Origin of the sequence: Abiotrophia defectiva ATCC 49176 (genome assembly GCF_037041345.1) — a bacterium.
Taxonomy (GTDB): domain Bacteria; phylum Bacillota; class Bacilli; order Lactobacillales; family Aerococcaceae; genus Abiotrophia.
Genome location: NZ_CP146287.1, coordinates 1,360,247 through 1,417,917, shown reverse-complemented (window position 1 = coordinate 1,417,917; position 57,671 = coordinate 1,360,247). Strand labels below are relative to the sequence as shown.

Genomic DNA, 57,671 nt, shown 5'->3' with positions numbered 1-57,671 from the left:
GTAGGTAGTGTGTCTGGTATGGGCGGTGGTGTCATTATCAAGCCGGTCTTGGATTTTGTAGGGCATGATTCGGTAGTGGCCATCTCTTTTTATTCGACGGTGGCAGTCTTTACCATGTCTTTGGTATCGACCATACGTCAAGTTCAAGCGGGACGTAAAATCCAGTGGCAGCAAGTAGCCTATCTGGCTTTAGGATCAGTTTTGGGTGGGTTCCTGGGTAATCAAACCTTCGAATTTTTGCTTCAAAGGGCAGAACAGGCCGGTCAAGTCACTCTGATTCAAATTGTTGTGACTGTAGCACTTTTAGTATTTGCCATGATTTATACGCGCTACGAAAATTTCCATTGGTCCAAGCAAGGAGCGCTTTGGTATAGTGCTATTGGCTTAAGTTTGGGATTTTTTGCCAGTCTATTAGGAATCGGCGGGGGACCGATTAACGTTTCCTTACTCATGCTCGTTTTCGCCATGCCAATCAAGGAAGCAACCGTCTATTCTATTGCTACTATTTTTTGTTCCCAGTTAACCAAGTTAGTGACCATTGCCTGGGGGACAGGCTTTGTCCGCTATGACCTGTCGATTTTGGTATATATCGTACCAGCTGCTATCGTGGGTGGCTTACTAGGAGCGCGGATGTCGCGACTTCTATCCGACCAAGCTGTTCGCCGAGTCTTTCAATGGGTGGTCTTGCTAGTCATTGGGATTAATCTCTATAATGCCTTCCAATTATGGCATTAGGAGTTGTTAGCTTGCCTAATATGTGGTATTATAAGGGGTAGAGATTTTCGAAAAAGGAGGAAGTACCTTGTCAGAAGTATTGACTGTTGCCTTAGTCATCGTATCAATTATTCTAATTATGTTGGTCATCATGCAACCATCTAAAAGTAATGCAGCAAGCTCATTGTCAGGTGGTAGTGCCGAGAACCAAATGAGTAAGACCAAGGCCCGTGGTTTTGAGGCTTTTCTCATTCGCTCAACCGTGGTGTTTGGCGTCTTGTTCTTTGTGTTAGCCTTAGCACTTGCTTATTTCTCTTCTAAATAAGTTGCTTAAGTTTTAGATCTCTGACCTTAGACTCAGAGGTCTTTTTTCTTGAAAAGGAGGAATGATTATGCCCCTCTCTAAGGGTGCCTATTATTTAGAAGTTCCGGGAGCACGGCTTGGTATCATTCTCTGCCACGCCTACACTGGTAGCACAGCTGACGTAAGACCCCAAGCTGGATTACTGAATCGCCAAGGCTACGGAGTACTCTGTCCCTTATTTACAGGCCATGGAACGACAGATATCCAAGATATCTTGAATGCTGGACCTGAAATCTGGTGGCAAGACTTGCAAGAGGCTCTAGCCTTTATGAAAGAACGCTACGAAAAAGTTCTGGTCTTCGGCCTATCGATGGGTGGGGTTATGGCCATGCGCGCCCTTTGTGAGGCGGATAGTCAACTTCTTGGTGGGGGCGTTTTTAATTCTCCCGTAATTAGTCGGGATGGCCTGCAGCTAGAAAATCGCTTCATGTCTTTTGCCCGCTACTTGGCAGAAAAGCGAGGCGATTTACCTGCCTATTTGCAGACAGAAGAAGCAGTTCGGACTGCCCACCGGCAACAGGTGGCGGACATTCAGGCTTTCGCTCGCGATTTCGAGGACCAACTCGCTTCGATTGAACTACCTGTTTACATTGTTCAATCGGCCCAAGATGAATTAGTGGATCCAGAAGCGGTCTATGATTTGCTAGAGGCTCTGGAATCTGCCAAAATCAGCTTTCACTGGTGTGAAGAGAACACCCATGTTATTACCACTAACCGCAATCGGTCAGATTTCGAAGCTAGCCTATTGCAATTTATCCAAGCATTTGATAACTAAAGAAATTTAATTTAAAACGAAGGAGGTGCATGAGACGCTATGAGTGAACTCACAAGCATTGAAAAAAGAATTTTGTCCTATTTGAAGGACCAAGAAGCGGGGGCGACTGTGACGAGCCAATCCTTGGCCAAAGCCCTTAATTACGGTGGCACCAAGATGTATAAGAAATTGGTGCGTGCTATTAACTATTTAGATAATATTGGAGAGTTAGAGCAGACCAAACGAGGTCATTATCGACTTAACTCCAAGGCTACTAAGACAGTAGTGGGGACCTATCGAGCTAATGCTCAAGGCTTTGGTTTTGTCACCTATGCCGAAGGCCAGCCTGATTTCTTCGTTCCTCGAAGACGAGCTTTGAATGCCATGCAGGGGGACACGGTTGAGGTTGAAGTTCTGAAATTGGCCAACCCTCAAACGGGTAAAGGCTCTGAAGTTCAAGTCTTGCGTGTAATTGAGCGCGCAGTGAGCCAGTTGGTAGGGGAATTCGTCGCTTACCCGAGTGAAGTTCGTCAAGAACGTCAGGCTCTGGGCTATGTCTTACCACAAGGTGATTACAGCGACGCCGTCCGGGTTGAAATCGATCCAGCTGGGATTCAGCCTGCTGACCATGCTATTTGTATTGTTAAGATTAGTCAGTATCCGACGGCAGAGGCCCCTCACCTCTTGCGAGGCTTAGTAGCCAAGGAAATTGGTCACCGGGATGAACCCGGTGTGGATATCTTATCCGTTCTCTATCAATTCGGAATTCCGCATGAGTTCCCAGAAGTAGTTAAAGAAGCCGCTGAGGCAGTGCCTCAGACCTTATCAGCTCAGGACCTTGCCAATCGGGAAGATTTACGACAAGAGGTCATCCTGACGATTGATGGGGCAGATGCCAAGGACTTGGATGATGCTATCTCGCTTGAGCGCCTAGATAATGGCGACTATGTCCTAGGTGTTCATATTGCTGACGTGTCCTATTATGTTGAAGAAGGTTCTGCCTTAGATCTGGAAGCTTATCAGCGCGGGACTTCTGTCTATTTAACTGACCGAGTCGTGCCAATGCTGCCGCAACGCTTGTCTAATGGGATTTGTTCCCTACATCCGCATGAAGATCGCTTGACCTTATCTTGCCAAATGGTTATAGATAGCCAAGGGCAGGTTAAATCCCATCGTATCTTCCGCTCAGTCATCCATTCTTCTTACCGCATGACCTATGATGATGTCAATGCGATTCTAGAAGGGGATGAGGGGCTAGGTCAAAAATATGCGCCAATCGTGGACCTTTTAGAAGATATGAGCAAGCTCCACCATCTGCTAGAAGCCAAGCGGATTAAGCGAGGGGCGTTAGATTTTGATGCGCTAGAAGCCAAGGTCTTAGTTGATGGCCAAGGTCATCCCTTAGATATTCAATTGCGGGAACGAGGCGTGGCTGAACGCCTGATTGAGTCCTTTATGTTGGCGGCTAATGAGACGGTGGCTAAGCACTATATGACATGTGACTATCCTATGCTCTATCGGGTCCATGAACAACCTGATTCAGAACGTATGCAGCGATTCGCTGAGTTCATTACAGCTTTTGGCATTGTCCTCAGAGGTAAGGTAGAAACCATTGCACCTAAGCAACTTCAGCAAGCCCTTAAGCAAGTCGATGGGCAAGACTTTGAACAGGCTGTTTCCACTATGATGTTGCGTTCTATGAAGCAAGCCCGTTATAGTGAAGAAGCCCTTGGTCACTATGGGTTAGCAACGGCTGAGTATACCCACTTTACTTCGCCTATTCGGCGCTATCCGGATCTGATTGTTCATCGCCTTATTCATCGTTATCTGGATAAGAAACCAAGTCATCAGGATAAGGCTCGTATTTTTGACCAGTTGCCAGGCATTGCTGACCAAAGTTCTAAAATGGAGCGTCGGGCCATTGACGCCGAGCGCGATGTGACTGCCATGAAAAAAGCCGAATACATGCTAGATAAAATCGGGCAAGAATTTGAAGGCGTCATCTCTTCGGTGACCTCCTTTGGTATCTTTGTTGCCTTGCCTAACACAGTAGAAGGCTTGATTAGTCTTAAGGACTTGACGGGCGACTATTATGAGTTCGATCAGGCCCATCTCTTGCTAGTAGGGCAAAGAACAGGGCGAATCTTCCGCATTGGTCAGAAGGTTAAAGTACGTTTGGAAGCTGTGAATGTTGGCGAACGCGAAATTGACTTTGGCTTGCTTGAAGCTGAACCAGTGACTGGCTTAGATGTAGACTTAGTCCTACAGCGTAGTAAACAAGCCAAGGCTGCTAATAAGTCGGCCAAAGGCAAGACTCAAGACAGACAGCGCAAAGACAAGTCAGCTAGAGCTTCCGTTAAGAAGAAGCGTGTGACTAAAGAAGACAAGGCCTCAGGCAATAAGGCTGGAGCGAGCAAGTCCAAGGGCTCAAAAGCCAATAAAGGCCGTCAAGAGGACAAGGGCAAAGCCAAATCTAAGTCTGCTAGCAAGCGTCATCGCAAGGAACTGTCTGAGCATCAAAGTAAGGATAGCCGTCAGGATAAGAAGCAGTCTTTTACTGGCGATAAGGCTAGCAAAAAGTCAGCTAAGTCTACGGAAAGCAAGTTCAAGCAATTTAAGATTAAACGCAAGCAACCTCAGGCTAACCGCCTAGGTTAGCTCCTGCGGAAAAGAGGTGACTGATGTCGCAAGATAAGCCTTTAGCTCAGAATCGTAAGGCGCGTCATGATTATGAGATTCTCGAAACCTATGAGGCAGGCATGGTCTTAACCGGGACAGAGATTAAGTCCATTCGCAAGGGCAAGATGAACCTCAAGGATGGCTTTATCTCCATTCGTGACGGGGAGGCCTGGCTGAAGCAAGTCCATATTAGCCCCTATGACCATGGTAATATTTTTAACCATGATCCGGAGCGTGACCGTAAGCTCTTGCTTCATAAGAAAGAGATTCAGACTCTACACCGCGAAGTTCAACAAAACCGGATGACCCTAGTACCACTGAAGGTTTATCTGGTAAGAGGACGGGCCAAATTACTCTTTGGTCTTGCGCGTGGTAAGAACAAGTATGATAAGCGTCATGCCCTCAAGGACCAACAGGCCAAACGGGATATTGACCGCGCCCTTAAAATCAGATAAGCAACTGGGACCATGGGTCCCAGTTTTTTTGTGTCCATTGTCTTGTAAAGAGCTAGGTCGATAAGCTTTTATGTAAAAAAATGGTTACCATACTTTCCTATTAAGAGCGGATTGTGGTAGAATAAGATTGATAGAGTCTGCCTCGCTCAGGAGGCAACTAGATAGAGAAAGGAAGTTATTAATCAATGATTTTTAAAGTAACATATCAACCCAATACCCAACAAGTTCCTACTCGGGAAAATACCCAAACCCTTTATATAGAAGCTGCTAGCAAAGGGGAAGCACGGGAATTGATTGCTAAGTATACACCATACAATGTGGAGTTCGTCCAAGAATTATCACCTGCTCATTTAGCTTATGAGCAAGAGTCCAACCCGGACTTCGAAGTGTCGGTGTTCTAGTATGGCAGTTAATTTAAAAAATAACGAAACCGGCGTCTTCGCCCTAGGGGGCTTAGGCGAAATCGGGAAGAACATGTATGGTGTACAGTTCCAAGACGAAATCATCTTACTAGATTGTGGGGTTATGTTCCCGGAAGATGATTTGTTAGGGATTGATTACGTAATTCCTGATTTTTCTTACATTATGCAAAACCAGAGTAAGGTCAAAGCCCTGATTATTAGTCACGGTCACGAAGACCACATCGGGGGCATTCCCTTCCTCTTGCAGCAAATCAATGTACCTATCTATGCCGGTAAATTAGCGGCTTCGCTGATTCGCAATAAGTTGCAAGAACGCGGCCTTCTGCGCCAAGCTGAGATTCACGAAATTGATGAAGATGCGGTCATTCGTTTCCGCAAGACAACCGTCAGCTTCTATCTGACAACCCACAGTATTCCTGAAGCCTACGGGGTGGTCGTTAAGACCCCGCCAGGTAACATTGTCTTCACAGGTGACTATAAGTTCGACTTCACTCCAGTAGGTAAGCCAGCAGACTTACATCGCATGGCTAAAATCGGGGAAGAGGGCGTTTTAGTCCTTTTAGGGGATTCTACCAACTCAGAAATTCCAACCTTTACCAAGTCGGAACAAGTGGTGGGACAATCTATTAAAAACATTATTCAGAAGGTAGAAGGCCGGGTTATCTTTGCAACCTTCGCTTCTAACGTTTCGCGTCTCCAACAGGTGGTTGAAACGGCTCAAGAAACAGGACGTAAGATTGCTGTCTTCGGGCGCAGTATGGAATCTGCTATTAAGACAGGGCGGGAACTAGGCTATATCAAAGATGACGATGAACTCTTTGTAGAGCAACGTGACCTCAACCGGGTGCCGGCTGAGCAACTCATCATTCTCTGTACGGGTTCGCAAGGGGAACCTATGGCGGCCCTAAGCCGTATCGCCAACGGAACTCACCGTCAGATTCAGGTTCAACCTAACGATACAGTCATCTTCTCAAGTTCACCAATTCCTGGTAATACCATGAGTGTTAACCGCGTCATTAACCAACTCTGCGAAGTTGGGGCCCATGTTATTCATGGTAAGGTTAACAACATCCACACATCTGGTCACGGTGGTCAGCAAGAGCAATTGCTGATGATGCGCCTTATGAAGCCTAAGTACTTCATGCCAGTCCATGGTGAATTCCGTATGCAGAGCATTCAAGCTGGCCTAGCCCAACAAACAGGGATTCCTAAGGAAAACTGCTTTGTTATGGAAAATGGTCAAATGCTAGCGGTAACTGCTGATAGTGCTCGAATTGCGGGTAAGTTTACGGCAAATAGTATCTATGTGGATGGGAGTGGCATTGGCGATATTGGCCATGTCGTAATCCGCGACCGTCGTAACCTATCAGAAGATGGTTTAGTGGTGATTTCTGCCACCTTAGACTATGAGAACAAGCAGTTGGTTAGCGGACCTGACATTATGTCGCGTGGTTTTATCTACATGCGAGAGTCTAGCGACCTAATTCACTCCTTACAGTCTAGTCTCAAGTCAGCCATTAACCGTGGCCTTAACGAAAATGGCAATAACGTGAGCGAACGCCTGATTCGCGAAATGATTATGGACACTATCGTCCCTCTAATTTATGAACGGACCGAACGTTCTCCAATGATTATGCCAGTCTTGTTGGACATCAATAAGGGTGTCCGCCGTCGCAAACAACGAACCGAACAAGACTAAGCAAAATCTAGACAGATAAGCTTATTAGAAAAGAGGAATGTTTATGTCACGTATTGAAAAAGTAAGAGTTCAGCTCGCTGCACAAGGCTTAGATGCCTTGGTAGTGACTAACTTAAAAAATATTCGCTACTTAGCTAATTTTACAGGGACGACTGCGGCCTTGATTATTACGTCAGATCAAGCCATTTTCGTAACTGATTTCCGTTATGTGCAGCAAGCAAGTAAGCAAGCACCAGATTTTACTTTGTTACAAAACAAAAAGGAAATCTTTGCTGAAATTAATGACTTCTTAGTTGCCCATAAGGTTCAGAAAGTCGGGATTGAAGCGGACGAAATGACCGTTTCTACTTATCTTCGCATTAAGGATTTCTTTGGTCCAGAAGTGGTACCAACTCAGGGCTTAATTGAGAAAATCCGCGAAATTAAAGACGCAGACGAATTGGCAACTATGAAGAAGGCCTGCGAGATTACCGACCAAGCCTTCAGCCATATTCTGACCTTCATTAAGCCAGGTGTCACTGAGATTGAGGTGGCTAACGAATTAGAACGTTACCTCAAAACCTTAGGAGCTAGTGCCATGTCCTTTGATACCATTATCGCTAGTGGCTTACGTTCTGCTATGCCTCATGGGGTAGCCTCTGACAAGGTGATTGAAGAAGGCGATGTAGTGACCTTAGACTTCGGTTGCTACTACCAAGGTTATTCTTCCGATATGACCCGGACTATTGCGGTCGGATCGATTGATCCAAAACTGGAAGAAATTTACCATGTTGTGCTTGATGCCCATAACTTGGTAAACCAAAAAGCGAAAGCTGGTATGACAGGGGCGGAACTAGACGCTATCGCGCGTGACTACATCAGTGAAAAAGGTTATGGCCAATACTTCGGCCATAGTTTGGGTCACGGTGTTGGTTTGGACATTCATGAAGCGCCAGGCGTTAATGCCAAGAATGACCAACCAGTGGAAGTTGGTATGGTCATTACCAATGAGCCCGGTATTTATATCGAAGGCTTAGGTGGTGTACGGATTGAAGACGACTTAGTAGTTCATCCAGACCATGTAGAATTGCTAAACCGCAGTCCAAAAGAATTGATTATTTTAGAAGTTTAAACCTTAAAAGGAGGAAGCCCAGATGACCCAAGAAAACAGTCATTTTGAACCACAAACAGTGGCACCCTTAGGGGAAATCAACATCACAACGGGTGTTCTTGAAGCCATTGCAGCTAAGGCTGTAAGCGAAGTAGAAGGAGTCTACCAACTCCACAAGTCCTTCCAAACAGAAGTAGGTGGATTCTTTGGTATGAATCCTGATCGGGTAGGTGCCCGTGTTCGCCGCGATGATTCAGAAATTGCCATTGATGTTAAAATCGACCTTAAATACGGTTATTCTGTACCTGAAGTAGCCATGAAGGTTCAACAAAAAGTTAAAGAACAAATCTTCTTCATGACAGACTTAGTTGTTCAAGAAGTCAATGTCCATGTTGCTAGCATCCAAACAGAAGCTAGTCAGGCAGTGGATTATCTCCATTTAGATGAAACTGATGGTGAGTAGTGTGACCAAGATGAGCAATCGACACCAAGTTCGGGAGAAGGCTGTTCAGACCATCTTCCAACTCATACGACCTCAAGTACCTGTCAGCCTAGACCAAGCTTGTACCTTCGCTCTTGAAGCAGGTAACGACCCTGAAGCTGGATTTGAAGGCTCTGATGCCTACTTGGACCGCCTTGTTCAGGGTGTCAATCAAACAGCTGAAGAGTTAGACCAACGTATTAGTCATTATCTAGCTGAAGACTGGACTTTGGAACGCTTGGCGCGGATTGACCTAGCCATTCTACGTGTCGCTTTCTACGAATTGCTCTATGTGAGTGAGGACGAAGTGCCAAGCAAGGTAGCGGTCAATGAAGCGGTAGAGCTAGCCAAGACCTTTAGCGATGACAAATCCAAGCAATTCATTAATGGTGTACTAGCAGGTTTACTTAAAGACCTAAAAAAATAAAAGCAAAAGACTACCAAACTATGTTTTGGTGGTCTTTTTATGCTGTTTCAGGGCTTGGTAGAGGTCGCTAATGAGCTTGTCCACCTCATCCATTGGAAGGCCAGAAAAACTCAGGAAGATTTGCTGGTCGAAGCCAGTCTGGGCATGGATAGAGAAGTCAGCAAGCGTCTTAAGGCGAATGCCCTCTTGAGCCAGTTGGGCCTGAAAAGGCTGGCTATGGAAAGCAAAACTCGGTTGAATTAATAGGTGGAGACCTGCATCAAGGCCAATTAGTTGGGCTTGGGGATCTTGCGCTTCAATGGCGTTAATCAGCCTATCACGCTTGCGTTTGTAGAAGCTTCGGGCACGATTGAGATGGCGTTCTAAGTGACCTTGCTGGATAAAATCGTGAATAGCATACTGAGAGATGGTATTCAAGTTGACTGCGAATTGCTTTTCCTTCTCATAGAAAAGAGATAGAAGGCTTGCTGGCAATACCATATAGCTGATGCGGAGGCCAGGACTGAGAATGCGGGACAGGCTGCCCATATAGATTACTTGATTTCCTTGGTCTAATTGTGCCAGAGAGGGGATAGGTCGGCCAGTGTATTTAAATTGGCTATCGTAGTCATCTTCGATAATCCAACGATTAGGACTTTGTCTTGCCCAGTCTAAGATGGCTTGGCGGCGAGTGAGGGGCATAACAGATCCGGTCGGAAATTGATGGGTAGGGGTGACGCTGAGGATATCTAGCTGATCCAGTGGTATCTCTTCAATAGATAACCCTAATTGATCAAGCTGGCAGGCTTGGACCTGCCATCCCATTTCTTTCAAAAATGGCAGCTGAGCGTGGTAGCCAGGATCTTCAATTCCAATCCGACGCTTAGGAGGAAGGAGCTGAACTAAAATCTGAAAAAGGGCCTGAGCATTAGGACCTAGTATCAGCTGGTCTGGCTGACATGGAACACCACGTTCATTGGCTAGATAGCTTGCCAAACTGCTTCTAAGTGGCGCTAAGCCTTGAACCGAACTAGGCTGAAGCAGGTCAGGGGACTGGGAATCAAAGCGCTGGGTATAAAGTTTGCGGAAAATTTCATAGGGAAAGAGGCTAGGGTCGGTTTCGGCCTTGGTTAAGTCATAGCGCCAACTAGGGCTAGGACTAGTGGTTAGACTAGCTTGTTCCGAAGTCAGTTGGACTTGGAAACGTACATCGGCTACGAAGTAACCTTGGCGTGGTTTGGTTTCTAGGTAGCCTTCAAGACTTAATTGGTCATAAGCGTTAATGACGGTATTGAGGCTGATGCCTAAATCCTTGGCCAATTGGCGTTTGCTTGGGAGCTTTTGATGGGCAGCTAAGTGGCCGGAATGGATTTGGTCTTTAATGGCTTGGTAAAGTTGACTATAGAGCGCTTCTTTCTTGTTTGGGTCGAGATGAATAATCATAGAGTCCTCCAACTGGTACTGTTCATTTGTATGAAACTGGCACTATTAATGGTACCAGAAATAGGGTATGATAACAAGCAGAGGGAGGGGATTGAATGGCAAGTATTTTGGTAGTGAATGATATTCCTGGCACTGGCCAGGTGGCTGGTTTAACGAATTTGGCTGTATTGAATGCAGCTGGTTACGAAGTGACCCTCCTGCCTACAGTTTACTTAACCCACCATACTGGACGTTGGCCAGTCTATCGCGAGAGTTTGGATGCAGCCTTTTCCGCCTCTTTAATGGCTTGGCGGCAGGTCAAGTTCCAGGCTATCGTGACCGGATATTTTGGCAATGCCAGCCAGATTCACCAATTTGTTAACTGGTATAAACATTACCAATCCGACACCTTTTTGGTGGTGGACCCTATCATGGGAGATCGTGGTCAGCTTTATACCGGATTGGATCAGGATTATGTTACAGCTATGCAAGAACTGGTTGCCTTAGCCGACTATGCCCTGCCGAATTTGACGGAGGCCTATCTCTTAGCTGGCCTAGATGCTGAGTTAGTTAAGACTCAGGAAGATAAGCAAGCTCTAGAGACTTTGGCTAATCTTGAATATAAGCAAAAGTCTTGGGTCATCACAGGGATTGAAGTGGATGACCAGATTGGGGTGGCTTTTGAGTCTAATCAAGAGGCTTGGACTCAGCGCCAAAATTGCCATTTGTTTGGCACGGGGGACTTCTTCACTTCTTGTTTCCTAGCCTGCCAGGTAGGTGGCTTATCTCTAGAAGCGACATGCCAATGGTGTGTTGACCTGGTTGGTCGTGCAGTAGAAAACCAGGGGTTAAGCCAAGCTATAGCTCGCCAGGAGCTTTATTATCAGCCTTATTTACCTTTTATCAGCAAAACCTTAAGAAAAGAGGACTCATTATGAATCAAACAAAAACAGCCTTTCACCGTCGCTTAGTAGGCTATATCGAAATTGGCTTATTCGCAGCACTTATCTATTTTGCGATTACTTATTTAAAAATTCAAATGCCGAGTAGAACCATGGTTCATGCCGGCAATGCCTTGGTTGTTTTATCCGTCTTACTGCTAGGCTTCAAGCGTGGTTCTATTGCTTCCTTTTTGGGTCTTTTCATCTTCGATGTGCTCAATGGATTTGCTGCTTCTGTCGCCTTTACGCTTTTGGAAGCAGCTCTGGTTCTTGTCACGGTTAATGCAGTCTACACCTATGTATTTAAGAAACGTGATACGCGCTTTAACCTTGTTGCGGTTTCCATTGTGGCTGGTTTAGTCAAGATTGTCAGCCGGCCAGTCTCCATTGTGGCGCAACAATTGGTTTTAGGTTCTAGCTGGAATGCAGCCATGGCAAAAGTAGTCGAGAAGATGCCGGCCACCTTCTTCACGGCTATCGTAACGGCTTTTTTAGTAGGGGTTCTCTACTATCCAATGAAGCGTGCGATTGAACGTTTCCATCCAATTGGCGAATAGCGATTATGCTGAAGCTGGTTTAACCAGCTTCTTTTTTTCTTGTTTAAAGAAATGCACAAAAATCTCAAAAGAAAGCGCATGAATTGCGTCTCAAGGCAAATAACGGTAGAATAAAGGAGACTATAAGGAAGGAACAGGTGACGATATGCCAGTATTAGAAATCAAGGATTTGCATGTGGCCATTGAAGGTAAAGAAATCCTTAAAGGGGTTAACTTGACCCTCAAAACAGGAGAAATTCATGCGGTTATGGGACCGAACGGGACTGGGAAGTCCACCCTAGCGGCGGCCATTATGGGTAACCCTGCCTATCAAGTAACCCAAGGTGAGATTCTCTTAGATGGTGAAGATGTCTTGGAGATGGAAGTAGATGAACGTGCCCGTGCTGGTCTTTTCTTGGCGGTGCAATATCCAAGTGAGATTCCAGGCGTTACCAACGCTGAGTTTATGCGCGCAGCTATTAACTCTCGACGGGATGACGACAACAAGATGGGCGTCCGCGAGTTCATCAAGAAATTGGATGAGAAGATGGCTCTCTTAGATATGCCAGAAGAAATGGCGGAACGCTATCTCAACGAAGGCTTTTCAGGTGGGGAGAAGAAACGTAATGAAATCCTACAATGCCTCATGATTGAACCTAGCTTTGCTATTTTGGACGAAATCGACTCTGGCCTCGATATTGATGCCCTTAAGGTAGTATCCAAGGGCGTCAACGCCATGCGGGGTGAAGGTTTTGGTTCCCTGATTATCACTCACTATCAAAGATTACTCAATTATATCACGCCCGATGTGGTCCACATTATGATGGAAGGGCGCGTGGTAATGACAGGCGATGCCGAATTAGCTAAACGCTTGGAGGCGGAAGGTTATAAGGGTATTAGTGAAGAATTAGGTCTTCACTATGACGAGAAAGCCTAGGTGATAGCATGACTAGCAAACATTATTTAGACCAGATGCAGGCTTTGGCTACCTTTGCCACCCTGCCTGACTGGTTCCACGCTATTCAAAATCAAGCCCATTCAGTCTGGCAGGATTTGCAGTTACCAGTGATTGAGCGGGTTAAGTATCATCGTTGGCCCCTCCTATCCCAAGAAGTAGTAGCGCCACAAACCATAGAGGAACCGCTGCTCTATGGTCTAGATGCAGCTTTGGCTGAGCAAGATCACCTGAGTGGGCAGATTGTGCATGTGGGTAATCATACTCTAGTGGAAAGTTTGGATCAAGACCTAGTTGATCAAGGGGTAATCGTGACGGATTTGTTCCAGGCTCTTGCAGATTATCCTGACCTAGTTAAGGAACATCTATTTTCGGTGATTGGCGCCCATGAAGACCAAATAGAAGCCTATCATACTGCCTTCATGAATGGGGGACTCTTCATCTATGTGCCAAGAAATGTAGCTGTGACTTTGCCGCTTGAAGCTCTCTTGGTTCAAGACAGTCGCTATGATCAAGCCTTCAACAAGCATGTCCTGATTGTGCTTGAACAGGGGGGAAGTTTAGATTATGTTGAGCGTATAGAAACTTATGGTGATAAACCAAACTCTGCCACCTATTTTGTTGAAGTAGTAGTTAAGGCTGGCGCACAGATTAAGTATTCAGCAGTCGATACCCTAGGGGCAAAAAGCCATGCCTACATTAAGCGTTACGCCCAAACAGCACGCGATGCCAAAATTGATTGGGCCATCGGTGAACTTAATGACGGTAATGTCATCTTAGACTTAGATACCTACCTCAATGGTGATGGTTCTGAATCTCAAGTGCAGATTGTTGGTATTTCAACTGGCAAGCAAATCCAAGGTATTGATTCTAAGGTGGTCAACCGCGGTAATCATTCTGTCGGGGATATTCTGCAACATGGGGTTATCTTGGACCGGGCAACCTTGACCTTCAACGGGATTGGGCTGATTGAAAAATACGCCAAGGGCGCCGATGCTCAGCAGGAAAGCCGAGTACTCATGTTATCTGAGAAGGCTCGAGGCGATGCCAACCCTATCCTTTTAATCGAAGAATTTGAAGTGACCGCAGGGCACGCAGCTTCTGTAGGTCAAGTAGATGAAGAACAACTTTATTATCTGATGAGCCGAGGCTTAAGCCGTGAAGCTGCTGAGTACTTAGTAGTACGTGGTTTCTTAGGCCCAGTTATTGTGCAAATGCCTTCGGCAGAAATCAGACGACAGTTAGTAGAAATTATAGACCGTAAATTAAGTGGTTTAGAAGGTAGCCAGGAAGATTAAGACTATTAAACGCGAAAGGAGACAGTATGATGCCAGAAAAGATTACTAGCCCATCACCATGGGCTAAGGACTTTCCCATACTCAAGCAAAAGGTCCATGGCCAAGACTTGATTTATTTTGATAATGCGGCGACTAGTCAGAAGCCACAGCTTGTCTTGGATCGCTTGGCTGATTACTATCTCCAAGACAATGCCAATATCCATCGTGGGGTCCATAGCCTGGCCAACCGAGCCACTCAAGACTATGAAGCAGCCCGCCAGAGAGTAGCTGACTTCATGGGTGCCAAGCCGCAAGATATTATTTTTACCAGTGGGACTACTGCGGGTTTGAATTTTCTGGCAGACCGTTGGATAGGACCAAGTTTACAGCCAGGAGACCAAATTGGGCTGACTTATTTGGAACATCATTCCAATCTAGTGCCTTGGCAAGCGCTAGCCCAAGAGCGGGGTGCTACCCTCTCTTATCTACCTCTGACGGAGGATCATTACTTGGATTTAGTGGCCCTAGAAGCGAGTGACTGGTCCAAGCTCAAGGTCATTACCATCCACCATGTTTCCAATGTCTTGGGTATTTCTCAGGATATAGCTGCTTTAACAGCCTGGGCTAAACCACGAGGCATTAAGGTCATCGTTGATGGTGCCCAGGCGGTTGCCCATTTTCCAGTAGATGTAGAAAGCCTAGGAGTCGATGCCTACTGTTGGAGTGGCCATAAGCTCTACGGCCCGACTGGAATTGGCATTTGCTACCTCAAGCAAGAACATCATGACACTTGCCAGCCATTTTTCTATGGCGGTGAAATGGTCCATCAAGTAGGAGATTACCAAACAGACTACGCGGTCGCCCCACAGAAATTCGAAGGGGGGACGCCGCCTATTGCTCAAGCCATTGGCTTGGCAGCTGCCATTGAATGGCTGTCTACTATCGGATGGCGGGATATTGAGACCCATGAGAGTCATCTGACGCTAGAACTAGTAAGAGGCTTACAGGCTATTCCGGATCTGGAAGTTTATGGTCATGGTCATGGTATTGTGACCTTCAATATTGTGGGTGTCCATCCCCATGATGCGGCGACGGCCTATGATTTAGAAGGGATTGCCCTGCGAGCAGGCCACCATTGTGCCCAGCCTTTGATGCGCCGCTTAGGTCAGACGGCGACTCTGCGGGCCAGTATGGCGCTCTATAATAATACGCAAGAGGTCGCACGTTTTATTGAGGTTACCAAAGCAGTGAAGGAGTTTTTCTGACCATGAGTTTAAATCAATTAAATCAACTCTATCGCCAAGTCATTTTGGATCATGGGCAACATCCCCGTCATTTTGGTAAGTTGGACCATGCCGATCAGGAAGTGGAGCTATTCAATCCTACTTGTGGTGATGCGATTGTCTTGTACCTGAAAATTGAAGATGACCGCATCCTTGATTTGGCCTTTAGTGGCCAAGGCTGTACCATTAGTATGGCTTCTGCCAGTATGATGTGCGAGGCTTTGTTGGGCAAGCCAAAGGATCAAGCTCTAGCCATGATTGCGACTTTTCAGGCCTTGGTTGGTGGACCAGGACAAGTGGACGAGTCTTGGGAGCAAGAGCTAGGTGATGCGGCCCTCTTAGAAGGCGTTAAGGCCTTTCCGGCCCGTTATAAGTGTGCCATCCTGGCCTGGAAAGCCCTAGGACTGGGATTAGATCAAGATACAAGCTTGGATGAGGGCTTAAGCCGTCATAACCAAGCACAAGAAAGTGAGTGAAGATAATGAGTGACGTACCTGTTGTTAACGACTATGCCTATGGTTTCCACGATGATGCCGAAATTATCTTTTCTACGGGTAAGGGTCTGAGTGAAGAGGTTATTCGGACTATTTCCAAGGAAAAAGGGGAGCCTGAATGGATGTTAGACTACCGTCTGCGTTCACTTAAGGTCTTCCTTGATAGTAAGTTGCCTGACTGGGGGCCTGACCTGTCAGCACTAGATTTTGATGATATTATTTATTACCAGAAGGCCATGGATCGTCCGGCCCGTTCCTGGGATGATGTACCTGATGAGATTAAGGAGACCTTTGAGCGAATTGGGATTCCTCAGGCTGAACGCGAGTATCTAGCGGGTGCTGCGGTTCAATATGAATCGGAAGCAGTTTACCACAATATGAAGGCCGAGTTTGAAAAATTAGGCATTGTCTTTACTGATACGGACTCTGGCTTACGAGAATATCCTGAGCTCTTCAAGGAACATTTTGGGACAGTGGTGCCACCAACCGATAACTTTGAGGCCGCGCTCAATAGTGCCGCTTGGAGTGGGGGGACCTTTATCTATGTTCCAAAAGGTGTCAAATGTGACATTCCACTGCAAACCTATTTCCGAATTAATAATGAGGGGACAGGGCAGTTTGAGCGGACCCTGATTATTGTGGACGAGGGCGCTAGCATCCACTATGTGGAAGGCTGTACGGCACCAACTTACTCGACCGCGTCGCTCCATGCCGCCATTGTGGAAATTATTGTCAAAAAAGACGCCTATTGTCGTTACACTACCATTCAAAACTGGTCTAACAACGTCTATAACTTAGTGACTAAGCGGGCCCATGCCCATGCGGGGGCGACCATGGAATGGATCGATGGCAACTTAGGTGCTCATACCACCATGAAGTATCCAAGTGTCTATCTTCAAGGAGAAGGGGCGCGGGGCACCATGCTTTCTATTGCCTTTGCCGGTAAGAACCAAAAGCAAGACACGGGTGCTAAGATGATTCATAATGCCCCCAACACCTCTAGTTCCATTGTGTCTAAATCCATCGCCAAGGATGGGGGAGAGGTTAACTACCGCGGGCAAGTGACCTTTGCTAAGAATTCCAAGCGTTCCATCTCGCATATTGAATGTGACACCATTATTATGGATCAGGCTTCAAAATCGGATACCATTCCGTTCAATGAGATTCATAATGGGCAAGTCTCCTTGGAGCACGAAGCCAAAGTCTCCAAGATTTCAGAGGAACAACTTTTCTACTTGATGAGTCGAGGGCTGTCTGAATCCGAAGCGACGGAAATGATTATTATGGGCTTTGTCGAGCCTTTTACCAAGGAATTACCGATGGAATATGCGGTTGAGCTCAACCGCCTCATTAGTTATGAAATGGAAGGGTCTGTCGGCTAGACCGGGGCTATCAATATAAGTTAAAAACACCTCGTGACTTGGGCACTAGCCTGAGTCACGAGGTGTTTTATAAATAAATCCTCATTGGCTGTGTCGCGCTAGCCAATGAGGATTTTTGAGTAAATTATTTTGGTGTCCAGGTTTTAAGAATTTCCTCTAAGGCATCCATGTCTTGAGGTGCCCCTTCGACAGCTAAGTAGTAGACTGAATCAGGATCGGACTCTGTGGTGAAGTAAACGAGACGTAAGGATTTCTCTTGAAATTGTACTTCAACTCCGACAGCGTCCTTATAGCTAGATGGGTAATTCTTAGCAGCGCTTAAGGTGAGCTTTTCATGGGATGGGATGGTGGCAAAGGTAGCCATGTGATCGGTCGCATAAGGATATGGTTTAGGTAGTTTACTGAAGACTGGATGATTTTCGATGCCTTGATAAGCTGGCAACTTATTTAATGTGACTACTGTAAAGGCATCTTTAGAAGACCACTGGAGCTGGGTGGGTGAGTGTTCTCCAAGTTCAGTAAATTTGACAAAGTCTGAAGGAATCATGACATAGCCTAGTGAGTCGCTGCCGACTTTCTGACTTAAATCAAGTTTAGTAGTAGTTTGGCTACTTGAGGATTCTTCGGCCAAAATGGTCTGGGGTGCAAGCACGACTAGGCTAGCCAAAAGGCATAAAAAGGTTAAAAATCGTTTCATTGTATGGCTCCTCCTTCTTAAGGTTTCTTACTTGACCAGGTTTTAGCAATGTCACCAAATGAAGAAAGACTATCTGCATTAGGGCCGTCCATACCAATTAGGTAGACATAATTGCTATCATTTTTATCGGTGAAATAGACACTGCCAATAGCACTGGAATCCTTATAGCTAACTAGGTAGTAGCCATCAGGTAGGTTGTCGAAGCCTGCAGGTCCAGATTGAAAGGTAAGTTCTTTATCAGGTAAGCGATAAACAACTTCTTTCATGATAATCCAAGCTGGAAGAGTCAGCTTAGCCAAGGACTGAGGCTTACTTTGAATATAATCTGTCGCATTCAGTCTCATTAAGCTAATCGATGTGTTGGTGGATTTATTGACGAATGACAGACCGCCAGTGTTTTGGTCACCAGTTTCGTTCGCTTCGTAGCCCTCGGGAAGGGTTAAGTAGCCAACCGTATCGTTGCCGACAACTTGTGTGCTAGCCGTTGCTGTGCTTGAAGTTTGACTAGATGTGCTAGCGTTAGACTCAGCGAGAATGGCGACAGGCTGCCAGAGGGTAGTGACTAGCAGTCCTAAGGCTACAAGCCGACTGAGTTTTTTATTCATGAAAATCATCCTTTCATTGTCAGAGGGAGAGCCTCTTAACTTAGGGGCATTCTGTAGAGATGCCACTTATACTGATAGTATAGCACTTATACTAGGGGCATTCAAGAAAGGCTAGTTTCAGAAAAAATACTTAAGATAGGGATTTGATGATAGTTAAGGGCGGAGACAGAGGACGGTTTTAAGCATTTTTTGTTTCTTCTAGGACCGAATGATTTGTGAATGTTTAAGGCTAAATGTTAAGAAACCTTGAAATTTGAAAGACAAATATGGTAATTCTACGTACTATGACAAGCAGTGTGTTACAATATACTTAGACCAAATTCTCTAGATTTAGGAGTGAGGAAACTATGAAGAAATCAACTAAATGGCTCGTTGCCTTAATGGCAGCTCTTGCTGTGGCACCTAACGTGGCCTATTTAAGCCAACCGACATCAGAACTAGTTTCTGCGGTAGAACAAGCTCAACAACAAAAACTATTGTCTCTGGGGGCATCGTTGAACCCTCAACAACAAGAACAAACCAAGAACCTCTTGGGTGCTAAGGACTTTAGCGCAGCCAATACGCTCATGGTAGACGGTAATACCATCAACCAATATCTACATGATGGCTCTAACGCAAGTACTACTGTTTATTCCAGTGCTTATATTGAACAACAAGCGGCTGGTTATGGGGTACAAGTTCAAATTGTGACACCACAAAACATCACTTTAGTCAGCGCTACGACTTATCAGAACGCAGCCATTACTTCTGGTGCCAAGGATGTCCTGATTCGTATTGCCACAGTTAGCCCTGTAACGGGTGAGGGAGCATTGGCAGGGGTCTATGCCTTGCTTGCTAAGTCAGGTGTTAAAGTAGATGAGAAAGCTGTTAAGGTAGCTGAGAAAGAAATCAAGGTAGTCGAAGTTGTCAAGAAAGAAGATAAATTAGACGATACCAAGGCTAACCAAATCATCTCTGAAATCAAAAAAGAAGTCACCAACCAACAAGCCAACCAAGGGGTAAACGTGGATACCCAAGTGGCACAAACCATTGTTAACCAAGTAATCAATAACACCACTGTTAACAACAATACGACAATCAATAACAACACCACTAACAATAACACGACCGTTAACATTTCTGACTCAACTAAGGAAGAGCTAGTAAAATTAGCGGAAGAATATGCTAAGACAGAGGCAGCTAAGTCTAAAGATACCATCCAACAATTAGAGAAATCGGTAGACAACAGCCTCAATGCACCTTGGAAGGAAGTCCTCAACAGCTTAGACGAAGCAAGCGCGCCAAGTAAGGAAGATATCTTAAATGCCGAACGCAAAGACTACTCTGATCAAGCTGTTTACAACCCAATTCTGCCTGCAATGTTCAAGAAATTCTATGAACGTGTGCAAAATGGCGAGCCAGTTTATGATATTTACTCTCATACCTTCATTCTGGAAAAATTCTTACCAGATATGAAACCTGAGGAGAAACAAGCTCTCAACCAATTACGTGTTTACCTCTATCAATACACCAACACTTTGGATAAGGATCGTAAGGAAGCCTTGGGTAACGACTACACCAGTGTTAAACAACGTTGGACCGCTCAACTCAATGCGGCTGAAGCAGTGGGTAACCAAGCAGATGTCAAGAGCCTAACAGATAAGTTTGCCCTAGCAACGGGTTATGCTAATGAAGTATATGCTTACGAATTCGTTCAAGATGGTAGCAAGATTACAGCCTTGCCTCGAGTGGACTTAGTGACTCATGTGTCAACAGCTGATCACCTTTTCTATGATACTGCGACTGGTCAAGTCAGCATGGGGATTGAGCCAAATGTGACGCCTGTAGCCAACGGACTCTTTAGCTTCCAAAATGCTTACGGTGTCGACGTTAAGCCAAGCGCTGATTTAACGATTAACTTGCCAAAAGACTTCAAGATTCCAGGCTATAGTGGTGACAATCAACCTAATAGCTCTAATAATCAAGAATCTCAAGCCTCAAATCAAAATTCAGGTGATGCTTCAACGCCTCCTGCTAGTCAAGATCAAAACCAACCTGCCCCAACTCAACCGGGAACTGAGTCAGGTGAAGCAAGCCAACCTGCTAATAATAGCCAAAATCCGCAATAGGGTAATAGCTAACCCTCGGCACGCCTCATGGCATGCCGAGGGTCTTTTGATTTGTTAGATATTTCAATTGTTACATTTAATGCTCAAATCTAACTTTTTGCTTTATAATCCCCACCATTAGTGGTATAATCGAAAATGATTATTTAGGCTTTTTTCTCGTTAAGGCCTAAAAATGGACATAAGGAGGAGCGAACACATTGCAATTTACAGGTATATTACTATTAATCATTTTGGTTTGTGTGCTTGGTTACTTTGCCTACCACTTCTACCGATCTAGAAATACGCAAAGCATCCGAGAACTTGAAGCAAGAAAAGAGGAGATGATGGCGATACCGATTGCCAATCAACTCTTCCTCCTTAAGAATATGAGCCTATCGGGTCAAACAAAACGCAAGTATGAGAGCTTGGTTAACCAGTGGCAATCCATTACCAACTTCCAGTTTGTAGAGATTGAATCTGCCTTGGTTGGCGCACAACAATATGCGGACCAACTGAGTTTTATGCGGACTGGCCGGACTATTGCTCAAGCACGTCAGTTGATTGATGAAACCATGGTTAAGGTGCAAGACCTCCATCAAGACTTGTCTGATCTTCTGCAGGTAGAAGTTGACAACAATGAGTTGAATGCTGCTTTACATGAGCGTTATAATTCAGCCCGTAAGAATGTCATGAACCACAGTTTTGATTATGGTCCTGCCATTGAGACCTTGGAGAAGAACCTCCAGTATTTGGAACTCAACTTCACCAAATACAATGAGTACACTGAAAATGGGGACCATCTTGAGGCGCGTGACATGCTCAAGACCATTGATGCTGACATGACTAGCCTTGAAGATATCCTGGAACGTATTCCGTCAATGTACGACAAGATTAAGAATGAATACGAAGACTCTTTAGATGATTTGCGTGAAGGCTACCAAAAAATGGTAGATAGCCGCTTTGACTTTGATGGTGTAGCTATTCTAGAAAAAGTGGACGAAATTCAAGAAAAATTGAACGACGCCAAGAATGAAATCAAGAATGCCGATTTATCAGAGGCTAAGACTTTGATGGATAAGGCAGAACGTGATATCAAGTCGCTCTATGATTTGATGGAAACTGAAATTGAAGCTAAAGACTACGTCAACAAGAATATCCAAAGCCTTCGCCGTAAAATCGATGAAGTAGCTGAAAATGGGCGTTATGCTGGCATTGAAGTAGACCGCATCGCGCAAAGCTATATTCTCCATGAGAATGAAGTGGATCAAATTGCTGATTTAAGCGATCAAATCCGCCATGAATATAACCGATTCAAAGACTTGGTGGCTGAGACTGAAGGGTCTGCAGTGGTTTATACTCAAGCTGAAGGTCGCATTAAGAAAATTCGCAAGCGTATCGAAGAAATTGATGAGCAAGTATTGGCAATTACCAACAAAATTGCTCAACTCAACACGCGTGAGAAGGATGCCAAGACTAACTTGGATGACTATGAATTAGCTCTACGCAATATTAAGCGTCGGATCGAGAAAAGTCATCTGCCTGGTCTCAGTGATTCCTTCTACGATCAGTTCTATCGTGTAACAGATCAAGTGGAGCACTTGGCTAAGCAACTCAACCGAGTTCGTATTGATATGGATGAAATTGAAAGCTTAGAAGATGAGTTAGAGCGTCACCTTGCTGCTTTAGAAGAAATGACAGAGTCAGTGGTAGACAGTGCTATGTTGACCGAATACATGATTCAACAGAGCAATCGATTCCGCTATGACTATCCTGAAGTGGATGCAGCAATCAAAGAGGCTCAGTATCTCTTCCATCGGGAGTTTAAGTATCAAGAAGCCTTAGCGATTATTGAGAAAACCCTGAGACGAGTTGACCCAGATGCGCCGACTCAAGTACGTCGTATGTACCACCAAGAAAAGCGGAGCACTCAATTTTAGGATTGTTAAGTGCTAGATAGTTTAGAAACAAAAGGCCCAAGACACGTGTTGTCGGGCCTTTTTGCAAGAGGAGGAAAGTGATGATTTATCTGGATAACGCCGCAACTACCCGGATTCATCCCCAAGTCTTGGCTACCTATAGCCAGGTGGCTCAAGAATTTTTTGCTAATCCGTCGAGTGCTCATGGCCTAGGACGTAAGAGTCGACAACTTTTGGAACAGGCTCGTGCCCAAGTTGGTCAACTATTAGGTTATCATCCACAGGAAATCTACTTTACTAGTTCAGGCACTGAGGCCAATAACTGGGTCTTCCAACGGATTGTAAGCCAGGCCCACAAACGTCGGCCTGAGGCTAATTTGGTTCTAGTCAGTCCTTTTGAGCATCCTGCAGTATTAAGCCAAAGAGACTATATCGAAAGCCAAGGTCTGACCTGGGCCGCTTTGCCAGTGACTGATCAAGGGCAAGTAGATTTGGAAGCTTTCCAGGCTAAGTTAGGACCAGAAGTTTTGCTGGTTTCCACCATGGCTGTCAATAATGAGATGGGGGCTTGCCAGCCTTTGGACCAGATGGCGCAAATCTTAGCAGACTATCCAAATATTGTCTGGCACGTCGATGGGGTTCAGTCGGTTACGACCGAATTGTCCCGGATTCAGCAGGACAGAATTGATTGTTTGAGCTTGTCTAGCCACAAATTTCATGCGCCACGCGGAGTGGGGATTTTGGCCTGCCGCCAACGCGTGGATTTGGTTCCCCTAATGACAGGGGGAGGCCAGGAGCAGGGGCAAAGATCTGGGACTGAGAACCTAGCCGCCATTGTGGCTACTGCTAAGGCCCTACGTCTAGCCCATGGAGAACAAGGTCAGACACGTTCGCGGCTTAAGGCCTATAGCCAGCAACTAGCCCAAGCCTTAAGCGCGCAAGGTTGGGTTATCTTTGCCCAAGAAACGGCAGCGCCTCATATTTTGTGCGCAGCTCTTCCAGGAATTCCTGGCGAGGTCCTGCTCAATGCCTTCGAGACCCAAGGTATCTATGTGTCAACTACCAGTGCTTGTTCGAGTCGAGTAAAATCTGACCATCACAGTTTGGCGGCAATGGGCGTACCCCAAAACTTAGCACAATCCGCCTTGCGCTTTAGCCTAGCAGCGGATACCAGTGACCAGGATATTGAAAAATGTCTAGTAGCCATTCCAAAAATTAGCCAACAATTTGAGAAAACACGAGGAAAATCATGAGTCAAAAACAAATTCTCATTCATTACGGCGAACTCTCAACTAAGGGTCGCAATAAAAAAATGTTTATTAATAAATTAGCTGAGCATATCCGCTACCGTACCCAGGATTTAGAACGCATCAAGATTGTGCCTGAATACGACTTTATGCATTTGATTTGGCAAGAAACGCCTTACCAAACAGTTATTGAGCGGCTTGAGACAGTACCAGGTATTTCGCGCTTCGAGCCAGTCTATCGAGTGGACAAGGATCTGGACGCAATCAAAGCTCAAGCACTGGCCTTGTTTGAAGAAGTGAAGCCAGCTGCTGGCAGTTCTTTTAGAGTCTTAGCCAAACGTTCTGATAAGACCTTTGCCTACGACACCATGGACTTACAGAGAGAAGTGGGAACTTGCCTAGGTTTAGCTTATCCAGATTTGGAAGTAGACTTCAAGACCCCAGATTACAAATTAACGATCAGTATCCAAAAGGCTGGCGCCTACTTAAGTCTCTTGTCTTACAAAGGGGTAGGGGGATTGCCTTATGGGGCTAGCGGCCGTGCCTTGCTCATGCTATCCGGGGGTATTGATTCTCCTGTGGCAGGCTATCAGATGATGAAGCGTGGTTTGGAAATTGAAGCAGTTCATTTTGCCAGCCCACCTTATACGGGCCCGCAAGCTCTGGAAAAGACTAAAAAATTAACGGCTCAATTGGCTCAATATGGTCGGAGTTTGACTTATCACTGTGTGCCTTTTACTGAAATTCAAGAAGAAATCAAGGACAAGGTCCACGATGATTTTTCCATGACCATTATGCGGCGTATGATGCTTCGGGTCATGGAGGCCTTAGTGAATCGTCAACAAGCTGATGCTATTGTGACGGGAGAATCCTTAGGGCAAGTGGCCTCTCAGACACTGAAGAGTATGCGGGCTATCAACCAAGTGACTTCCGTGCCGATTTTGCGGCCTTTAATTGCGATAGACAAGAACGATATTATTGCGCAGGCGGAAGCCATTGGGACCTATGAGATTTCCAATGAGCCCTTTGAAGATTGCTGTACGGTCTTTGCCCCTAAATCACCACGTACTAAGCCAAAATTGACGTCTGTAATGGAGTTAGAAGCTCTCTTAGATGTAGAAGGTTTAGTTGCTCGCGCTGTTGAGGGCACTCAAACGGAGATCATTGGCGCGGATTACGGTAAGTTAAGCAGTCCGGATTTTAGTCACTTACTATAGTTTGTTTGATTTCAGCCTGGAGGTCTTGGACTTTCAGGCTGTGATTTTTATCTCTATGACACAAAGTGGGAATGTAAAGAGAAAGAAAACTTGTCCGTCTAGCTTTCAGTGACCCCAAAATACCCTTATGAAATGGGTCAGAATCATGACAAATTAAAGATAAGGAGATTAACTATTTCTTTTTCCATAGAACTTATGTTATCATAGTCTTGGACTTGAAGGAGTGATAGACATGCAGACGAGTGTATATGGTATGGCAGTACTATGTCTTCGTCTTATCATCCTAGGGATGAGTCTCCTCATTTTCCGGGGTGTGAACTGGAATCAGCTCATGCGCCAGAATGCTAAGCAAGGAGCCCACGCAGTTTATGTCATGGTTAGCCTTGCAGTGGGGCACTTAGTCGGGTCGTTTATGATTGAAATGACGGAATCCTTACAGAACTTATTGTTAGGTTTCCTTAAATAAGAGAGTGTATCCCTATTTGTTCGCTCCAAAACGAATAGGCGTAAGAATAGGAGAATTTTTGATGGAAGAGATTATTGTTCAAGGTGGTAATCGATTAGAAGGTGTAGTCAAAGTTGAAGGAGCTAAAAATGCGGTCTTGCCAATCTTGGCGGCGGCTATTTTAGCAGAAACAGGCAAGGTTAATTTGTCTAATGTACCTGTCTTATCAGATGTCTTTACCCTTAACAACTTACTGACTGCAATTAACGTAAGTAATGAATTTGATCAAGAAAACAATGAAATGACTTTAGACGCAACCGGTCCTGTGTCAACCACAGCTGATTATGACTTTGTCAGCAAGATGCGGGCATCGATTGTTGTGATGGGGCCACTCTTGGCTCGCTTTGGTCATGCACGAGTGGCGATGCCAGGTGGCTGTGCCATCGGGACTCGTCCTATCGACCTCCATCTCAAGGGCTTTGAAGCTCTGGGGGCAAAAATTACACGCGCAGCAGGCTATGTCGAAGCACAGGCTGATAAGTTAGTGGGTGCGCGTATCTACTTGGACTTCCCAAGTGTGGGTGCGACTGAAAATATTATGATGGCAGCTGTCTTGGCAGAAGGTACTACCATCTTAGAGAACGTAGCGCGTGAGCCAGAAATTGTGGATTTAGCTAACTTCTTAAACCGAATGGGAGCCGATATTGTCGGCGCTGGGACGGAAACAATTAAGATTCATGGGGTCAAAGCCCTACATGGCACCTCCCATGATGTGATTCCAGACCGAATTGAAGCAGGTACCTTTATGGTGGCAGCTGCTGTTACCCAAGGCGATGTCTTGGTTGAAGGGGCTGTGTCAGAACACAACATGCCATTGATTAGTAAATTGCGTGAAATGGGCGTTGTATTCCATGAGTACCAAAATGGACTGCGGGTTATTGGGCCTAAGACCTTGCAACCAACAGATGTTAAGACCTTGCCATATCCTGGTTTTCCAACCGATATGCAGGCACAAATGTCGATTGCTCAACTCTTAGCTGAAGGTTCAAGCTCCTTGACCGAAACAGTCTTCGAGAACCGCTTTATGCACTTTGAAGAGTTGCGCCGGATGAATGCCCACTTTACCATTGATCGCCAAAATGTGGTTATGGAAGGTCCTACCCAATTCTATGGTGCTAGCGTTAAGGCCACCGATTTACGCGCAGCTGCAGCCTTAATTATTGCCGGTTTGACAGCTGAAGGGGTGACCCGCGTTTCTGAATTGAAGTATCTAGATCGTGGCTACTTCCGATTCCATGAGAAACTCAAAGCCTTAGGTGCTAATATTGACCGGGTTAATAGTGCTCAAGTAGCAACGCCACAAAAGACTACGACTCTTGCATAGAGGGGGGTCTTAAATGGCTAAAAACGTCGGAATAGACTTAGGAACAACAAATGTTTTAGTGAATTTATACGGTAAAGGGATTATCCTGAATGAGCCTTCTGTCGTAGCCATTGATACACGCAGCCAAGAAGTCATTGCTATTGGCCATGAAGCCTATGAAATGATGGGCCGGACACCTGAATCCATTCAGGTTATTCAACCGCTAAAGGGTGGCGTCATTGCTGATTTTGATATTGCAGAAGCCATGCTTATGCTCTTTATGCAACGTTTGAATCTAACCTCTTGGTTTGCTAAACCCAATGTTTTAATTTGTGCCCCATCAAAGGTAAGCGAGATTGAACGCCTAGCCTTAATTGAAACGGTCGAACGTGCAGGTGGAGGCCGTATCTACTTAGAGGAAGAACCAAAGGTAGCCGGTGTAGGTGCCGGTATTGACCCGCTGAGCTCATCGGGTAGTATGGTCATTGATATTGGTGGTGGTACGAGTGACTTTGCAGTAATCTCTGCGGGTGAAGTAATTGCCAGTGAATCCATTAAATTGGCTGGCGATGACTTAGATCTAGCCATCATTCAATATCTCAAAGACAATTTTCACATTCTGGTTGGTGAACGTTCAGCCGAAAGCCTGAAGAAGGCGGTCGCGTCTGCTGTTCTCTTACCGGAGGAAGAAGTAGAAACCTATGATGTAAAGGGACGCGACCTCTTGACCGGCTTGCCTAAGTCAGTTAACGTCGATTCTAATATGATTTGTCAGGCTATTCGACCAATCTTGATTGAGATTGCCCGAGTAGCTAAGCGAGTCTTAGAAACAATCCCGCCTGAGATGGCCGCAGATGTTATGGAGAAAGGCATCCTCTTAACTGGGGGAGGCGCCTTAATCTATCACATGGATACCTTCCTGACAGATTTCCTTAAGGTCAGCGTCCTTAAGGCAGAACAACCCATGAACTGTGTGGCGATTGGGTCAGGCTTGATGTTAGATTTGATTCTCTCAGGTAAATTAGAACGTACCAACCCGACATGGCGCCAACGATTGAAGCGTCGCTTACAACGTATCAAACGTCGTATTTTAGGGTAGAAAGGAGTCCTTATGGCAGAAAAACTTATGAAAAAATCCGTCTGGGCCATTGTTGGCAAGACTTTATTACGGGTCATTATGTACCTGCTCTTACTTTTCTTGTTTTTTGTCATCGGGCTAATTATTGGCTATGCCATAATTGGCAAGGGCAACTTCTGGGAAGTGCTAAGCCAAGATACTTGGCGTCATATTATTGATCTAGTCATGAAATAAGACAGTCGTCCACTCTTTGGGAGTGGACGTTTTTGTATAAGTAAGCAAAGTAGTATTTCCCCATAAATGCCTATGTAGGGGGATAGGCAAGGATAGTATTACATGCTATAATAAGGGGAATGAGGAGGTGAAGTTATGTATCCATTTGATTGGCGGGAATTATTATTATATCTATTGCCAGTTATTTATGTTTTTTTGTTTGATCGTTTTTTCCGTGAAGCAATGTCCTCCTTTTCTTTTTACAAGTTTTCACTTGCTGAAATGCTCCTCCCCATGTGGTGGGTATTGATACATGGCTTCAGTAGTTTTATTTTTGGATTCAGTCTAGGGCTTTTAACTCTCTATCTGACCTTGATTATTCTAGTAGTCCACCTCTACGACTACATTCGACGAATTGACGTTTTCAGTTACCGCCGCTACCTTCACCAGGCTAGTCGAGTCGTCTTCCTATCCTTTTCTAGTATGCTATTAGGGCTCATGCTCCTTCGCATTGCTAGCTTGTGGATCCTTTAGGGAAAATCCCCCACCTTTTTACCACTCCTTCCCACGTGGTAAAACCTTGATATAATAAGCTTTTTAAGCGCCGCTAGTTTTCTAGCGGGCTTTTTTTTATGAAATTTGCAAGAAGGAGTGGTGAAAAGTGGTGGAATGTGGTAGAATATGGGTAAGCTATCATGGGAGGTGTATGCAATCGTGTTAATTGGAGAATTTCAACATAATATTGATGCCAAAGGGCGATTGACTATGCCTGCTAAATTTAGGCCTGAATTAGGTGGCCAATTCGTAGTTACCCGAGGCTTGGATGGCTGCTTGTTCGGATACCCTATGGAAAACTGGGCCGTGCAAGAAGAAAAATTAAAGAAACTCAACCTTATGAAAAAAGATGCTCGGCAATTCGCCCGCTTCTTCTACTCAGCTGCCACTGAAGTAGAAATTGACAAGCAAGGTCGGATTAACTTGCCACAGACGCTTCTTGACTACGCTAAGATTGATAAGGAATGCCGTGTCATTGGTGTTTCTGATCGCATCGAAATTTGGAGCAGCGAACGTTGGGATGAATTTGTCGGTGACGCCGAAGAAAATTATGAAGCAATTGCTGAAGGTATGATGGATTTTGACCTGTGATGGAGTGAAGACAATGGAATTTAAACATGAGACGGTGCTTTTGCATGAAACCGTTGATGGTTTGGATATCAAGCCAGACGGCGTCTATGTTGATTGCACCTTAGGGGGCGCTGGTCATGCCCAGTATTTACTGGACCAACTAGGACCTCAAGGGCATCTCTATGCCTTCGACCAGGATATGACGGCCATTAACAATGCCAAACTTAAATTGGCTGACTATGTTGAAAAAGGCCAAGTTACCTTTATTCACCAAAATTTCCGTCATTTGAAGCAGGCTTTAGAAGAGCTTGGTATTGACCAAGTGGACGGAATTTACTATGACCTAGGAGTGTCTTCGCCACAACTTGATGTGGCCGAGCGTGGCTTTAGTTATGGACAAGAAGCCCGTCTAGATATGCGGATGAACCAAGAGCAGGCTTTAAGTGCCTATGAGGTTGTCAATGACTGGCCTTATGAAGACTTGGTGCACATTCTCTATCGTTATGGAGAAGAGAAGTTTGCCAAGCGTATTGCACGTGCAATTGAAGAAAGACGTGCTCAGCAACCTATCGAGACAACGACTGAATTAGCAGAAATTGTCAAAACGGCTATCCCTGCTGCTACCCGTCGTACGGGTGGGCATCCAGCAAAACGTAGTTTCCAGGCCATTCGAATTGCTGTCAACGATGAGCTGGGGGCGGTCGAAGATTCACTGGAGCAGGCGCTGACCCTTTTGAAACCAGAGGGGCGTATTAGCGTCATCACCTTCCATTCCTTGGAAGATCGCTTAGTTAAGCAATTATTCAAGGAAGTAAGTCAAGGGCCAGAAGTGCCTCGGGGCTTACCCATTTTGCCTGGCCAGATGCAGGCGCCTTTTGCCTTGGTCAATCGCAAACCGATTGTAGCCAGTCCAGAAGAATTAGAGGCCAACAATCGTTCGCGGAGTGCTAAGTTGCGCATTCTCCGCAAGAATTAATAGAACAGCAAGAATTAGAAACAGAAAGAAGGGATACCATTGGCTGAAACAGTAACAAGCGAACAATATTTTAAGCGCAGTTCCCAGGCTCGTTACCGCCAAGTGGCAAACCCAGAGCCGCCTTTAGCGACCAGTGCGGCAATTGATGACAGCCCAGCGTTAGGTGCGCCTGATTTAGTCAGTCGTCCTAGAGTGGGTAGTCAAACTAAAAACAGAGTGGGTTCTTTGAGACTCAGTCCTTATGAGGTTTTCTTGCTCATGCTTACTTTTTTGGTTGTGGTGGGTAGTGTCTTTGTTAATCTCATGATGCAGTCCAAGACTCAATCTATTCAACGTTCTAGCCAAGAGATGATGCAACAAACCTTAGAGTTACAGAAACAGACAGATGTCATGCGTGATCAAATGACGGAACAATATAAATACGATAACATTAAACAAGCGGCTGAAAAGCAAGGAATGAAGGTCCGCCAAGATAGTGTGAAGGATTTGACCAAGCCATGAGTCAACCAAATAATCAAATGATTCAACGTAATCTCAGATTCTTGGCAATCCTCCTTGCTGGATTAGCAAGTATCGCGATTTTCCGTTTCGCCCAAATTAGCCTTTTCAAAACAAGTAATGGGCAGGATTTAACTGCCTACCATGAAACAGGGACCAAGAGAAGTAGTATTACCGAGGCAAGGCGGGGGAGTATCTTTGACCAACAAGGGAACCCTATTGCAATGGATACTACTTCTTATTCTCTTTTTGCGGTGCTTCGCAGTGATTGGGGCGACACGAACCTTGTCAAAGACCCAGATGTGACGGCAAAAGCTTTGGCTAAGCATTTGGGCTTAGATCGCGATATGATTTTAGCTCAACTGACTCAAAACAATGTCTACCAAGTAGAGTTTGGGAATGCTGGTCAACATTTGTCATCTGAAACTAAAAAGGCCATTGAGTCCGAAAATCTACCAGGCTTAGTTTTTGTCAGCGAAACGACACGTAAATATGTTAATGATGTCTATGCATCTCACCTGATTGGCTATGCGACGGCAGCGGCTAAGGAAGAAGACCAACCTTTAAGTGCTCAAGTCCTAGAGGGTAAACTGGGGTTAGAAGCTGCCTATAATGTCAGTCTTAGCGGTCAAGATGGCAACCAGTCGTCGACTCGCCAATTAATTGGCAAAGATTTACATCTAACCTTAGACTCACGTCTACAAAACAAATTGGAAGAATTAATGACCCAATACCAAATGACTTACCAACCGGAAGCTTTGCAAGCCTATTTAGTGGAAGCCAAAACTGGTAAGCTAGTAGCAGCTTCCCAACGACCAAGTTTTAATCTCAATACTCGAGAAGGCATTGAGGCAGAATGGAAAAACTTGATGGTGGAAGAAGCCTATGAACCAGGTTCAACTATTAAGATTCTAACCATGTCGGTAGCTTATGATCGCCAACTCTATAAACCAGGTGAACTCTATCAATCAGGCTCTATCCAAGTCTACGACCAAGTGGTTAAGGACTATAACAAAGTAGGTTGGGGGCAGATTAGTTTTGAAGAAGGCTTGGCACGTTCTAGTAACGTGGCCATGGTCAATCTGGTTAACCGCATGGGAGACCAAGAGTGGGTCAAGAAGTTAGGCGACTTTGGCTTCGGTAAGGGAACTGACTTCGGTCTTGAAAATGAAACAACCGGTAACTTCCAATTTGATAACCCGGTTTCACGAATTATGAGTGGCTTTGGCCAAGGATTCTCCGCTACGCCTATCCAACTCTTACAAGCCTATAGTAGTATAGGGAATCAGGGCCAAATGCTGAAAGTTCAAGTGGTTCAAGGATTGGATTCAGCAGGTGAATTCCAATCCCGTATCTTAGGGAAGCCAATCTCTAAGGAAGCAGCTAATCATGTCCTCCAACTTATGGTGGACACGGTTGAGAAGCCCTATGGGACCGCAGTCTCCTTCCGTAACCCATATGTAAAAGTTGCGGCTAAGACAGGGACCGCCCAAATCGCAGATCCTAATGGTTCAGGCTATCTAACGGGAGCAAATGACTACTATCACTCAGTGGTAACTTTCTTCCCGGCAGATAATCCTAAATACATGCTCTATATGGCCATGAAGCGGCCGCAACAAAATCACGGGCTTCTTGGGTCGCAGATTTTAGGTAAACTCTTTAATGACTATATCGAATATATTATGGTGAAACCATAAGAAGAAAGAAGGACATAGGATGCAAGTAGAAGACTTACTAAGAGCAGTTCCTAGTGGTCAATTGTATGGCCCAGAAATCAAAGGGGAAATCACGCAACTAGTTAACGATACACGTAACTTAGTGCCTGGTTGTGCCTTTGTTGCCATTAAGGGCCTACAATTTGACGGCCACACTGCTGTGGAACAAGTAGCAGCAGCTGGGGCTAAACTTATGGTGGTAGAAGTCCTGCCTGAAAATTGGCAAGACTACCCATTAAGCTTTTTCTTGGTTCCTTCAACTTTCCGAGCACAAGCCTTGTTAGCTAATCAGTTTTTTGGTCGGCCTACCGAGCATCTTAATGTGGTGGCAGTCACCGGGACTAATGGTAAAACAACCATTTCTAGTCTTATCAGTGATTTGCTCATGCAATTAGGGCATAAGACAGGGCTCATTGGAACCTTACATTATAAGGTGGATCAGACTTATTATCCATCCATCAACACGACGCCCAATGCCTTAGCTCTTCAGCAGTTATTTGCTGAAATGGTATCGGTAGGTTGTCAGGATGCTCTAATTGAAGCTTCTTCTCATGCCTTAGCCTTGGGACGACTTTGGGCGACGGATATTGACTGTGCCATCTTCACAAACTTAACTCGGGAGCACTTGGATTTCCATAAAACCATGGAAGGCTATGCCTATGCTAAGTCCTTGCTTTTTGCCCAACTAGGACAAAAGTTTGCGGGAGAGGGGCCAAGACTGGCTATTATCAATGCAGATGACCCTTATGCTTCCATTATGATGCAAGCAACTTCAGCGGATGTTTTGACTTATAGTCTTCAGGATTCTAAAGCCAGTGCCTATGCTGACCAACTAGCGGTACAGGATGGTAACCAAACCTTCAGACTGCATTATCGCAATCAGACCTATCAAGTTGTTAGCCCTATGCTTGGCGCATACAACGTGGCTAACTTTATGGCGGCCTTTCTTTGCTTGGTAGACTATTACCATGTCCAACCTCAAACAGTAGTTGATTTAATGCTTAGCTTTGGTGGGGTTGAGGGCCGGATGCAAAGACTAGATTTAGGACAAGAATTCCAAGTGGTAGTCGACTTTGCCCACACACCAGATGCCATTGAACGTGTGCTTCAAGAGTTAAAGGCTCAGGAGCCTAAACGCCTAGTTACCATTATTGGACACAGTGGCGGTAATCGCGATAGTGGAGCGCGCCCGGAAATTGGGGACAAGGTCTTTGAATATTCGGATTGGATCATATTCACAGCTGATAATCCAAGGCATGAACCTGTGGCGAAAATTTGTGCTGAGTTAATTGGAAGTCACAATGAAGTGCCTTATAAGGTCATTGAAGATCGCAAGGAAGCCATTGACTATGTCATTTCTCAGGCGCAAGCAGGGGATTTATTGGTCTTTGCCGGCAAGGGTAGTGAGCCCTACCAGATTATTGGTGATGACAAGTTACCTTATGACGAAGTAACAGAAATTGAAGCGGCTGTTACCCGCCACTTTGGCTAGGAAGGCCGAAGAAATAATAAGCAGAGAGGAAGAGAGAGATGGAATTACTATTGCCAATGGCCGTGAGTTTTGCAATCACGGTAATCATTATGCCGTTCTTTATCGGCTACTTTAACTACCGAAAGATTGGGCAGACAACCCGTGAAGAAGGCCCTAAGTGGCATGAAGTCAAGACAGGGACACCTACCATGGGTGGGACGGTCTTTATCATGGCCATTTTAGTAACACTTCTAGGAGCTGCCACACTCTTGCGACTCTTAGACGGTGGTGTCTGGATGCTCCTATTAACTTTCTTGTTATTCGGCGGAATTGGCTTTATCGATGACTTTATCAGTATTTTCCGCCATCAAAATGAAGGTTTAACACCGCGCCAAAAATTCTTAACCCAATTGATTTTTTCTGGTATTATCGTTTTAATTGGTCTTTTGAATAAGGTGGAATTATCCTTCAACCTAGGGCCTTTCCTTATCAGTAATGCCCTTGTGATTGGTATTTTCGCCTTTATCTGGATTACAGGTTTCTCCAACGCTGTCAACTTAACAGATGGTTTGGATGGTTTAGCAACAGGCTTAAATATTTTTGCTTATGGTGTTTATGGGGCCATGGCGCTTAAGAGCAAGCAAACCTCCTTAGCCTTGATTTGTTTGGTGGTAGTAGGTGCATTAATTGGCTTTTTGTATTATAATAAAAAGCCGGCCAAGATTTTCATGGGGGACGTCGGTTCCTTGGCATTAGGCGCTGGTTTAGCGGTGATTTCGCTCTTAGTATACAATCCTTGGAGCTTACTCTTAGTCGGCATCGTCTTTGTAGTAGAAACTGCCAGCGTCATGTTACAAGTAGCGTCCTTCAAGCTAACTGGTAAACGAATTTTCAAGATGAGCCCAATTCACCATCACTTTGAAATGAGTGGTTGGAGTGAACAAAAAGTTGTGACCGTATTTTGGCTCGTTGGCCTCTTAGCAGGGTTAGGCTATTATTTCATATTCTAATCAGATAAGGTGTGGAGTTTAATGGGACAAACAGGTCAAGATTTAAAAAATAAAAAAGTGCTAGTAATGGGTTATGCTATGACGGGACGCTCTGTCGTTGAATATCTCTTAACCCAGGGCGCACAAGTAACCTTAAATGACCGGGGAAATCTTCTAGAAGATTCGTCGGTCCATTTGCTTATGGACAGAGGTGTCAAGGTGGTAGATGGCGGGCATCCGCTAGAACTCTTAGACCAGGACTTTGATTTTATGGTTAAAAACCCTGGGATACCATATCATGTGCCTCTAATTGAAGAAGCTCAAAAAAGAGGCTTGCCTATCTATACAGATATTGAGCTAGCTTCATGGATTGCACCATGTCCTATTGTGGCCGTGACGGGAAGTAATGGTAAGACCACTACGACGAGTTGGATTCATCAAATGCTAGCACACCGGCCACAAGGTCAGGCTCGTTTAGCAGGCAATATCGGGGTACCGTCACTTGTAACAGCTAACCAATCAAGCCCTGAAGATGTAATCGTCATGGAAGTATCCAGCTTCCAATTGATGGGAACCGAGAAGTTCCGACCAAGTATTGCAGTTATGACCAACCTAACATCAGCTCATCTGGATTATCATGGTAACCAGGAAGGTTACGAAGCTGCTAAATTCAAATTAGTCGCCAACCAAACAGCTGCTGATTATTGGGTCTATAATGTGACGGATTCAACCCTTCGTGCGCATGCCAATCGGGTTAAAGCCCAGCAGGTGCCGTTTAGTCATTTGCCAGCCAGCCCAGAGGTACAGGCCCAGGGTGCCTACCGCCAAGGGGACTCTCTATATTTCCGCGGTGAGGAAGTAGCCAAAGTGTCACAAATTGGCGTACCCGGAGACCATAACGTCCAAAATGCCCTGGCAGCAATTGCAGTGGCCAAGTTACTAGGTGTCTCCAACCAAGCTATTCAAGCGGAACTGAGTGCCTATGCTGGCATGCCTCATCGCTTACAGCCGATTGCTAAGTCAGCGGGTCGCATCTTCTATAACGACTCCAAGTCAACCAATATGGTGGCGGCCACTACAGCTCTTAAGAGCTTTACCCAACCAATCCGTTATATTGGTGGTGGTCTAGATCGAGGAAATGAATTTGATGATTTAATTCCTCACTTGGAGTATGTTGTAGAGGCCTTTCTCTATGGGGAAAGTAAAGAAAAAATGGCTAAGGCCTTCCGACAAGCGGGAGTGCCAGTCGTACATCTTTTTGAGAACCTAGATCAAGCAAGTCTAGCTGCATATGAAGCTGCTCAAGCGGGAGAAGTAGTCTTGTTCTCACCTTCATGCGCAAGCTGGGACCAATTCGCTAACTTTGAGGTGCGAGGTCAGCATTTTGTGGACTTGATCCAGTCTTATCTGGCTGAAAAACCTTATAAGGACTAAAAGGGAGGTAGTCATGCATGGCTGAAATTAAACGAATTGTACTTTCAGGTGGCGGAACGGGTGGTCATATTTACCCAGCTCTCGCCCTCTATCAAGTCATTAAAGCCAAATATCCGGAGGTAGAGTGCCTCTATGTTGGTAGTAAGAAGGGCTTGGAGGCAGATATTGTCGCAAAAGAAGGTCTCGCCTTTCAATCAGTTGAGATTCAGGGATTAAAACGTTCTTTATCTCTAGAAAATCTTAAAACAGCTTGGCTTATGTTAACCAGTGTCCACAAGGCTAAAAAGATTTTACGAGACTTTAAGCCAGATGTGGTAATTGGGACAGGAGGTTATGTCTGTGCACCAGTCCTCTATGCAGCTAGCCGTCTAGGTATTCCAAGTTTAATTCATGAACAAAATAGTGTAGCAGGTGTTACCAATAAATTCCTTAGCCGTTTCGTCAATCGGATTGCGACTTGCTTTGAAGAAGTGAAAAGTGACTTTAAGGGGCAAGAAGCCAAGATTATTTTAACTGGGAATCCGCGTGGCCAAGAAGTTGTGGCTACACCTAAAATGGACACCATCCTTTCAGAACAATTCCAGTTGGATGATCAAGTGCCAACTGTCTTAGTATTTGGGGGGAGCCGTGGTGCGCCAGCTATCAACCAGGCGGCCGTTGAAGCCATTCCGTCCTTTGCTGGACAAGACTACCAAGTGATTGTGGCTACAGGTCGAGTGCATTATGATGAACTACGTCAAAGTCTTAAAGAAGAGCTACCGGCTAATGTCCGTCTAGTGCCTTATATCGACAATATGCCAAGCCTCTTGCGCCAGATTAAGTTGGTAGTCGGTAGAAGTGGTGCAACTAGCTTGACGGAATTAACGGCATTAGGCTTGCCAAGTATTCTGGTGCCAAGTCCTTATGTTACTAACAACCACCAGGAACACAATGCCATGGCTCTTGTGGACCATGGCGCCGCTCGCATGATTAAACAAGCAGATTTGACTGCGACTAGCCTAGTGGAGACCATCCAGGAACTGATGGCTGACCCAAAAAACCTAGAAAAAATGGCGCAATCAGCCTATAAATTAGGGATTCGTGACGCCTCTGATCGCTTGGTCAAAGTTTTAGAAGAAATCTGCAAGTAAGAAAAATAGAATCTAGAGAAAGGAGGGAAGTAATGGCTAATTATCGTCTGGATCAGCGTAGTCGCTATCAAGAAGATTACCAAGAGAACCGTCAAACGCTCAACCAACGCCGCCAACCTAGTCGGCAAAGAAGTCAAGGCAATTACCGCTTAGATGCGAATGGACAACCTGTTATGCGACCTAATCAGGATCGTCAGCGTCCTCGTACTTATCAGGAAGCGCCCTATGACTATGAAGAAGCGCAAGGAGTTCCTAATCAGCCTGGCTTTTCAGGCAGACGCCAAGGCAATCATCGGATTAGGTCCTACGGTGATCAACCAAGTCCAGCCTGGACCGATTATGAAGAGGACTATGAGACACGCGTCGTAACCAAGCCACGAGCGGGTAACTATCGCCAAACACCTCATCACACTTCCCTCCCTGATCAAGAAAAATCAAGTAAGGATTCTGGACAAGCAAGTTGGCCCAAGGGCAAGATGAAACTTTTTTCCGTCTTCGTTGTCTTAGTTTTAAGTCTGGCAGTAGTGGGTTATCAACTCTTGCCGACACACTATGTCAATGCTGTTCAGATTGTGGGTAATCAGCGAGTGGATGGTGAAGCTATTGTCGCCGCCTCAGGTATTCGCGATTTTGACCGTGTTAAAGACATCATGGCTAAGCGCAAGTCGATTGAACAAGCCATTATGAAGGAGAATCCACTTGTCAGCAAGGTGACCTTACGTCGTCCTAATATGCAGAGTCTCCAATTAGAGATAGAAGAACATGCCATTGTAGCCAAGATTAAATCAGGAAACCAATGGATTGCAGTCTTAGATAATGGAACTTGGGGTGATTTTAGTGCCAGTGTGGCAGCTAAAGAAGCTGTCAACCTAGACCAATTGCCAGAACTCTTGGTTCAGGCCCCATCAGGTCGAGTAACAGAGTTGACAACAATGTTGAAACAAACTCCGCCCGATATTCTCAGTCAAATTGAAAGTCTCAAGCTAGGTCAAGAGGCCAGCAAGAATAGTGCCTTTGAAGCTAAGATGCGGGACGGCAACCTGGTCAAGGCAGTACTACCAACCTTCAATCATAAGATGACCTTCTACAATCAAATGCTTAAAGAAATAGGTGATAAGAAGGGAACACTTAATCTGGAAGTGGGTGCCTACTTTACGCCATTTACAGGCCAACAACGGCCAGTAAGAGTCCAGTCTGGACAACAACCTTAATAGATAAACAAAAGCGAGGACTAAGTCCTCGCTTTTACTATATGCCCGTCTTCATAGTGTCCCGAGAGCTAGTTTGGGAAGGCTTTACTATGTGAATAAGAACTAACAGAGACAAATAAGGAAAAAATCTATATTAATTCTTTGTGACAGGCATTATTTCGCTTCATATCAAGGCCAGTATGTGATAGAATTATAGGGAGAGATTATATCTCATCCAGGGAGACCAAGCTTCCCTGTGAGAGGACAAAGGAGGGCTAACGCTTGTGAGAACCCCAGAAATTTTTGTTAGTTTAGATATTGGGACTACCTCAATTAAAGTGGTTGTAGCTGAGCACATGAATGGCCAAGTCAATATTATTGGTGTAGGTAACGCGAAGTCACGTGGCTTAAGCCGTGGCGTAATCGTTGATATCGATGAGACGGTCTATTCCATTCAACAAGCCATTGCGCAAGCAGAGCAAAAAGCACAAGTTAAAATAAATGATGTCATTGTCGGCGTACCAAGTAACAAGCTGATGATTGATAACTGTCACGGTATGATTGCTGTTTCCAGTGATACCCGTGAGATTACCGAAAAAGATGTTAATAATGTCATTATGGCTGCTAAGGTGAGATCTGTCCCACCTGAACGGGAAATTATTTCCATCATTCCAGAAGAATTTATTGTGGACGGTTTTACCGGCATCCGCGATCCTCAAGGTATGATTGGGGTCCGGCTAGAACTCTATGCGCGCCTGATTACAGGTCCTAAGACTATCATCCACAATATTCGTCGCTGTGTGGAGAAGGCTGGACTCAACATTACGGAATTGGTGGTACAACCTCAAGCTATTGCAGAAGTAGCCCTAACTCCTGATGAACGTGAATTTGGGACTATCATCGTAGATATGGGTGGGGGCCAAACCAGTGCCTCAATTATTTATGACAACCAATTGAAGTATTCCTTCGTTGACCAGGAAGGTGGCGACTTCGTCACCAAGGATATTTCCTTAATCCTTAATACTTCCTTAGAGAATGCGGAACGGATTAAACGTGAGTTTGGTTATGCGGTCTCTCGTCAGACTTCTGAAGAAGAATATTTCCCAGTGGAGACAGTTGGACGTAAGGAACCTGTTCGCGTAGATGAACGCTATTTATCGGAAATTATTGAAGCCCGTTTAGCGCAAATCTTTGAGACAGTTCGAGATGACTTGGAAGGGGTCGATGCCCTCGACTTACCAGGTGGTTTCGTTTTGACTGGTGGAGCGGCTTCCTTGCCAGGCGTCTTAGAGCTAGCCCAAGAGTATTTTGGTCCTAAGGTTCGCCTCTATATCCCAGAGCAAATGGGGATGCGGAACCCAGTCTTTACGACAGCTATTGGCATGGTAGAATATGCTGCAGGCTTAGATGTTGTGCATCGCATTGCGCAAGGAACTTATCAAGCAGCAAGTGCACCACGTCAGGATCGTGGATATGAACGATCTTATCAAGAGCCTGTATCACAGGATGTAACGAATCAGCCAATGATGCCACCGCGTCAACAAGCACCTCGGCGTCCGGCAAGACCAGAGCGTCAACGACCGGTAGCAGAACCTGTGTCAGACTACGATGCATACTCCAATCTGGGAGGCTATGCTGCAGAAGAGCCAAACTATGTTCCAGATCCAGAGGCCGGGGTTAATTATGATAACCAAGTCCCTGTGGTAGGTAATGGGATTATCAGTAAAATTCAAGCATTTTTCAGAACATTTTTCGATTAAGATTCAGGAGGAACGATTTATGGAATTAGCATTTGATTCAATTAACGGCCGTGACGGCGCCGTTATCAAAGTCATCGGGGTCGGCGGGGCCGGCGGTAATGCCGTTAACCGTATGATCGCAGAAGGCGTCCAAGGGGTAGAGTTCATCGTAGCCAATACGGATACTCAGGCTCTCAAAGGCTCACAAGCAGAAACTAAGATTCAATTAGGCCCTAAGGTAACCAAGGGCTTGGGGGCAGGTTCTGTTCCTGAAGTCGGTCTTAAGGCTGCTGAAGAAAGCGAAGAACAAATCCGTACAGTACTTGAAGGCGCAGACTTAGTCTTCGTAACAGCTGGTATGGGTGGGGGGACCGGTACGGGTGCTGCCCCAATCGTAGCGCGCATTGCTAAAGAATTAGGCGCCTTAACAGTGGGTGTTGTGACACGTCCTTTCACCTTTGAAGGTCCTAAACGTGGTCGTTACGCCGCTGAGGGTCTTAAGAACTTGAAGGAAAACGTGGACACCTTGGTGACCATCTCTAACAACCGTCTCTTAGAAATTGTTGACCGCAAGACACCAATGTTAGAAGCTTTCTCTGAAGCGGATAACGTTTTACGTCAAGGGGTACAAGGGATTTCTGACTTGATTACTGCGCCAGGTTACGTAAACCTGGACTTCGCTGACGTGAAGACAGTCATGAAAGATCAAGGGACTGCTCTCATGGGGATTGGGGTTGCTTCTGGTGAAAACCGTACAGCTGAGGCAACTAAGAAGGCTATTTCTTCTCCACTCTTGGAAGTTTCAATCGATGGGGCAGAACAAATCCTCTTGAACATTACCGGTGGTTCTGACTTAACCCTCTTTGAAGCTCAAGATGCTAGCGAAATCGTGGCCAACGCTTCAACTAGCGATGTTAACATCATCTTCGGTACATCTATCAATGAAAATCTTGGCGATGAGGTAGTGGTTACTGTTATCGCAACTGGGATTGATACTGAGAAGAATGCACCTAGCAAGATGGCTCAACGCCCAGCGCGCAACAATTACAATGCAGCGCCTGCAAGCAATGCGCCTGAATCAAGCCAACCAGCGGTGTCTGCAAGTAACGACATCGAATTGGTACCACGCGGTCGCGAGAGCGAACGTGACTTATTCAGTGACTGGGATATCCGTCGTGAACAAAACACTCGTGAATCTGCTCATGAGATGCCACAGCGGACTTTCCAACGTTCAAGTGACGTTGGCCGTAACCGTCAAGTTGATACAACGGAAGATAACGAACTTGATACACCACCTTTCTTCCGCAAACGCCACCGTGGCTAAGCTAAGTAACTAGTCGCAAGCATCATGGGCACGTAAGGCTACGCTTCTAGCAGCTAGCCAGCGTGCCCATAACTGTTATGGAAGAAAAAATGAGCGAAGAGGTAGAGCTATTATGCTGATACAATTTATTTCTTGGGCCTTTACTACTTACGAGACCCTCATTATTATTTGGGCCATCATGTCTTGGTTTCCTGATGCCCGTTACAGTGACTTAGGACGTTGGGTAGGTAGCCTAGTCGAGCCTTATGTTGAGCTTTTTGATCGCTTTATCCCGCCAGTAGGGGGCTTGAGCTTTTCAGTTATGGCGGCGCTGATGGTTCTCTACCTGGTTCAAAATTTCCTTATGCGATTGTTAGTTGGAGTGTAGTCCCATGAAAGAGGGTATATATCAACATTATCGTAAAGAGGAGCAGGCCTTTATTGACTATGTACTAGAACAGATGGCCTATGCGGCTAGTCGCTATTGCCCGGTAACTAGTTACTTTGTGACTCCGCGCGAAGCCCTGATTGCCCAGCAACTGGCTAATGGACAAGATGAAGTTCAATTAGCCTGCCAAGGCGGTTTGCCAGGCGCTGAACGTCAAAGACTGGTTTTTTATCCTCAGTATTATGATTTAGAAACTAGCGACTTCCAGATTCAAGCCTTGAAGATTCACTTTCCGCAGAAATTTGCTAATATTCGACATGGTTCTATCCTAGGTTCCCTCCTGGGGGCTGGCTTAGAACGCAACCGAATCGGGGACATCATTACCGATGGACAGGACTGGCAGGTACTAGTGGATGCCAAGATTGCGCCTTATGTTTGTCAAAATGTGACTAAAATGGGAAATGTCGGGGTAAGGCTTGAATATATCGAGCCTGATCAGGTTCTGTCGCCACAAGTCCTCTGGGAAGACCAGACGGTTATTACCACGTCATTAAGGCTTGACACTATGCTGAGTAAAGTCTATAATTTTTCTAGACAGCGTGCAAAAGAAGCCGTCTTAGGGGGCTTGGTCAAGGTCAATTATTTAGAAATTAATCGACCAGATTTTGAGCTAGAGGCAGGCGACTTTGTCTCGCTTAGGAAGTTTGGGCGTTTTCAAATCGATGCCGAGGAAGGGCTAACCCGCAAGGACAATATTCGTCTTAAGGTTAAGGTTCTAGTCGTCTAAGGAAGAAAGCAAGAGCAAAGGAGTGTGTGACATGCCAATTACACCAAACGATATTTTAACCAAAGAATTTAATCGCGAATTTAGAGGCTATGCGAAAGAAGAAGTCAATGAATTTCTAGATGAAGTGGTTGTTGACTATGAACGGTCTTTAGACCAAGTGGCCGGCCTTAAACGTAAGTTGGCGGAAGCTGAAGAGAAAATCAAGAATTTCGAGAAATTACAAGAATCCTTGAATAGCTCAATCTTGATTGCTAACGAAGCAGCTGAACGCCTCAAACAAAATGCGCGCAAGGAAGCAGAACTCATTATTTATGAGGCAGAACGTGAGTCTGATCGTATCATCGCTAATGCACATGATACCGTCAACCACTTGGCTAATGAAGTGGAACTCTTACGTCATAATGGACGCAACCTTCAGTTCGAAATGCAACGCATGTTGACTCAGCAATTGGATTTAATTAAGTCTCAAACTTTTGAACAGGAGATTGCTTTTGCAACACCTGCTACTGAAGATAGCCAGGCTGAAGAACGTAGTTCTGAGCGTGTGGCTGCCTTAGAGCAAGAGGTAGAGACCCAAGTCACTTCAGATGTTGAAGAATTTGTCCATGAAACTCAAGGAAACTTAGAAGCTAAGGTAACACCTGATAAGGATGACCAAGCTTCTGTTGAAAGTATCCTGGGCCAAACCATTAAAATTGAATTACCAGAAATGATGTAAGACCACCATCACCTCTATACATCCCCAGCGATCTAGGAAGGGTGCAAGCCTAGAGTTCCCTATAGGGTAGATGATCAGCTTACCTATAATGCTCGGTGAACTTAAGTAGCCGGTGCCGCTTAAAGAGCGTTATCATGTAAGAGAATTTGTATGACTACAAATAAAATTGGGTGGTACCACGTTGCGACGTCCCGTTCCGGGGCGTCTTTTTATATTTTTTTGTAGTTAATACTGTCAAGAAAGGAATATTGTCAATATGAAACTAAAAGAGACCCTCAACCTTGGTCAAACCGATTTCGCCATGCGGGCAAATTTACCAACTAAAGAAGTCGTCCTACAAAAAGAGTGGGAAGATGCGAATATCTATCAACAAATCCAAGCTAAGAATGCTGATAAGCCAACCTATGTCCTCCACGATGGGCCTCCCTATGCAAACGGTAAAATCCACATGGGTCACGCCCTCAACAAGATTAGTAAGGATATCATCATTCGCTCTAAATCCATGTCTGGCTTCCGGTCGCCTTATGTACCAGGTTGGGACACACATGGTCTGCCAATCGAATCTGCCCTGACTAAGCAAGAAGGGGTTGACCGCAAGTCCATGTCTGTGGTCGAATTCCGTAAACTCTGTCAAGAATATGCCCTACGCCAAGTAGAAGGCCAAAAAGCTGATTTCAAACGCTTAGGTGTGACAGGTGAGTGGAATAATCCTTACTTGACTCTAGCTCCTGAATACGAAGCGGCACAAATTCGCATTTTCGGCCAAATGGCGGCAAAAGGCTACATCTACAAAGGCCTGAAGCCAATCTATTGGTCACCATCGAGTGAATCGTCCTTAGCAGAAGCCGAAGTGGAGTATGCAGATGTAACCTCTCCTTCTATCTATGTGGCTTTCAAGGTCAAAGACGGCAAAGGCATCGTACCAGAAAAAGCTGAGTTCGTAATCTGGACCACCACGCCTTGGACTTTACCAGCTAACTTAGGGATTTCAGTGAGTCCTGTGGCTAGCTATGTTCAAGTCAAAGTGGGAGACCGTCATTTCATCGTAGCCCAAGACTTGCTGGAGTCCTTAGCTCAAACCCTCAACTGGGAGGATTACCAAGTAGAGGCTCACTATCAAGGGAAGGACTTTGACCGACTCACTGCTTGGCATCCTTTCTATGAACGGGAGTCCCTACTCATGGTGGGAGATCACGTAACCCTAGATGCAGGGACTGGTTTGGTACATACCGCTCCTGGTCACGGGGAAGACGACTACCATATTGGTAAAGCCTATGGTTTAGATATTCTGTCCCCACTGGATAACCAAGGTCACTATACTCATGAAGCCCCTGGCCTTGAAGGTATCTTCTATGCAAAAGGCAACAAACTAGTAGTGGAATTACTCAAGGAAAAGGGTGCCCTGCTGTCTTACTCTGAATTTGTCCACAGCTACCCGCATGACTGGCGGACTAAAAAACCTGTTATTTATCGGGCGACACCACAGTGGTTTGCTTCTATTGATAAATTCCGTGAAGAATTGCTTGAAGCAATTGAAACACAAGTTAAATGGTACCACCCATCAGGCCAGCCACGTATCTACAACATGATTCGTGACCGAGGTGACTGGGTCATCTCTCGTCAACGGGCATGGGGTGTACCACTTCCTATCTTCTATGCTGAAAATGGGGAAGCGATCCTAACAGCTGAAACCATTGAGCATGTGGCAACTTTATTTGAAACACACGGTTCTAATGTCTGGTTTGAACGTGATTCTAAGGATCTCTTGCCTGAAGGCTTCACGCATCCTGGCAGCCCAAATGGTAAATTCACCAAGGAAACTGACATCATGGACGTATGGTTCGACTCTGGGACCTCTTATGCAGGAGTTTTAGAAGCCAGAGATTATCTGACTTTCCCAGCAGACCTCTACTTGGAAGGGTCTGACCAATACCGTGGTTGGTTCAACTCAAGCTTTACCACTTCTGTTGCGGCTAAGGGTGTGCCACCCTATAAGGCGGTGCTGTCTCAAGGCTTCGTCTTAGACGGTAAAGGTAACAAGATGAGTAAGTCATTAGGTAACGTTATTGTGCCGGAAGAAGTCATGAATGAACTTGGGGCTGACATTATCCGTCTATGGGTTCTCAGTGTGGACTCAGAATCAGATGTGCGGATTTCTAAGGACATCCTCAAGCAAATTGCTGAGGCTTACCGTAAAATTCGGAATACCATCCGCTTTATGTTAAGCCATGTGTCAGACTTTGACCCAAGCAAGGATACTGTAGCTTTTGAAGACTTACGTCCAGTTGATCAATACATGACGGCTAAGTTTAAGCTCGTTGTTAACGACCTTTTAAGTGCCTACGATAAGTTTGAATTTGCTAGCATCTATAAGAAGGTCATCAACTTCATGACAGTTGACTTGTCTGCCTTCTATCTGGACTTTGCTAAGGACGTCCTCTATATCGAAGCACCCGATAGCTTACCTCGTCGTCAAATGCAAACCGTCATCTACGGTATCTTGCGTGACCTCTTGCCACTCTTAACGCCAGTCCTCTTGCATACCATGGAAGAAGCCTGGAAGGAATTGCCAGGGGTTGAAGGCTATGTTCAGTTGGCAGAGTTCCCACAAGCAGTCGATGGGACCGCTTATCAAGCCCTGGTGGATCAATGGAAACTCTTCTTCCATGTCCAACAAGGGGTTCAAAAAGCCTTAGAGGAAGCGAAAAATGCTGAACAAGACCCAATCAAGAAATCTTTTGAAGCAGCTGTGACCCTCTATGTCAATGAAGAACAAGCCAATGCCTTAAAGGCCTTGAGTCAAGATTTAGATCAATTACTCATTGTCTCTCATCTAGACTTAGTGACCACGCCGGCACCAGATCATGCCTTAGTCTTAGACGATTATGCAGTTTCTGTTAGCCGCGCTCAAGGGCATGTCTGCGAACGATGCCGGGCAGTCCGTCCGGAAGTGGGAACGATTGCGGAGGCCCCAACCCTTTGTCATCGTTGCCACCAGATTGTCAAAACGCATTACCCTGCTTACTTTGAAGCAGAATAATAAAATAGTAAGTAAGAGCAACATTCCTTTCGGATGTTGCTTTTGCTTGAAATGGAGTATGATAAATGAGCAAAAAGCTTCAGTCTAAAGACGCCCTATATTTGGGTTCCATGCTTTTCGGTATGTTATTTGGGGCAGGGAACCTTATTTTCCCAGTTCACCTAGGACAAGAAAGTGGGGCTCAGGTAGGGCCAGCTGTGGTCGGACTCTTGATTTCAGCCATCGGCTTGCCTTTCCTGACCATTCTCGCTATGGGGATGTCTAAGAGTAAGAGTGTAACCGAGCTAGCCAGTCGTGTCGGTAAAAAGTTCAGTGTGATTTTTACGGTCCTGCTCTATCTGGTAATTGGTCCTTTATTTGCGGTGCCACGCTTGGCAAGTACATCTTATACTATTGGGGTAGCCCCCTTTATCGAGTCGAGTCACCAGGGACAGGGTCTTCTAATTTATTCCCTCATCTTCTTCCTGGTAGCGGGCTTTCTATCCTTGAATCCAGGTAAGATTCTAGATTATATTGGCAAAATTCTTAACCCTGCCTTTTTACTGGTTTTAGGGCTACTCTTGACTCTGACAGTCCTCAATCCAATGGGGCAAGCTGGGCAAATGATGGCCCAGGGGCGCTATGCTCAACAAGCAATGGCGACAGGCTTTCTGGAGGGGTATCAGACCCTGGATGTGCTAGCGGCCTTGGCTTTTGGGATTGTCATGATTCAAGCTATGAATCGTTTAGGGATTCAGGAGCCGGGCGAACTGGCTAGCGGCATGGTCAAATCCGGAGCCATTAGTATCCTCTTAATGGGCCTAATTTATGGGCTCTTGGCCTATGCTGGGGCGACTTCCTTGGGGCACTTCTCCTTGAGTGCTAATGGTGGGATTGCACTAGCTCAGATTGCTAATCACTATCTCGGTTCAGCAGGTAGTATCCTCTTGGCCTTAATTGTTATTCTGGCCTGCCTTAAGACAGGGGTAGGGCTTCTGACCGCTTTTTCGGAGGCAATGGTGGACCTATTCCCTAGTCTGGATTACAAGCATTACTTACTAGCGGTTAGCCTCTTGGCTACTCTTATCGCTAATGCCGGTTTGACTCAGATTATTGCTTGGGCCGTTCCGGTGCTCATGTTTCTCTATCCTCTGGCGATTGTCCTAGTCATGGTCACCTTACTGTGCCGAGGTCGGGCAATCGACAGCCTTTACTACCAATGGGCTATGGCACTGACAGGGATAGTGGCGCTAATCGATGGCATTCAAGCCATGCCAGAGCTAGCTTGGGTACTACCACTGAAAGCATTAGCTTCCACATTCGCTACTTATTTGCCCCTGAGTGGCCAGAGTCTAGGTTGGATTGTACCTAGCTTCTTGGGTTTGGCTATTGCACACTGGCAAGTGAGACGGAAAGTATCATAAAAAAATAAGTGAAAGAGCTTGGGCAAGCCCCAAGCTCTTTTTCTATATAAAAAAGAGGGCAGGAACCCTAGTTCCTACCCAAATCCGTTAGTGCCGTTTGGTCATATAGATGTTTTGAACCCGCAATCTAAGCAGGTGGGCACCTAACGCCTAACCGCTGACTACCAAGTGAAAAGGCCTGTCATAAGTCAGCCGAGTTGGTTCCCTATATCTAAAGAAAAATGTTCGGTCAACACAGTGTATATGTCACGTACACCACAGATTTTCTATACTTTTATTATAGCACGACTTGCTAAATTTGCAAGTAAGCGCTCTTATTTTTTGAGGATTTCTTTAACTTTTTGGTAGTAGTGAGCTAAGGCTTCTTCATACTTACCGCTAGGGTCTGCTTGGAAGAACTGGTGATGAGCTAACTCCTTAGGCAAATATTCTTGAGCTACGATATGACCTGGATAATCGTGGGGGTAGCGGTAGTCAAGTCCTCGGCCCAACTTGTCAGCGCCTTGATAGTGGCTGTCCCGCAAATGGTCTGGGACAGGGGCGACTTGTCCTTGGTCAATCGCAGCCATAGCAGACTTGATAGCACGATAGCTAGTATTGGATTTTGGACTCAAGGCTAGGTCGATGACTGCAAAACCTAAGGGAATACTGGCTTCTGGCAGACCTAGCTTTTCAGCGGCTTGAATGGCCGCAACCGTTCTTTGTGTGGCAGCTGGGTGGCCTAGACCAATATCCTCATAGGCAATCACTAGCAGGCGACGGCAGGCAACCGTCAGCTCACCGGCAGTCAGTAATATGGCTAGGTAATAAAGGGCAGCGTCGACATCACTGCCGCGGATGGATTTTTGTAGGGCGGAGATGACGTCGTAGTGGGCGTCACCATTCTTGTCGTGTTGAAGGCGGCGACGTCGCAAGCAATCACTGGCCACTGCCATGTCGATGATAATTTGCCCATTTTGGTCCGGTTCAGTTGAGAGGACTGCCAGCTCTAAGGCGTTAAGGCTGGTCCGAATATCACCGCCCGAAACTTGGGCAAAATGTTCCAGAACGCCATCCTGGACTTGTACGGGGTACTTACCGAGCCCACGTTCTTGATCGGCTAAGGCCCGAGTCAAACCAAGGCAAACCTGCTCAGGACTGAGGGGCTTGAGTTCAAAAATTTGCACCCGACTTCTAATGGCGGGGTTGATGGCGATATAGGGGTTCTCGGTAGTCGCCCCAATCAGAATAATCCGACCACTCTCCAGATGTGGTAGTAGGAAATCCTGTTTGGTGGTGTTTAATCGGTGAATTTCGTCCAAGAGTAAGATAAGGGTGCCAGAAAATTTGGCTTCTTCTACTACTTGTTCCAGTTCTTTCTTACCATCGGTGGCCGCATTCAGGGTTCGGAAGGCATAACGAGTCGAACCTGCAATAGCGCTGGCAATGGAAGTTTTGCCGATACCGGGCGGTCCGTAGAGAATCATGGAAGTCAGGCGCTTGGCTTGCACCATGCGCTGGATAATCTTACCAGGGCCAACAAGGTGCTCCTGGCCAAGAATATCTTCCAGTTGACGAGGGCGCATGCGATAGGCGAGTGGTTGAAGCATGGGATGCCTCCTTTCAATCAATTATCTGCCTATTCATCATACCGCAAAAGGCCTGAGGAGACAAATCTTCTGACTAAACTTATGGATAGGCGAAAGGCTAGGAGTGTGCTATAATAAGAAGGAAAGTCTAGTCTGAGAGGAGGAGGCCAAGGTGGCTATTTATCTTGATTATGCAGCGACAACACCTGTTCGTCCGGAAGTTGTCGAAACGATCACAAGCTCCTTATCCCAACTTTATGGGAATCCCTCTAGCACTTATCAATTGGGCAAGTCTGCCAAGTATGCTCTCAATCAGGCTCGCGAGGCCATTGCCAAAGATTTGGACCTAGCCTCAGCTTCTAGCCTCTACTTCACGTCAGGGGCAACGGAAGCCAATAACTGGGCTATCTGGTCTCAGGCTCAAAGTGCTCTAGCAGTTGGTAAAGCTCGCCACTTGGTGGCTTTGGCTGTAGAACATCCTTCAGTGGATTTAGAGCTCAAGCGATTAGAGGAAGAAGGCTGGGTTATTTCCTGGATTCAACCCCAAGATGGGGGCAGTGACCAAGACCTGATTGACCAATTTCTAGCGGCTAGTCAGGAAGATACCAGTGGCTGGGTAGCCATGGCGGTCAACAATGAAGTAGGTGCCATTTACCCCATTCCTGGATTGGCACAAGAAGCTCGTCAGCGCGGTTATTTTTTCCATGTTGACTTGGTTCAAGGGATTACCAAACTGCCTTGGCAACTAGACCAGATAGCCACTTCTTGGAGCCTATCGGGCCATAAGTTGGGTGGGCCTAAGGGGGTTGGCTTACTCTACTTCCAAGCATGGCAAGATCAACCAGGGCTGCAACCTTACTTGATAGGTGGCGGGCAAGAAGCTGGTATGCGAGCTGGAACTGAGAATCTAGCCTATATTCAGGGCTTGGCTCAAGCTATCCATCTATCTCTAGCAGAAGCGGAGCAGCGACAAGCGCATTTGGCAAAATTGGAAGCTTACTTCTTGGAGGAGCTAACTCGAGCAGGAATTGATTATCAAGTCAACCGTCCTCAGGCTCATCATTTGCCAGGCTTCCTTAATCTCTGGCTCAAAGGCCTCAAGGCTAGTCAGGTCTTAATCCATTTGGATTTGGCTCAAATCTATGTTTCGGCTGGCTCAGCCTGTTCGGCAGGTAGTCTAGAACCTAGTCGTGTCCTTAAGGGTTACTATCCTGACCAGGAAGACCGGCAGCGTGAAAGTATTCGTCTGACTATGGGTTTGGACGTGACGCAAGCAGACTTAGACCAAGTGGTCAAACAACTTGGCCTCTTAAAAGCAAGACAACAAAAGTAAACAAGAAAGGCGATGAATTATGGCATTCACCAAACAAGCAACCTTAAAAGGTTTTAACCGTACCTTCGAAATCAACCCAGCCTGCAAACCTTATACTTTGCGGGACAATGGCTTTACCGAGTCAACTGGCGGTAACTTCCAATACAAACGTCCTCTAGATAGCCACCACCGTGATGGTTTGGTGCTCAAGGTCTTGGTGAACAAGGACTTGAAGACCCTCAAAATCTCAACCGTCAATAACAAGGGTTTAACTGCTGTTGATGTAACCAAGTTAGCTCATAATGAAATGGTTGTGGAGAAGATTAACTTTATCTTTGACGGCTTTGTTGAGCGTAACGTTTTAACTGAAGTCTAGCCTAAGTGGGGAGAACGAGAGAGTGCTTTCGTTCTCTTCTTCTGTTATCAATTAAGCACACATGTCAGGATGCTCTGCCTTCCACGGAGTTATCCATAGAGAGAAAGAAAGGAAAAGAACAATGTCAACAAATGGAAAACGTGTCGTTTTGGGTATGAGTGGGGGCGTAGATTCTTCTGTTGCTGCCTTGCTGCTCAAGGAGCAGGGCTATGAAGTCATCGGCCTCTTCATGAAAAACTGGGATGATACTGACGAAAATGGCCACTGTACAGCGACTGAAGACTACCAAGACGTAGTCAAAGTCGCGGAGAAAATTGGAATTCCCTATTATTCTGTTAACTTCGAGAAAGAATATTGGGATCGGGTCTTTGAATATTTCTTACGCGAATATCGGGCGGGGCGTACGCCTAACCCGGATGTAATGTGTAACAAGGAAGTTAAGTTTAAGGCCTTCTTGGATTATGCTATGGAATTAGGGGCAGACTATATTGCCATGGGGCACTATGCTCGTTCGGAGCGAGATGAAAATGGGGTAGTCCACCTCTTGCGTGGCCTAGATAATAATAAGGACCAAACCTACTTCCTTAGTCAACTCTCCCAAGCCCAACTCCAGAAAGCCCTCTTCCCGTTGGGTCATTTGCAGAAGTATGAAGTTCGTGCCTTAGCAGAAGAGGCAGGCTTGGCGACTGCCACGAAGAAGGATTCAACCGGTGTCTGCTTCATTGGAGAACGGAATTTCAATGAATTTCTTTCCAACTACCTACCCAATAAACCGGGTAAAATGGTGACCCTAGATGGTCAGGTCAAGGGCGATCACATGGGGCTTATGTACTATACCATTGGCCAACGCCAAGGCTTAGGGATTGGTGGCGGTGGCACTAGCAATGAACCTTGGTTTGTCATTGGTAAGGATCAGACGACGCAAACTCTCTATGTAGGTCAGGGCTTCCATCATCCAAATCTCTATTCAGACTATCTGACGGCCAGTGAAGTGTCCTTTACAGCGCCTAATTTGTCGGATATGCCAGAAGAATTCCGATGCACGGCTAAGTTCCGCTACCGTCAACAAGATATTGGAGTGACGGTTAAACTTAGCCAAGATAAGACTCAGGCGACTGTTATTTTTGATGAACCAGTCCGGGCCATTACACCGGGGCAGGCAGTAGTCTTCTATGATGGCCAAGAGTGTCTAGGTGGCGGGCTGATTGACGCGGCCTACAAAGAGGGGGTGCAACGTCAGTATGTCTAAGGCACAACTTCGTTGGACTGAAACGGTTCCGACTGTCCAAGACTATCTTGATTTGCGGGTTGCCACAGGCTTGGGGGCTAACCCCCCTCAAGAAGTGGCTGAACGTGCGCTAGCTAATTCCCTCTATATGATTTGTGCCTACCAGGGTCAGCGGCTGGTTTGTTTTGCCCGGATTGCTGGGGACGGCGCCTTATCTTATATCGTCAATTCGGTCATGGTGGCACCTGAATTCCAAGGTCAAGGTCTGGGTAAGGCCCTGATGCAAGCTGTCTCGGATTGGCTCATAGCGAATGCGGATGCGTCTGCTTATGTCTGCTTGATGGCTAAGGAACCAGCCGACCGACTCTATCAGCAGTTTGGTTTTCAAGCTATTCCAGGTAATATTGGGATGCGCTGGTTGAAGCTCTAAGTCTCATTAGCTAGAGTTAAGAAAGGAGGCCGCTTATGGCTGAGCAAATACATTTGATTGGCGAAGTTGAATCGGTCTTTTTCGAAAACCCACAGAACCTTTATAAGGTGTTGCGGGTGAAGGTGCTCGAGTCGGACAGCGACCTAATAAGCGAGGACTATGTTACTTGTACGGGTCAATTTGCAGCCTTGCATTTAGATACAGCCTATGAATTTTTTGGCCAAGTAACTGTCCATCCGCGTTATGGCGAGCAATTTGCGGTTAGTCGCTACCAACAAGTAGCGCCAACCTCTGAGGCTGGCCTAGTAGAATTTCTTTCTAGTGCCCGCTTCACTGGGATTGGTAAGACCCTGGCCCAAAGAATCGTGGATCAGCTAGGGCTGGAAGCCATTGATTTAATCTTACAGGATCCTGACTGCCTCAAATCGGTCAAAGGCTTAACACCAGATAAACGCCAAGTGCTAGCCGAAACTCTGCGCCAACACCAGGGAACTGAACGTATCTTCTTGCAGTTAACAGAGTGGGGTTTTGGGCCTAAGTTGGCGGATAAAATTTATCAGACCTTTAAGGGTCAAACGCTGGCCACGATTGAGAACAATCCTTACGCCTTGGTAGCCAAGGTAGAAGGGGTTGGCTTCAATAAGGCCGATGCCCTGGCTGAACAACTTGGTATTGAGGCTGACGCTGTCACACGTTTGGTGGCAGGTCTCTATACGGCCGTATCTGAAGTTTGCTTGCGGTCAGGAGACACCTATGTCCAGCGACCACGTTTGTTGGCGCTTGCTACCAAGATTTTAGAACGTAGTCGCTCTTATCTGATTGAGGAAGATCGACTAGCAGAAGCCTTGGACTTGGCTATCTTGGAAGGGACGCTCTATTCCTTGGACCAAGGCATTATGTTGCCAAGTCTCTATCACGCGGAAATGGGAATCGTCCGACGTATCAGCGACTTCTTCCAGTATGAAGAAGTTGAGACTTTCAGCAAGACAGAAATTGAAGACAAGCTGGATCAAGTAGCCCGCGAGACGGGAATCGACTACGATGAGACGCAACGCCAGGCCATGATCCTTGCCATGCAATCACCACTTTCCGTGATTACAGGTGGCCCAGGGACGGGGAAGACGACCTTGATACGTGGAATTTTGACACTCCACCGGCTCTTGCATGGCTATCATCAGGGCGATGTGACCAATCCTTATCAGACTGGCCCCGTCTTGTTAGCCGCCCCAACAGGTCGAGCAGCCAAGCGTATGCAGGAAATGACGGATATACCGGCTTCCACCATCCACCGGCTGATTGGTTTCAATCGTGAGACCACAGTGGATGGCTTTGATCCGACGCCACTGGAAGGTCAGCTATTGGTAGTGGATGAAATGTCCATGGTGGATACCTGGTTGATGAATTGGCTCTGGATGGCCATTGGCTACCGAATTCAAGTCATTCTGGTAGGGGATAAGCATCAATTGCCTTCGGTCGGGCCAGGTAAAGTCTTTTCAGACTTGATTGAGTCTGGGGTAATTCCCACCATCAGTCTGACTAAAATCTATCGCCAAGCCCAAGATAGTTCCATCATTCAACTTGCCCATCAGATTCGTCAGGGGCGTCTACCGCAGAACCTAATGGAGAGACAGCCTGACCGTTCCTTTATTCCATGTAAAACCCAGCAGGTAGCCCAAGTGGTGGAACAGGTGGTAGGCCACGCCTTGACTAGGGGATTTGATGCCAATACCCTGCAGGTTTTGGCGCCAATGTATAAGGGGCCTGCTGGTATTACCGCCCTCAACCAACTCTTGCAAGGACTCTTCAATCCGCCTAGCCGCAAGAAACCTCAACTAGAGTATTTTGACCAAATTTTTCGTCTGGGAGATAAGGTGCTTCAGTTGGTCAACAATGCAGAGGAAGGCGTCTATAATGGGGACATCGGGAAAATCGTCGGTGTCTTCTCAGCGCAGGCGTCTAACAGCGGGAGTGAAGAGCTCGTGGTGGCCTTTGATGATAAGGAACTGACCTATCGACGGTCAGATTTTGACCAGTTGACTCTGGCCTACTGCTGTTCGGTCCACAAATCCCAGGGGAGTGAGTATCCGCTAGTTATACTGCCTCTGGTCGATGCCTACTATCGCATGTTGCGCCAGGACTTGCTTTATACAGCGGTCACCCGAGCACAGGCAAGTTTGGTTTTGGTGGGGGACCCGGACGCTTATGTCCAAGCGGTTAGTCAGAATCGTGATCCACGCCGTACCAACCTGAAGGACCTGCTAAAAATTAAATTAGCTGGGCTGACGCAGGGAGAGAAGGTAGAGCAAGAGCTATCGTCAGGAGAGAGCCAAGTTTTAGGCCTAGATGCTGAAAAAGTTGAAGTTAGTGCAACAGATCAAGCCTCGCCTCAAGCTAGTCCTGCGACAAGTGTTTCGGTTGCGGTTCAATCAAGAGACTTGGCACCTAAGCAGCAAGAGTCCTTCCGCTTAAGTCAGGATTTGATCGACCAAATTGATCCCATGATTGGCATGGAGGGAATCAGCCCTTACGACTTTGAGAGTCAGACTTGCTAAAGTCCTTTATTCTTAGCGAATAAGGGGCTTTTTTCATGCTTTGAGTTTGTGAAATAAACGCTACCAAGTGCAAAATAATTGTCTATTCTACTGAGCATGATATAATCTAGATATACTATATCCGAGGAGGAATGACCATGTCATTTACATTACCAGCCTTGCCATACGCCTATGATGCGCTTGAACCAGCTTTTGACGCGCGCACCATGGAAATTCACCACACCAAGCACCACCAAACCTATGTTAACAACTTGAATGCAGCCTTAGAAGGTCACGCAGACTTGGCAGCTAAGTCTATCGAAGACTTAGTCGCTAACCTTAAGGACCTACCTGAAAGCATTCAAACAGCTGTCCGTAACAATGGTGGGGGTCACTTCAACCATAGCTTCTTCTGGGAAAGCCTACAAGCACCAAGTGCAGAAGCAGCTATTCCTGCTGGCCTCAAGTCTCGCTTGGAAGCGGACTTTGGTTCTGTTGAAGCCTTCAAAGAAGCCTTTGCTAAGGCAGCAGCGACTCGCTTTGGTTCTGGTTGGGCTTGGCTCGTAGACCGTGACGGTCACTTAGAAGTCCTGTCTACCGCTAACCAAGACACACCATTAGAATTGGGGCTTAAGCCACTCTTAGGTTTAGATGTATGGGAACATGCTTACTACCTCCACTATCAAAACCGTCGTCCAGACTATATCCAAGCCTTCTTCTCAGTAGTCAACTGGGATAAGATAGCATCACGTTTGGGCTAATATTCGACTAGCGCATAGACAAGCTGAGACTTAGGTCTCAGCTTTTTTGTGTTTAAAGTGAAAGTAGCGAAAAGTATGTCTAAGCAGCTAGCAAACAAGTTGAAGGTAGTTTTAATATGATACATTTGTAGGTCAGTCAAACTCTTTAGCACATTCCAACCTAAAATGTTTGCTTTTCAAACATTTTAGGTTTATAATAAACATCTAAGGAGAAAGGAGTGCCCCATGAATAAGCAAGAACGTATGTTGGAAATTGTTCGTTTAGTCAATCTATCTGGGACAGTAATGGTCAATGATTTGATTGAAATCTTACAGGTATCAGATATGACAATTCGTAGAGACTTAGCTAGTCTAGAGCAAGAAGGTCAATTAACTCGGATTCATGGAGGCGCCAAAAGTAATAGCCGACTGTCTTTTAATGAACTGTCTCATGAAGAGAAACATCATCAAAATATGCAGGCCAAGCGCTTAGTAGCTCAGAAAGCTCTGCAACTTATTGAAGAAGGGGATAGTATTTTCTTAGGCCCTGGGACCTCTGTTGAAGTCTTAGCGGAGGAGATACACTGTCGGCGCCTACAAGTAGTAACCAATTGTTTGCCTATCTTCCATCTGCTATTTAAAAAACGGACGGATACCTTTAAAGTGATTTTATTAGGCGGGGAGATGCGTGAACGAACCCAGGCCTTTGTTGGTGAGATGACCAATCATATGCTAGGAGAAATATACTTTAATAAGATGTTTTTCAGCGGCAATGGTGTAAAAAATGGTCGTGTACTGACTTCGGACTTCAATGAAGCACAAACACAACGTTTAGCGCTTGGACGTTCTAATGCCACTTATTTATTGATAGATGATTCCAAGTTGGGTAGGGAGGATTTTACTTCTATCTGTAATTTAAATAGTTTAACGAGTGTCATCACGGACTTGGATTCTGATAAGGTTCAGCAAGAAATCAAACCTTATACATCCGTTATTGTTTGATCAAATCTTTAGGTAGTCTCTGGCTACCTCTTTTTTTGCATAAAAATGTTTGAAACGAACAAAATATGTGTTGACATCAAACTCGAACAGGTGTATATTATGTTTGTAGAGAACAATATCTGATCTCGACAAGGTTTGCAAACAAGAATTCGCTAGAGTGTAAAGGAGTAGATGAGAGATGGCAGTTGTACTAGGTGCTGACTTAGCTGGCACTGAGTTAAAAGATGTGGTAAAAGACTATCTAGTCGCTCAATCATTTGAGGTAATCGATGTTAGTCAAGAAGGACAAGACTTCGTTGATGTGACTTTAGCAGTGGTTGCAGAGGTCAACAAAGCAGAGGATAACTTAGGTATTG

General features: G+C 45.7%; 54 protein-coding genes and 1 other RNA gene (2 of these 55 running past the window's edge). 50 read left to right on the top strand and 5 right to left on the bottom strand.

The window, feature by feature from the left end; genetic code table 11:
• The 10 genes from V7R82_RS06610 to nusB all read left to right on the top strand — a co-directional run.
• On the top strand, window positions 1–735 hold the 3' portion of the coding sequence (locus V7R82_RS06610) for a sulfite exporter TauE/SafE family protein (protein WP_291454441.1). Its footprint begins 51 nt before the window's first position; 735 of the gene's 786 nt are visible here — the last part of the coding sequence; the start codon falls outside the window, past its left edge; the stop codon is at window positions 733–735.
• 67 nt (window positions 736–802) lie between these two features.
• Window positions 803–1,039 carry a preprotein translocase subunit SecG gene (secG, locus tag V7R82_RS06605; protein ID WP_083316232.1) on the top strand — a complete coding sequence of 79 codons (237 nt, stop codon included), beginning with the start codon at window positions 803–805 and terminating at the stop codon, window positions 1,037–1,039.
• Between the two features lie 67 nt (window positions 1,040–1,106).
• A complete protein-coding gene (locus tag V7R82_RS06600) occupies window positions 1,107–1,853 on the top strand; it encodes an alpha/beta hydrolase (protein ID WP_314394462.1) in 747 nt (248 codons plus the stop codon).
• A gap of 39 nt (window positions 1,854–1,892) precedes the next feature.
• Window positions 1,893–4,490: a ribonuclease R gene (rnr, locus tag V7R82_RS06595; protein WP_338542051.1), complete on the top strand. Its 2,598-nt coding sequence runs from the start codon at window positions 1,893–1,895 to the stop codon at window positions 4,488–4,490.
• Between the two features lie 23 nt (window positions 4,491–4,513).
• A complete protein-coding gene (gene smpB, locus V7R82_RS06590; protein WP_268444934.1) occupies window positions 4,514–4,966 on the top strand; it encodes an SsrA-binding protein SmpB in 453 nt (150 codons plus the stop codon).
• A 185-nt stretch (window positions 4,967–5,151) separates the two neighbouring features.
• Entirely contained in the window at window positions 5,152–5,367 is a 216-nt protein-coding gene (locus tag V7R82_RS06585) for a DNA-directed RNA polymerase subunit epsilon (protein WP_291454721.1), read from the top strand.
• A gap of 1 nt (window position 5,368) precedes the next feature.
• Window positions 5,369–7,087 (top strand): ribonuclease J1, encoded by a 1,719-nt coding sequence (gene rnjA, locus V7R82_RS06580; protein ID WP_070755307.1) that lies wholly within the window; start codon window positions 5,369–5,371, stop codon window positions 7,085–7,087.
• 43 nt (window positions 7,088–7,130) lie between these two features.
• Window positions 7,131–8,198, top strand: coding sequence for a Xaa-Pro peptidase family protein (locus V7R82_RS06575; protein WP_338542047.1), 1,068 nt, complete (start codon window positions 7,131–7,133; stop codon window positions 8,196–8,198).
• A gap of 22 nt (window positions 8,199–8,220) precedes the next feature.
• On the top strand, window positions 8,221–8,640 hold the full coding sequence (locus V7R82_RS06570) for an Asp23/Gls24 family envelope stress response protein (protein WP_023390970.1): 420 nt from the start codon (window positions 8,221–8,223) through the stop codon (window positions 8,638–8,640).
• Window positions 8,641–8,650: 10 nt separating this feature from the next.
• Window positions 8,651–9,085, top strand: a complete 435-nt coding sequence (gene nusB, locus V7R82_RS06565) for a transcription antitermination factor NusB (RefSeq protein WP_338542044.1) — start codon at window positions 8,651–8,653, stop codon at window positions 9,083–9,085.
• Between the two features lie 18 nt (window positions 9,086–9,103).
• On the opposite strand, the gene V7R82_RS06560 is transcribed toward nusB, so the two are convergent.
• On the bottom strand, window positions 9,104–10,507 hold the full coding sequence (locus V7R82_RS06560; RefSeq protein WP_338542042.1) for a PLP-dependent aminotransferase family protein: 1,404 nt from the start codon (window positions 10,505–10,507) through the stop codon (window positions 9,104–9,106).
• A gap of 95 nt (window positions 10,508–10,602) precedes the next feature.
• Between V7R82_RS06560 and V7R82_RS06555 the strand changes: the two genes are divergently transcribed.
• The 7 genes from V7R82_RS06555 (at window position 10,603) to sufB (ending at window position 17,354) form a co-directional block, all read left to right on the top strand.
• Window positions 10,603–11,424, top strand: coding sequence for a bifunctional hydroxymethylpyrimidine kinase/phosphomethylpyrimidine kinase (locus V7R82_RS06555; RefSeq protein WP_338542040.1), 822 nt, complete (start codon window positions 10,603–10,605; stop codon window positions 11,422–11,424).
• The gene (locus V7R82_RS06550) at window positions 11,421–11,984 is read left to right on the top strand and encodes an ECF transporter S component (RefSeq protein ID WP_338542038.1); all 564 of its coding nucleotides are present in this window, start codon (window positions 11,421–11,423) and stop codon (window positions 11,982–11,984) included. Before V7R82_RS06555 ends, V7R82_RS06550 begins: the two co-directional genes overlap by 4 nt.
• Window positions 11,985–12,129: 145 nt before the next feature.
• Window positions 12,130–12,900, top strand: coding sequence for a Fe-S cluster assembly ATPase SufC (sufC, locus tag V7R82_RS06545; protein WP_023390965.1), 771 nt, complete (start codon window positions 12,130–12,132; stop codon window positions 12,898–12,900).
• An 8-nt stretch (window positions 12,901–12,908) separates the two neighbouring features.
• Window positions 12,909–14,216, top strand: a complete 1,308-nt coding sequence (gene sufD, locus V7R82_RS06540; RefSeq protein WP_338542034.1) for a Fe-S cluster assembly protein SufD — start codon at window positions 12,909–12,911, stop codon at window positions 14,214–14,216.
• Between the two features lie 29 nt (window positions 14,217–14,245).
• Window positions 14,246–15,460, top strand: coding sequence for a SufS family cysteine desulfurase (locus tag V7R82_RS06535; protein ID WP_338542032.1), 1,215 nt, complete (start codon window positions 14,246–14,248; stop codon window positions 15,458–15,460).
• Window positions 15,461–15,462: 2 nt separating this feature from the next.
• The gene (sufU, locus tag V7R82_RS06530) at window positions 15,463–15,954 is read left to right on the top strand and encodes a Fe-S cluster assembly sulfur transfer protein SufU (protein ID WP_291430560.1); all 492 of its coding nucleotides are present in this window, start codon (window positions 15,463–15,465) and stop codon (window positions 15,952–15,954) included.
• Window positions 15,955–15,959: 5 nt separating this feature from the next.
• A complete protein-coding gene (sufB, locus tag V7R82_RS06525; protein ID WP_070755315.1) occupies window positions 15,960–17,354 on the top strand; it encodes a Fe-S cluster assembly protein SufB in 1,395 nt (464 codons plus the stop codon).
• Window positions 17,355–17,478: 124 nt separating this feature from the next.
• Here the strand turns inward: sufB and V7R82_RS06520 are convergent, their stop codons facing one another.
• Entirely contained in the window at window positions 17,479–18,051 is a 573-nt protein-coding gene (locus V7R82_RS06520; RefSeq protein ID WP_298078165.1) for a hypothetical protein, read from the bottom strand.
• A gap of 17 nt (window positions 18,052–18,068) precedes the next feature.
• Window positions 18,069–18,656, bottom strand: coding sequence for a hypothetical protein (locus V7R82_RS06515; protein WP_338542030.1), 588 nt, complete (start codon window positions 18,654–18,656; stop codon window positions 18,069–18,071).
• A gap of 347 nt (window positions 18,657–19,003) precedes the next feature.
• On the opposite strand from V7R82_RS06515, the gene V7R82_RS06510 reads away from it, so the two are divergent.
• The 25 genes from V7R82_RS06510 (at window position 19,004) to brnQ (ending at window position 48,128) form a co-directional block, all read left to right on the top strand.
• Entirely contained in the window at window positions 19,004–20,764 is a 1,761-nt protein-coding gene (locus V7R82_RS06510) for a DUF1002 domain-containing protein (protein ID WP_338542028.1), read from the top strand.
• Between the two features lie 197 nt (window positions 20,765–20,961).
• Entirely contained in the window at window positions 20,962–22,680 is a 1,719-nt protein-coding gene (locus V7R82_RS06505) for a septation ring formation regulator EzrA (protein ID WP_338542026.1), read from the top strand.
• An 80-nt stretch (window positions 22,681–22,760) separates the two neighbouring features.
• On the top strand, window positions 22,761–23,912 hold the full coding sequence (locus tag V7R82_RS06500) for a cysteine desulfurase family protein (protein WP_311465106.1): 1,152 nt from the start codon (window positions 22,761–22,763) through the stop codon (window positions 23,910–23,912).
• Window positions 23,909–25,123 carry a tRNA uracil 4-sulfurtransferase ThiI gene (gene thiI, locus V7R82_RS06495; RefSeq protein ID WP_338542023.1) on the top strand — a complete coding sequence of 405 codons (1,215 nt, stop codon included), beginning with the start codon at window positions 23,909–23,911 and terminating at the stop codon, window positions 25,121–25,123. Before V7R82_RS06500 ends, thiI begins: the two co-directional genes overlap by 4 nt.
• Before the next feature lie 232 nt (window positions 25,124–25,355).
• Entirely contained in the window at window positions 25,356–25,589 is a 234-nt protein-coding gene (locus tag V7R82_RS06490; RefSeq protein ID WP_338542021.1) for a DUF1146 family protein, read from the top strand.
• Window positions 25,590–25,650: 61 nt separating this feature from the next.
• On the top strand, window positions 25,651–26,952 hold the full coding sequence (gene murA, locus V7R82_RS06485; RefSeq protein WP_070755322.1) for a UDP-N-acetylglucosamine 1-carboxyvinyltransferase: 1,302 nt from the start codon (window positions 25,651–25,653) through the stop codon (window positions 26,950–26,952).
• A gap of 13 nt (window positions 26,953–26,965) precedes the next feature.
• Entirely contained in the window at window positions 26,966–28,030 is a 1,065-nt protein-coding gene (locus V7R82_RS06480) for a rod shape-determining protein (protein ID WP_023390952.1), read from the top strand.
• Window positions 28,031–28,042: 12 nt separating this feature from the next.
• Entirely contained in the window at window positions 28,043–28,243 is a 201-nt protein-coding gene (locus V7R82_RS06475; RefSeq protein ID WP_291429138.1) for a DNA-directed RNA polymerase subunit beta, read from the top strand.
• A 135-nt stretch (window positions 28,244–28,378) separates the two neighbouring features.
• Entirely contained in the window at window positions 28,379–28,756 is a 378-nt protein-coding gene (locus V7R82_RS06470; protein ID WP_070755324.1) for a hypothetical protein, read from the top strand.
• 180 nt (window positions 28,757–28,936) lie between these two features.
• Window positions 28,937–29,368: a division/cell wall cluster transcriptional repressor MraZ gene (gene mraZ, locus V7R82_RS06465; RefSeq protein WP_070755665.1), complete on the top strand. Its 432-nt coding sequence runs from the start codon at window positions 28,937–28,939 to the stop codon at window positions 29,366–29,368.
• Between the two features lie 13 nt (window positions 29,369–29,381).
• Entirely contained in the window at window positions 29,382–30,323 is a 942-nt protein-coding gene (gene rsmH / locus V7R82_RS06460; protein WP_070755325.1) for a 16S rRNA (cytosine(1402)-N(4))-methyltransferase RsmH, read from the top strand.
• A 39-nt stretch (window positions 30,324–30,362) separates the two neighbouring features.
• Window positions 30,363–30,824: a hypothetical protein gene (locus V7R82_RS06455; protein ID WP_070755326.1), complete on the top strand. Its 462-nt coding sequence runs from the start codon at window positions 30,363–30,365 to the stop codon at window positions 30,822–30,824.
• Complete coding sequence (locus V7R82_RS06450; protein WP_338542016.1) at window positions 30,821–32,518, top strand: penicillin-binding protein 2; 1,698 nt, start codon at window positions 30,821–30,823, stop codon at window positions 32,516–32,518. The genes V7R82_RS06455 and V7R82_RS06450 overlap by 4 nt, the downstream gene beginning before the upstream one ends.
• A 19-nt stretch (window positions 32,519–32,537) precedes the next feature.
• Window positions 32,538–34,028, top strand: a complete 1,491-nt coding sequence (locus V7R82_RS06445; protein WP_338542014.1) for a UDP-N-acetylmuramoyl-L-alanyl-D-glutamate--2,6-diaminopimelate ligase — start codon at window positions 32,538–32,540, stop codon at window positions 34,026–34,028.
• A gap of 38 nt (window positions 34,029–34,066) precedes the next feature.
• The gene (gene mraY / locus V7R82_RS06440) at window positions 34,067–35,017 is read left to right on the top strand and encodes a phospho-N-acetylmuramoyl-pentapeptide-transferase (RefSeq protein WP_338542013.1); all 951 of its coding nucleotides are present in this window, start codon (window positions 34,067–34,069) and stop codon (window positions 35,015–35,017) included.
• A gap of 21 nt (window positions 35,018–35,038) precedes the next feature.
• Window positions 35,039–36,430 carry a UDP-N-acetylmuramoyl-L-alanine--D-glutamate ligase gene (gene murD, locus V7R82_RS06435; RefSeq protein ID WP_338542012.1) on the top strand — a complete coding sequence of 464 codons (1,392 nt, stop codon included), beginning with the start codon at window positions 35,039–35,041 and terminating at the stop codon, window positions 36,428–36,430.
• Window positions 36,431–36,447: 17 nt separating this feature from the next.
• On the top strand, window positions 36,448–37,560 hold the full coding sequence (gene murG, locus V7R82_RS06430; RefSeq protein WP_338542011.1) for an undecaprenyldiphospho-muramoylpentapeptide beta-N-acetylglucosaminyltransferase: 1,113 nt from the start codon (window positions 36,448–36,450) through the stop codon (window positions 37,558–37,560).
• A gap of 32 nt (window positions 37,561–37,592) precedes the next feature.
• Window positions 37,593–38,771 carry a cell division protein FtsQ/DivIB gene (locus tag V7R82_RS06425; protein WP_311467467.1) on the top strand — a complete coding sequence of 393 codons (1,179 nt, stop codon included), beginning with the start codon at window positions 37,593–37,595 and terminating at the stop codon, window positions 38,769–38,771.
• Between the two features lie 263 nt (window positions 38,772–39,034).
• The gene (ftsA, locus tag V7R82_RS06420) at window positions 39,035–40,510 is read left to right on the top strand and encodes a cell division protein FtsA (RefSeq protein WP_291428915.1); all 1,476 of its coding nucleotides are present in this window, start codon (window positions 39,035–39,037) and stop codon (window positions 40,508–40,510) included.
• A 19-nt stretch (window positions 40,511–40,529) separates the two neighbouring features.
• On the top strand, window positions 40,530–41,813 hold the full coding sequence (gene ftsZ, locus V7R82_RS06415; protein WP_311467469.1) for a cell division protein FtsZ: 1,284 nt from the start codon (window positions 40,530–40,532) through the stop codon (window positions 41,811–41,813).
• A 112-nt stretch (window positions 41,814–41,925) separates the two neighbouring features.
• Window positions 41,926–42,180 (top strand): YggT family protein, encoded by a 255-nt coding sequence (locus V7R82_RS06410; protein WP_070755335.1) that lies wholly within the window; start codon window positions 41,926–41,928, stop codon window positions 42,178–42,180.
• Window positions 42,181–42,184: 4 nt separating this feature from the next.
• Complete coding sequence (locus tag V7R82_RS06405; protein WP_070755336.1) at window positions 42,185–42,967, top strand: RNA-binding protein; 783 nt, start codon at window positions 42,185–42,187, stop codon at window positions 42,965–42,967.
• Between the two features lie 31 nt (window positions 42,968–42,998).
• The gene (locus tag V7R82_RS06400; RefSeq protein WP_306486003.1) at window positions 42,999–43,685 is read left to right on the top strand and encodes a DivIVA domain-containing protein; all 687 of its coding nucleotides are present in this window, start codon (window positions 42,999–43,001) and stop codon (window positions 43,683–43,685) included.
• Between the two features lie 256 nt (window positions 43,686–43,941).
• Window positions 43,942–46,725 (top strand): isoleucine--tRNA ligase, encoded by a 2,784-nt coding sequence (ileS, locus tag V7R82_RS06395; protein WP_311467472.1) that lies wholly within the window; start codon window positions 43,942–43,944, stop codon window positions 46,723–46,725.
• 65 nt (window positions 46,726–46,790) lie between these two features.
• Complete coding sequence (gene brnQ, locus V7R82_RS06390) at window positions 46,791–48,128, top strand: branched-chain amino acid transport system II carrier protein (RefSeq protein WP_311467475.1); 1,338 nt, start codon at window positions 46,791–46,793, stop codon at window positions 48,126–48,128.
• Between the two features lie 77 nt (window positions 48,129–48,205).
• Here the strand turns inward: brnQ and ssrS are convergent.
• Together ssrS and V7R82_RS06380 are read right to left on the bottom strand one after the other, a co-directional pair.
• Window positions 48,206–48,395: non-coding RNA, 6S RNA (gene ssrS / locus V7R82_RS06385), on the bottom strand.
• Window positions 48,396–48,442: 47 nt separating this feature from the next.
• Window positions 48,443–49,717 (bottom strand): replication-associated recombination protein A, encoded by a 1,275-nt coding sequence (locus tag V7R82_RS06380; protein WP_303886765.1) that lies wholly within the window; start codon window positions 49,715–49,717, stop codon window positions 48,443–48,445.
• Between the two features lie 151 nt (window positions 49,718–49,868).
• Between V7R82_RS06380 and V7R82_RS06375 the strand changes: the two genes are divergently transcribed.
• The 8 genes from V7R82_RS06375 to lacA all read left to right on the top strand — a co-directional run.
• Complete coding sequence (locus V7R82_RS06375) at window positions 49,869–51,029, top strand: cysteine desulfurase family protein (protein ID WP_311467478.1); 1,161 nt, start codon at window positions 49,869–49,871, stop codon at window positions 51,027–51,029.
• Window positions 51,030–51,048: 19 nt separating this feature from the next.
• A complete protein-coding gene (locus tag V7R82_RS06370; RefSeq protein ID WP_023390931.1) occupies window positions 51,049–51,384 on the top strand; it encodes a hypothetical protein in 336 nt (111 codons plus the stop codon).
• Between the two features lie 121 nt (window positions 51,385–51,505).
• On the top strand, window positions 51,506–52,633 hold the full coding sequence (mnmA, locus tag V7R82_RS06365) for a tRNA 2-thiouridine(34) synthase MnmA (RefSeq protein WP_338542005.1): 1,128 nt from the start codon (window positions 51,506–51,508) through the stop codon (window positions 52,631–52,633).
• Window positions 52,626–53,042, top strand: a complete 417-nt coding sequence (locus V7R82_RS06360; protein ID WP_311467482.1) for a GNAT family N-acetyltransferase — start codon at window positions 52,626–52,628, stop codon at window positions 53,040–53,042. Before mnmA ends, V7R82_RS06360 begins: the two co-directional genes overlap by 8 nt.
• A 35-nt stretch (window positions 53,043–53,077) precedes the next feature.
• Window positions 53,078–55,594: an ATP-dependent RecD-like DNA helicase gene (locus V7R82_RS06355; protein WP_338542004.1), complete on the top strand. Its 2,517-nt coding sequence runs from the start codon at window positions 53,078–53,080 to the stop codon at window positions 55,592–55,594.
• Window positions 55,595–55,731: 137 nt separating this feature from the next.
• Window positions 55,732–56,334, top strand: coding sequence for a superoxide dismutase (locus tag V7R82_RS06350; RefSeq protein WP_311467485.1), 603 nt, complete (start codon window positions 55,732–55,734; stop codon window positions 56,332–56,334).
• A gap of 225 nt (window positions 56,335–56,559) precedes the next feature.
• On the top strand, window positions 56,560–57,315 hold the full coding sequence (locus V7R82_RS06345; protein WP_303885795.1) for a DeoR/GlpR family DNA-binding transcription regulator: 756 nt from the start codon (window positions 56,560–56,562) through the stop codon (window positions 57,313–57,315).
• A 178-nt stretch (window positions 57,316–57,493) separates the two neighbouring features.
• On the top strand, window positions 57,494–57,671 hold the 5' end (the start) of the coding sequence (lacA, locus tag V7R82_RS06340) for a galactose-6-phosphate isomerase subunit LacA (RefSeq protein WP_303885796.1). It continues 248 nt past the right edge of the window; the window shows 178 of its 426 coding nt (coding positions 1–178); the start codon lies at window positions 57,494–57,496; its stop codon lies beyond the right edge, outside the window.

Bases quoted from the DNA above. Each gene is read 5' to 3' on its own strand.
- V7R82_RS06500 (WP_311465106.1), top strand. From the start codon at position 22,761: ATGATTTATCTGGATAACGCCGCAACTACCCGGATTCATCCCCAAGTC.
- V7R82_RS06585 (WP_291454721.1), top strand. From the start codon at position 5,152: ATGATTTTTAAAGTAACATATCAACCCAATACCCAACAAGTTCCTACT.
- sufC (WP_023390965.1), top strand. From the start codon at position 12,130: ATGCCAGTATTAGAAATCAAGGATTTGCATGTGGCCATTGAAGGTAAA.
- rsmH (WP_070755325.1), top strand. From the start codon at position 29,382: ATGGAATTTAAACATGAGACGGTGCTTTTGCATGAAACCGTTGATGGT.
- V7R82_RS06345 (WP_303885795.1), top strand. From the start codon at position 56,560: ATGAATAAGCAAGAACGTATGTTGGAAATTGTTCGTTTAGTCAATCTA.
- V7R82_RS06600 (WP_314394462.1), top strand. From the start codon at position 1,107: ATGCCCCTCTCTAAGGGTGCCTATTATTTAGAAGTTCCGGGAGCACGG.
- V7R82_RS06570 (WP_023390970.1), top strand. From the start codon at position 8,221: ATGACCCAAGAAAACAGTCATTTTGAACCACAAACAGTGGCACCCTTA.
- V7R82_RS06575 (WP_338542047.1), top strand. From the start codon at position 7,131: ATGTCACGTATTGAAAAAGTAAGAGTTCAGCTCGCTGCACAAGGCTTA.
- murA (WP_070755322.1), top strand. From the start codon at position 25,651: ATGGAAGAGATTATTGTTCAAGGTGGTAATCGATTAGAAGGTGTAGTC.
- V7R82_RS06510 (WP_338542028.1), top strand. From the start codon at position 19,004: ATGAAGAAATCAACTAAATGGCTCGTTGCCTTAATGGCAGCTCTTGCT.
- V7R82_RS06425 (WP_311467467.1), top strand. From the start codon at position 37,593: ATGGCTAATTATCGTCTGGATCAGCGTAGTCGCTATCAAGAAGATTAC.
- rnjA (WP_070755307.1), top strand. From the start codon at position 5,369: ATGGCAGTTAATTTAAAAAATAACGAAACCGGCGTCTTCGCCCTAGGG.
- V7R82_RS06480 (WP_023390952.1), top strand. From the start codon at position 26,966: ATGGCTAAAAACGTCGGAATAGACTTAGGAACAACAAATGTTTTAGTG.
- V7R82_RS06400 (WP_306486003.1), top strand. From the start codon at position 42,999: ATGCCAATTACACCAAACGATATTTTAACCAAAGAATTTAATCGCGAA.
- V7R82_RS06550 (WP_338542038.1), top strand. From the start codon at position 11,421: ATGAATCAAACAAAAACAGCCTTTCACCGTCGCTTAGTAGGCTATATC.
- V7R82_RS06560 (WP_338542042.1), bottom strand. From the start codon at position 10,507: ATGATTATTCATCTCGACCCAAACAAGAAAGAAGCGCTCTATAGTCAA.
- mraY (WP_338542013.1), top strand. From the start codon at position 34,067: ATGGAATTACTATTGCCAATGGCCGTGAGTTTTGCAATCACGGTAATC.
- V7R82_RS06445 (WP_338542014.1), top strand. From the start codon at position 32,538: ATGCAAGTAGAAGACTTACTAAGAGCAGTTCCTAGTGGTCAATTGTAT.
- smpB (WP_268444934.1), top strand. From the start codon at position 4,514: ATGTCGCAAGATAAGCCTTTAGCTCAGAATCGTAAGGCGCGTCATGAT.
- ileS (WP_311467472.1), top strand. From the start codon at position 43,942: ATGAAACTAAAAGAGACCCTCAACCTTGGTCAAACCGATTTCGCCATG.
- V7R82_RS06450 (WP_338542016.1), top strand. From the start codon at position 30,821: ATGAGTCAACCAAATAATCAAATGATTCAACGTAATCTCAGATTCTTG.
- V7R82_RS06520 (WP_298078165.1), bottom strand. From the start codon at position 18,051: ATGAAACGATTTTTAACCTTTTTATGCCTTTTGGCTAGCCTAGTCGTG.
- V7R82_RS06355 (WP_338542004.1), top strand. From the start codon at position 53,078: ATGGCTGAGCAAATACATTTGATTGGCGAAGTTGAATCGGTCTTTTTC.
- V7R82_RS06410 (WP_070755335.1), top strand. From the start codon at position 41,926: ATGCTGATACAATTTATTTCTTGGGCCTTTACTACTTACGAGACCCTC.
- brnQ (WP_311467475.1), top strand. From the start codon at position 46,791: ATGAGCAAAAAGCTTCAGTCTAAAGACGCCCTATATTTGGGTTCCATG.
- V7R82_RS06515 (WP_338542030.1), bottom strand. From the start codon at position 18,656: ATGAATAAAAAACTCAGTCGGCTTGTAGCCTTAGGACTGCTAGTCACT.
- V7R82_RS06475 (WP_291429138.1), top strand. From the start codon at position 28,043: ATGGCAGAAAAACTTATGAAAAAATCCGTCTGGGCCATTGTTGGCAAG.
- sufU (WP_291430560.1), top strand. From the start codon at position 15,463: ATGAGTTTAAATCAATTAAATCAACTCTATCGCCAAGTCATTTTGGAT.
- rnr (WP_338542051.1), top strand. From the start codon at position 1,893: ATGAGTGAACTCACAAGCATTGAAAAAAGAATTTTGTCCTATTTGAAG.
- V7R82_RS06470 (WP_070755324.1), top strand. From the start codon at position 28,379: ATGTATCCATTTGATTGGCGGGAATTATTATTATATCTATTGCCAGTT.
- mnmA (WP_338542005.1), top strand. From the start codon at position 51,506: ATGTCAACAAATGGAAAACGTGTCGTTTTGGGTATGAGTGGGGGCGTA.
- V7R82_RS06535 (WP_338542032.1), top strand. From the start codon at position 14,246: ATGCCAGAAAAGATTACTAGCCCATCACCATGGGCTAAGGACTTTCCC.
- murD (WP_338542012.1), top strand. From the start codon at position 35,039: ATGGGACAAACAGGTCAAGATTTAAAAAATAAAAAAGTGCTAGTAATG.
- sufB (WP_070755315.1), top strand. From the start codon at position 15,960: ATGAGTGACGTACCTGTTGTTAACGACTATGCCTATGGTTTCCACGAT.
- V7R82_RS06360 (WP_311467482.1), top strand. From the start codon at position 52,626: ATGTCTAAGGCACAACTTCGTTGGACTGAAACGGTTCCGACTGTCCAA.
- ftsZ (WP_311467469.1), top strand. From the start codon at position 40,530: ATGGAATTAGCATTTGATTCAATTAACGGCCGTGACGGCGCCGTTATC.
- V7R82_RS06555 (WP_338542040.1), top strand. From the start codon at position 10,603: ATGGCAAGTATTTTGGTAGTGAATGATATTCCTGGCACTGGCCAGGTG.
- V7R82_RS06370 (WP_023390931.1), top strand. From the start codon at position 51,049: ATGGCATTCACCAAACAAGCAACCTTAAAAGGTTTTAACCGTACCTTC.
- V7R82_RS06380 (WP_303886765.1), bottom strand. From the start codon at position 49,717: ATGCTTCAACCACTCGCCTATCGCATGCGCCCTCGTCAACTGGAAGAT.
- thiI (WP_338542023.1), top strand. From the start codon at position 23,909: ATGAGTCAAAAACAAATTCTCATTCATTACGGCGAACTCTCAACTAAG.
- sufD (WP_338542034.1), top strand. From the start codon at position 12,909: ATGACTAGCAAACATTATTTAGACCAGATGCAGGCTTTGGCTACCTTT.
- V7R82_RS06405 (WP_070755336.1), top strand. From the start codon at position 42,185: ATGAAAGAGGGTATATATCAACATTATCGTAAAGAGGAGCAGGCCTTT.
- V7R82_RS06490 (WP_338542021.1), top strand. From the start codon at position 25,356: ATGCAGACGAGTGTATATGGTATGGCAGTACTATGTCTTCGTCTTATC.
- murG (WP_338542011.1), top strand. From the start codon at position 36,448: ATGGCTGAAATTAAACGAATTGTACTTTCAGGTGGCGGAACGGGTGGT.
- nusB (WP_338542044.1), top strand. From the start codon at position 8,651: ATGAGCAATCGACACCAAGTTCGGGAGAAGGCTGTTCAGACCATCTTC.
- V7R82_RS06350 (WP_311467485.1), top strand. From the start codon at position 55,732: ATGTCATTTACATTACCAGCCTTGCCATACGCCTATGATGCGCTTGAA.